This window comes from Streptomyces sp. NPDC048338 (genome assembly GCF_043201055.1).
Lineage (GTDB): Bacteria > Actinomycetota > Actinomycetes > Streptomycetales > Streptomycetaceae > Streptomyces.
Map to the genome: position 1 here is coordinate 1 of NZ_JBICYQ010000002.1, position 56,150 is coordinate 56,150.

The window sequence follows — 56,150 nt, forward strand, 5'->3', positions numbered from 1 at the left end:
AGGCTCCCAGTAGACGACTGGGTTGATAGGCCGGATGTGGAAGCCCAGTAATGGGTGGAGCTGACCGGTACTAATAGGCCGAGGGCTTGTCCTCAGTTGCTCGCGTCCACTGTGTTAGTTCTGAAGTAACGAACTCGCCCCTTGTCGGCTGGAGTTTGTTTATTTCATAGAGTTTCGGTGGTCATAGCGTTAGGGAAACGCCCGGTTACATTCCGAACCCGGAAGCTAAGCCTTTCAGCGCCGATGGTACTGCAGGGGGGACCCTGTGGGAGAGTAGGACGCCGCCGAACAATCATTGTGGGAAAGCCCCGCACCTTATGGTGCGGGGCTTTTCTGCGTTCCGGACCCGGTCACGGGCCGGCGAGGGGCGCTGCGACGTGTCGGGGTGCGGCGTGATCCTGGAAGACATGGGGTCTTCGACGGAAGACTCCGAGTGTGAGTAGTCGGCGTACAGGAAATCCCGGTGAGCCGGTGGCGTCCGGCCGGTCGGCTGGGGAGCGCTGCTGAGGGTTCGTCATGGGCCCGGATTTTCGCGCAATGCAGGTCTCAGAAGGGGGTCCGTCCCGCATTTCGGGTGAGAACGGGTTCTGAGAGTGAATCCGGAGTCGGCCGGGGTTCGGCAGCCCGTGATTGATCTTGCGCGCGAAGGACCGTTTGTGAGAACGGTGGTCAGGACGATGCGTGCGGAACCTCTCGGTGGGGCACGGCTGCGGGCGCGGTCATGTCGAGCAAGAGCAGGGCGTCGTGGTCGGGGGTGCCGGGTTCGGCGGTGTAGACGCCGATGCGCTGGCCGGGGGTGCCTTCCAGCTGCATGGACTGGGAGGTGAGCGTGAGGGTGCCGACGCGGGGGTGGTGGAAGGTCTTCTGTGCGGGCTTGCGGCCGGTGACCTCGTAGCGTTCCCACAGCCGGGCGAAATCGGGGCTCTTGAGGAGGAGTTCGCCGACGAGGTTGGTCAGGTCCGGGGCGTCGGGAGCGGTTCCGGCGACGGCGCGCAGGCGGGCGACGCAGGCGGTGATCTGGCGGTCCCAGTCGGTGAACAGGGTGCGCGAGGCCGGGTGGAGGAAGAGGTAGCGGGCCAGGTTGCGGTGTTTGGCCGGCCAGTCCTCCAGTCCCGCGTACAGGGCGAGGCCGCCGGGGTTCCAGGCCAGCATGTCCATGCTGCGGCTGATGACGTAGGCGGGGTTCGGCCGCAGTGACTCCAGCAGCAGTTTCAGGTGGGGGCGCACGGTGCGGCTGGGGGCCGGGGGCGGTTCGGGGGCGTAGCGGGCGGCGCGGGCGGCGAGCTCGCGCAGGTGCTGGTGCTCCTGGTCGTCCATGCGCAGGGCGCGGGCGAGGGAGTCGAGGACGGCGGGGCTGGGGCGGGTCTCCTTGCCGCGTTCCATGCGCACGTAGTAGTCGATGCTGATGCCGGCGAGGGTGGCCAGCTCTTCGCGGCGCAGGCCGGGGGTGCGGCGGATGCCGGCGCCGACGGTGAGGCCGACGTGCTCGGGACTGGTCTGGGTGCGGCGGGCGCGCAGGTAGCGGCCCAGCTCGGCGCCCTCGCTGTTCGCGCTCTGGGATGCCATGGCTCCAGTCTCACCCGCTCGGCACGTGGGGTGCAGACGGGAGGGAGGCCCTGTCGTTACCCCCGAAGAGCCCGCCCTGCCACACCGGAGCGATCCGGGCGAAGGTGAATGAGGAAGACGCCGGCCTCTTCGCTCCGCCCGGCCCGGCGGGCACGGCCTGCCGGGCCGGGCAAGAGTGAGGGACCAGGCGACACCATGATCGGAAGAGGGCGAGATGCGGTACATCAAGCTGCGTGACCTGGAGGTTTCCCGGATCGGGCTGGGCGCGATGGGCATGTCCCACGGATACACCGGCTCGGGCACCGATGACGCGGAGTCGATCCGGACCGTGCACCGAGCCCTTGAGCTGGGCGTCACGCTGATCGACACCGCCGAGATCTACGGCCCCTACACCAACGAGGAGCTGCTCGGGCGGGCGCTGAAGGGCCGCCGGCAGAAGGTGGTGCTGGCCACCAAGTTCGGCCTGGTCTCGCACGCCGGCGACGGCGCGTGGAACCCGGACTCCAGCCCGGCCAACATCCGCACCGCGGTCGAGGGCTCCCTGAAGCGACTGGGCACCGACCACATCGACCTGTACTACCAGCACCGCGTCGATCCGAACACGCCGATCGAGGAGACCGCCGGCGCCGTGAAGGAGCTGATCGACCAGGGCAAGGTCCGCGCCTTCGGCCTCTCCGAGGCGGGCCCGGACACAATCCGCCGGGCCCACGCCGTCCAGCCCGTCACCGCGGTCCAGTCCGAGTACTCCCTGTTCACCCGGGGAATCGAGGACCGCGTCCTGCCCGTCCTGCGGGAGCTGAACATCGGCCTGGTGCCGTTTTCCCCGCTGGGCCGCGGCTTCCTGACCGGCACCGTGCGCTCCACCGACCAGTTCGACGAGAACGACTTCCGCCGCGACAACCCGCGCTTCACGGGCGAGAACTTCCAGCGCAACCTGGCGCTCGCCGACGAAGTCAAGGCCCTGGCCGACGAAGCCGATGCCACGCCCGGGCAGGTGGCACTGGCCTGGCTGCTCGCCCAGGGCGACGACATCGCCCCGATCCCCGGCACCAAGCGCGTGAGCCGGGTGGAGGAGAACACCGCCGCCGACACGGTCACGCTCACCGCCGAGCAGCTCGACCGGCTCTCCAGCCTGCCGCCCGCCGCCGGCGCCACCCACACCGAAGCCCAGGCCCGGATGCTCGAACGCTGACACCCCCCAGCATCACCCCCGTTTGGAGCAATAGCCCCTCATGCGTGCAGCAGTGATGTACGGAGCCGGTGACGTCCGCGTCGAGGACCGGCCCGACCCCAAGATCGTCCAGCCCACCGACGCCGTGGTGCGCGTCGTCGCCTCCTGCGTGTGCGGCAGCGACCTGTGGCCCTACGCCTCGATGCCTGCCACAGGCGCCGGCCGCCCGATGGGGCACGAGTTCCTCGGCGTGGTGGATGAGACCGGTTCGGACGTGACCGAACTGAAGGCCGGTGAGCTGGTCGTCGCCCCGTTCACGTACAGCGACAACACCTGCGACTACTGCACCAAGGGCCTGCACATCTCCTGCCGCAACGGCGGCCGGTACGGCTTCGACGGTGTCGATGGTGGCCAGGGCGAAGCCGTACGCGTCCCGCACGCGGAAGGCACCCTGGTGAAGCTGCCGGTGGCCGCCGACTCCGCGCTGCTGCCGTCGCTGCTCGCGCTGTCCGACGTGATGACCACCGGCCACCACGGCGCCGTCACCGCCGGCGTCGGCCGCGGGGATGCGGTGCTGGTGGTCGGGGACGGCGCGGTCGGTCTGTGCGCGGTGATCGCCGCCAAGCGGCTCGGGGCCGAGCGGATCGTGCTCGCCGGCCGCCACGAAGCCCGCACCGGCCTGGGCCGTGAGTTCGGCGCCACCGATGTGGTCGCCGAGCGCGTCGAGGAGGGCATCGCCCGGATCCGTGAGCTGACCGGCGGGGTGGACAAGGTCATCGAGGCCGTCGGCACCCGCCAGGCCCTCGACACCGCGCTCGGGGCGGTCCTGGACGGCGGCACCATCAGCCGCCTGGGCGTCCCCCAGTACGAACAGGGACCGATCGGCCCGGCCGAGTTCATGCGCAACATCACCCTGACCGGCGGCGCCAGCCCCGCCCGCGCCTACGTCGAACAGCTGCTGCCCGACGTCCTGGACGGCACGATCACCCCCGGCCGTGTCTTCGACCAGGAATTCACCCTCGACCGGGCACCGGACGCCTACCGGGCCATGGCCGACCGCCAGGTCCTCAAGGCCCTCCTCCGCCCCTGACCACCTGCCCCCGCCCTCCAGTGAAGGACGTCACGCTCATGCAGACCGTCACCCTCAACAACGGCGTCGAGATGCCGCTCCTCGGCTTCGGCGTCTACCAGATCCCCGCCGAGGACACCGAGCGCGCCGTCTCCGAGGCCCTGGCCGCCGGCTACCGCCTGCTGGACACCGCCGCCGCCTACGGAAACGAAGTAGCCGTCGGCCGCGCCATCAAGGCCAGCGGCATCCCGCGCGAGGACCTGTTCGTCACCACCAAGCTGTGGGTCCAGGACGCCCCTGCCCAGGACAACACCCGCCGCGCGTTCGAGACGTCCCTGACCAAGCTGGGCCTGGACCACCTCGACCTTTACCTGATGCACCAGCCCTTCGGCGACGTCTACGGCCAGTGGCGCGCCATGGAGACCCTCAACCGCGAAGGCCTGACGAGGGCGATCGGCGTCGCCAACTTCTACCCCGACCGGCTGATCGACCTGATCGTCAACAACGAGATCACCCCGCAGGTCAACCAGATCGAGACCCACCCCTTCTTCCAGCGCGCCGACTACCAGGACCTCATGCGCGAGCACGGGGTGCAGATCCAGTCCTGGGGCGGCTTCGCCGAAGGCAAGAACGACCTGTTCACCAACCCGCTGCTCGCCGAGATCGGCAAGGCGTACGACAAGTCCGTCGCCCAGGTCGTCCTGCGCTGGCTCACCCAGCGCGGCGTCATCGCCATCCCCAAGTCCGTACGCGCCGAGCGCATGGCCGAGAACTTCGACGTCTTCGACTTCGAGTTCACGGACGAGCAGATGGCCCAGATCGCCACCCTCGACACCGGCAGCTCCCTGTTCTTCGACCACCGCGACCCCGAGATGGTCACATGGCTCGCGGGGCGCCGCCTGGACAGCTGAACGCCTCACCCCCTGCCCCTCGCCGGCCGCGGGTGCCCTCAAGGCGAATGCCCGGGGCACCCGCCCGGCTTCCACGGTTCACCGGGAGCCCCCCACCATGATCACGCCACCGCACCACGGTGCCCTGCCGGGCCGGCGCACCGTTCTGCGCGGCGCCCTACTGACCGCAACCGCCGCCTTGACCGCGACCCACCTCGCGGGCTGCTCACCGTCCTCACCGGGGCCCGGCACCCCCACCGCCCCCCAGTCCGACGTGACGACCGGAGGCAACGTGAAACGAGTCCTGCTGGCCTACTTCTCCCGCCCGGGCGAGAACTACTACTACGGCGGGCGTACCGACCTGAAGGTCGGCAACACCGAGGTGCTCGCCGAGAAGATCGCCGGCCGCATCGCCTGCGACACCTACCGCGTCCAGGCCGCCGACCCCTACCCGCACGACTACGACGAGACAGTGAAGCGCAACGTCCGAGAGCAGGACACCGACGCCCGACCGGCTATCGAAGGCCGCCTGCCCTCCCTCGACGGCTACGACACCATCCTCCTGGCCAGCCCCATCTGGAACGTCCGGGCACCCATGATCATGACGACGTTCACCGAAGCCCTCGACTTCCGCGGCAAGACCATTCACCCGGTCACCACCTACGCCATGAGTGGCCTGGGCACCACCGAACGCGACTACACCGCCACCTGCCCCGGCGCAACTATCGCCGAGGGCCTCGCGGTACGCGGCGAGGAAGTCAAAGACGCCGACACCGAAGTCGAGGCATGGCTGCGACGCATCGGACTGCCCACCCCGTGACCCGTTCCTGCCGGGTACGTCACGACTGCTCGCGCGTCGGGCAGCAGGTTCCGGAGGTTCGCGCGAAATCCCCTTGCGCAATGGTCAAGAAGTGTTGACCATTGGGTCATGCCTACCGATGACCTCCCCGAGGCGTTCCACGTCACCACGGACGAGCAGCTGCGCGCCGTCTCCAATCTCACGCGCCACCGGATCATGGCCGTGCTCCGCTTCGAGCCCGCGACGATCACGCAGATCGCCGAGCGGGTGGGCCTCGCGAAGGGGAGCTCCAGCTATCACGTACGGCTGCTGGAGCGGGCCGGCCTGGTGAAGGTGGTACGGACGCGGAAGGTGCGGGGGGTCACCGAGCGGTACTACGCGATGGCCGCGCGATCGATCGTGCTGCCGGATCCGGGCGAAGGGGGCCCGGATGTGCTGATGCGCCATGCGGTGGCGGACCTGGAAGCGGCGCCGTCGGGCAGCGAGCGACACGTGGGGATGGCGCATCTGCGGCTCACGGAGGAGCAGTTCACGGAGCTGGGGGCGCGGCTGCAGGCATTGGCCGACGAGTACCGGGAGCTGTCCGATCCGTCGTTGCCGGACGCGTCACTCGTCTTCGCACTCTTCCACCCGGCATCGCGCGAGCAGGCCGAGGGGGGCGCCAAGTGACGTCAGACATGGCGAAGTTGCCGACCGGGTTCGGACGCCTGTGGACCGCGCAGACGGTGTCCTCGCTCGGTGACGGGGTGTCACATGCCGCGCTGCCGCTGATCGCGTTGACGTTGACGCGGGATCCGATGGCGCTGGCCGTCGTCACGGCCGCCGGGACACTGCCGTGGCTGCTCTTCGGGGTGCTCGGCGGTGCGCTGGTGGACCGCTGGGACCGCCGGCGCACGATGTGGGTCACGGACGCTGCGCGTGCGGTGCTGCTCGCGATACCGGCGGCAGCGGCCGCGCTCGACGTGCTGAGCATCCCGCTGCTGGCGGCCGTCGCCTTCGTGCTCGGCCTCGGCGGGCTGTTCTTCGACACGGCCGCCACGGCCTATCTGCCGGATCTGCTCGGCCGCGACCCCGCACTCCTGGAGCGCGCCAACTCCCGCTTGCGCGGCGCCCAGACCGCCATGTCCGGCTTCGCGGGGCCGCCTGCCGGCAGTGCGCTGCTCGCGCTCGGGCGGGCGGTTCCGCTGCTCGCCGACGCGGTGTCGTTCCTGGTGTCCGCACTGCTGGTACGTACGCTGCCCGCCATGCCCCGGCCCGTACCGGAGGCCCGTGAGTCGCTGCTCCGGCAGGCGCGGGCCGGTGCCTCGTACGTCTTCCGGGACCGGTTGCTGCTCGGGCTCGCGCTCCGCCCGGCGGTCGGGAACGTCGCCTTCCTCGCCGTGGAGACCGTCCTCGCCCTCTTCGCGCACGAACGCCTCGGCATCGACACCTTCGGCTTCGGTCTGCTCCTGACGGCGGAGGCCACCGGCGGTCTGCTCGGCGCGGGCATCGCCTCCTCCCTCGGCCGACGACTCGGCACCGGCACTGCGCTGACCTGCACGGCCGCAGTCGAAGGGCTGGCCGTCCTGGGCCTTGCCGCTGCCCCGAACCCGTACGTGGCCGGGTCGGCGCTCGCCGTCTGCGGGGCCGGCATGGGCGCCACGATGGTGCTCGGGCCCTCCCTCCGGCAGGCGATCGTCCCGGCCCACCTCATGGGCAGGGTCGCCTCCACCTCCCGCATGCTGGCCATGTGCGCCGCCCCCGTCGGGGCCTTCCTCGGCGGCTGGCTGGCCACCGCCTACGACATCCGCACCCCGCTCTACGCAGCCGCCGTCCTCCTCCTGGCGATGACGGCCGTCACGGCGTCCATGACCGGCAACCGCCGGGTCGAAGCGGCGCTGCGTGCCGCCGCCCCGGCCGGCGGGCCGGATCACCAGGTGTCCAGGGAACCCGCCCGGGGGAGTGCACCCGACTCGTCGTGACGCCTGCCGCGAAGGCGTCCCCGCACGTCGGGTGCCGGATCGCGCGGGCCGCGACGAGTGCGACGCCGGCGCCCCCGTTCCCCGGGGAGCACGGCTGCCACCTGCTGACCGTCCGGGACGGCAGGGCCGCCGTCGTCCCGGACGACCGGGAGCCCGACCCCTCCCCGCGCGGACGGCATCCGACGCCGGGCCGCCCGCCCACGTACCGAAGGAAGGCCGGGGTGCCCGCGGACGTATGCCCTCGCCTCCCTCACGGACCGGCGGATCCCGGGCGCGGTCTCAGGGGAGGACCAGCCACCGCCGGCCGTCGAGGAGCTCGCGGGCCGCGTCCAAGTGGCCCGCGTGGCAGGCCGTTTCGGTGATGACGTGCAGCAGCACGTCCCGCAGGCTGTGGAGATGGGGATCGCCGAAGAGGTGATGCGGCCACCACGCCAACGGAGTGTCCGGCGGCAGCTGTTCGGCCACCGCGTCGGCGAGCGTCGTCTCCGCGCGGTAGCGGTCGAGCACCTCCGGTGCGGAGACGCCGGGAGCCACCTGCCAGGCGTCGGCCGCGTCGTCCAGCGCCGCGATCACCTTCTTGTCACCCGCGACCACCGCACCGAACCAGAACCGCTCCACGTCGAGCGCGAGGTGCTGCACGAGACCCAGACACGTCCAGCCGGACGGCAGGGCCGGCTGCCGCAGGGCCCGCTCGTCCAGGCCGTCGATGATGCCGAGGACGTGGCGGCGCTGGGACGCGAGGGCGGACAGGAGCGCCCGGACCTCGACGTCCGGCGCGGTGGCAGCGGTCACCGTGCGATCTCCCAGATGTGACCGGCGGGGTCCTGGAAGCTGGCGGTCCGGACACCCCAGGGGCGGTCCACCGGGCCGTTCAGCAACGTCACCCCGCGGGCCGTCAGCTGCTTGCACATCGCGTCCACGTCGTCGACCGGGAGCGTGAGTTGGAGGCGTGCCCCGGCCGCCGGACCGGCGACCCGGGCGGGCTCGATCAGCTCGCCCGCGGCCGGGATCTTCAGCAGGTTGACGAGGATGTTCCCGAAGCCGAACACCGCCGAGTCCTCGTCCTCGAAGGTCACCGGAAGCCCGAAGACCTCCTCGTAGAAGCTCTTCGTGGCCTCGAGGTCCTCGGCGAAGAGGGTGACGACGCTGATGTTCCGGGGCCAGGTGGGATCGCTCTGCGAAGAAGTCACGCTCCGAAGGATCTCCGACCCGGCGGACCGTGTACAGGGGGACCGGCGCGCGAGGGGGCAGGGGGCGCCGGGGCTCGCGCCCGTGGTGTCGTCAGGGGACCTCAGGGATAGAGCCGTACGTCGTCGGTGTACTCCCGGGCCCGGTCCCGGACGAGCTCGGGCAGCGTTCCCGCTGCCAGGTCGGAGAGTGTCGTGCCCTCCAGGACCTGGCGCAGGCTCGCGCGGACCGCGCGCCACACGTCCGGCATCGGCGCCGCGGCGCCCTGGTACTCCAGGCCCGTCAGTTTCAGGTCGCGCACGCTGACGAGGGGGCCGTCCATCGCGCGGATGACGTCCGCGAGGGTGATCTCGCCGGCGGGGCGGCTGAGGCTGTAGCCGCCCTCCGGGCCGCGCGCGCTCCGGACCAGCCGCGCCTGGCGCAACTCGCTGAGGACGACGAAGAGGAAGCGGACGGGGATGTCCTGGCGGGCCGCGATGTCCTCCGCCTTGAGGGGACGGTCCGGGGAGCAGGCCAGTTCGGCCATCGCCCGGACCGCGTAGTCCGTTCTTGCTGAGATCCTCACCGGCTCAATGTCTCACGGTCGGCGCGAACGCGTCCTTCCGCGGACGCCCGGTTCCTCCACCCGTGCGCGGCCGATGCGCGCTTTCTCGCCAACGTCATTCCGGGATGCGCGCGTTGTCGGCGAGGCGGGGTTGTCACTGCACATTGTTCATCGACATAGTGAACTTCGCCCGGCGGCCGACGCCGGGCACGAGCGCGATCCGCTCGGCGGCCCGCAGGGTCGCACCCGTCGGCGCACGACCCTCGGCAGTCCGTCCCACCCCTGACCCGCCTTTGCTCGGAGGTACCCGTGGTGACCGCTCATCCGCGATCGACCGTGGCAGTCGTCGGCGCCGGCGCGGCAGGAGCGCTCGTCGCCGTCCAGCTGTGCGAGGCGGCCGCCCGCCGGCGCACCCCGCTCGACCTGCTGCTCATCGACCCGGCCGCGGAAGCGGGCCGGGGCACCGCGTACGCCACCGAGGTCCCCGAGCACCGGCTGAACGTCCCGGTCGGCGGCATGAGCTGCTATCCGGACGACCCCGGCCACTTCCTGCGCTGGCTCTGCCGGCACGGCGAATCGGCCGTCGACGCCACCGACTTCGCCTCCCGGTACCGGTTCGGCTCCTACCTGGCCGACACCCTCGGGCGGGCCATCATCACCGCCCACGGCACGGTCGCCGTGCGGCGGCTGCGGACCAGGGCGACGCGCTGCACCGAGGCCGCCGACGGACGCGTCACGCTCGCCCTCGCCGACGGGGGCACGGTGACCGCCGACAGCGTGGTCCTGGCGACGGGTCCAGCCGCCGGCGGAGCCGGCTGGGCACCCGCCGGGCTCACCTCCTCGGAGCGCTTCGTCGGGCGTCCGTGGGCGCCGGGCGCGCTCGACGCGGTGGGGGAGGGCGACGACGTCCTGCTCGTCGGCACCGGACTCACCGCGGTCGACCTCGCCCTCGTCCTGGACCGGCCCGGCCGTACGGTGCACGCCGTGTCCCGCAGCGGGCTGCTGCCCCGGCCGCACGCCGTCGCCCCGCTGCCGCCGGTGCCCCCGCCCCCGGGGCTGGAGGACCTGCCGCTCAACCGGCTCCGTACGGCCCTGCGCCGCCACTTCGCGGCCTGCCTGCGCGACCACGGTGACTGGCGGCCCGCCCTCGACGGTCTCCGGCCCCGGATCGCCGGGCTGTGGCAGGGCCTCGGGGACGAGGAACGGGCCGAGTTCCTCGGCCGCGACGCCACCCGGTGGAACGTGCACCGGCACCGGATGGCACCGGCCACCGCGGAGACCGTCGCCCGGCTGCGGTCCGCCCGGCGGCTGCGCGTGCACGCCGGACGGATCGCCTCCGCCACGCCCACCGCCGAGGGCGGCCTCGCCGTCGGGCTCGCCGACGGCCGGGAACTGCGCGTCGCGTGGGTCGTGGACTGCACGGGCCCGGGCCTGCGGGCCGAGGGCGCCGGCGACCCGCTCTGGAGCGGACTGCTGGCCGACGGCCTCGCCGCGCCCGGCCCGCTGGGCATCGGGGTGGCCACGGACGCCGGCCGCCTCGTCGACGTCCGGGGGCGCGCCGGGCGGCAGCTCTACACCCTCGGCTCGCCCCGCCGCGGCGAACTGTGGGAGACCACCGCCATCCCGGAGATCCGCGCCCAGGCCAAGGAGGTCGCCGAGGCCGTCCTCGCGCCGCTCACCCCCGCGCAACGGGCCACCCGCCGCCGGCCCACGGACCAGTTCGGCCTGCCGCTGTCCACGCACGCCGCCGCGGCGTCGTCCTTCCGCAGCGGCCTCGCCCGGGTCGTCACCGTGCGGGCGAAGGCGGCCGAGGCGTTCGCGCGTGCCACCGAACTGGACCCCGGCTTCGCCCTCGGGCACGCGGCGCTCGCCCTGCTCGGCCACGAGTCCGGTGCGGACGTCGACGTCGCCCGGGAACTCGCCGACGCCCAGCGCAGTGTGCGGGAACGCGGCGACGAACGGGAGCGCTCCTTCGTCGACGTCGTCACCCGCCGCGTCGCCTCGCACGCGGCGACCGACGCCGGCGCCGACCGCGACGGTGACACGGCGCTCATCGACCACCTGGACCGCTATCCCGGCGACGCCTTCGCGCTCAGCATCGCGGTGCCGACGATCGCCTTCGCCGGCGTCGGCGACCTCGACGGCACGCTGGCGCAACGGCTGGTCGAACGGACCGCGCCGGCGTACGACGGCCACTGGTTCCACACCTCGCTGCTCGCCTTCCTCCGCCAGGAACAGGGGCGCATCGACGAGGCCGGTGCCCTCGCCCGGGTCGCCCTCGCCGCGGAGCCCGCGTCGGGCCACGCCGTGCACGCCCTGGCCCACGTCCACTACGAGTCCGGCGACCACCGCGTCGGCCGCGACTGGCTCGACGGGTGGATCGGCGGCCAGGGGCGCGGCGCCGTGAACCGCGCGCACTTCTCCTGGCACGTGGCCCTGCACGAACTCGCCCTGGACGACGCGGCGGCCGTCCGCCGCCGTTGGCACTCCCAGCTCGCGCCGAGGCAGGTGAGCGGGGTCCGGGCGCTGGTGGACTCGGGATCGCTGCTGTGGCGGGCCCACATGTCCCGGAACTGGACGGGGCGCGTGCCCGTCGACGGGGTGCTGGACGCGGTCTCCCGCGACCTGGTCGAACGGCCCGCGACGGCGTTCACCGCCCTGCACGGCGCCGTCGCCCTCACCGCGGCCGGGGACCTGCCCGCGCTGCGCCGGCTCCGTACGCACGCCGCGGGCGCCGACGCCGTCCAACGGGAGGTCGTCGTCCCGCTCTGCCGCGCCCTGGAGGCCGTGCTGGAGGAACGGTGGACCGCGGCGGTACGCGAACTCCGCGACCTGCTGCCCTCCCTGCGGCGGGTGGGAGGCAGCGCCGCACAACGCGAGGTGGTCGAGGAGACGCTGCTCTACGCGCTGGTGCAGGGAGGCCAGAGCGACACCGCCCGCGTGCTCCTGGAGGAGCGTCTGGACCGGCGGGAGTCCCCGCTCGACCGGCGCCGGCTGGTCGACCTGGACGAACCCGTCCGTGGGGCGGGGCAGGCCGGTGGGCGCGGGTCCGGCACGGCCGGCGGCACGGGGGCGCCGGACCGCGGCGAACTGGCCGTCGTGCGCGGCTGATCACCGGCCGGCGGGACGGCTCCACGGCTCCCGGGCTCCACGGCTCCCGGGCTCCACGGCTACCGGGCTCCACGGCGCCTGGGAGCAGGCCGCCGTCCCGCACGGCGGGACGGCGTCGCCCCCCGTCCCGCGGATCGTCATACTGACCCCTCTTGATCACCATCACGCCACAGGAGGAGTCATGGCCGCCACGTTCAAGACCGTCGTCGAGGTGGGTCCCGAACACCTGGAACAGGCCCGCAGCATCGAGCGGCGGTTCCAGGAGTCGATCGCGCCCGCCACGGTCAACTTCGACTTCGACGACATCCGGGACGCCGCCGCGGCGATCCCGGACAGCGACATCGTGAAGACGGTCCGCGGCTGGGGACTCCAGGAGGACGCCCCCGTCCTGGTCATGGTCCTGTCCCTGAAGGAGGCCGTGCGGCAGGCGCTCCCCGGGGAGTTCGCCGCCGCCGGGTTCTGGGACACCGTCGAGCGGGAGCTCGCCGGCGCCTTCACCGGGCTCGCCGCGCAGGAGGGCGAACCGGGCCTGTCGTACTACGAGGAGGGAGCGGACCGCACCGCCTACTACCGGGACCTCTTCTTCGCCCTGCAGGACGAGGAGACCGGCGACCACATGTACGCGATCGCCTTCTGCATCGACGTGACCGTCGGCCTGGACAAGGCCGGGGTGGGCGCCCTGGAACTGACCGACGTCGCCCCGTACACGATCCGGCTCAACGCGATCGTGGTGCGCCAGCGGCTGCTCGCCGCCGTCCGTCCCGCCGCCTGACCGGTGTCCGACCGACGGTGACGCCGTCGCGGCCCCGGCCGCGCCGCCACGTCCTGTCCACCCCGCACCGGCCCGCCGTCCCGGGCCGGCCCCGCTCGTCCGCGTGCCGACGCCGCGTCCGACATGAGCGGTCGGGAGCCGACGGTCCCGCCCGGCGCGAGCCGGGTAACTAGACTGGGCCAATGGCGAAATACTTCGACGTGCATCCCGAGAACCCTCAGCGGCGCGTCATCAGCGGCGTGGCCGACAGCATCCGCTCCGGTGCGCTGGTCGCGTATCCCACGGACTCCTGCTACGCGCTGGGAAGCCGGCTGGGCAGCCGTGACGGGATCGACCGGATCCGTTCGATCCGCAAGCTCGACGACCGGCACCACTTCACCCTGGTGTGCCAGAACTTCGCGCAGCTGGGCCAGTTCGTGCACGTCGACAACGACGTGTTCCGCGCGGTGAAGGCGGCGACGCCCGGCAGCTACACCTTCATCCTGCCCGCGACGAAGGAAGTACCGCGGCAGCTGCTGCACCCGAAGAAGAAGACGGTCGGTGTCCGCATCCCCGACCACGCCGTCGTCCAGGCCCTGCTGGAGGAACTCGGCGAGCCGCTGCTCTCCAGCACGCTGCTCCTGCCCGACGAGGAGGAGCCGCTGACGCAGGGCTGGGAGATCAAGGAACGACTCGACCACGTGGTGGACGTCGTCCTCGACTCCGGTGACTGCGGCACGGAGCCGACCACCGTGATCGACTTCTCGGGCGGCGACGTGGAGATCGTCCGCCGGGGTGCGGGCGACACGAGCCGCTTCGAGTAGCCGCGAGCCGTCCGGCCCGTCCTCGCGCCCGTGCGCATCCCGCGGCGCGGCGGGGCGGGCGACGGCACGGGACCGGGGCTCCGACCCGGTGGGCACGGGACGGCGGGCATGGCAGGGGCCCGGCGGCCGATCAGCGCGGGGGCCGCCCTTGGGGTTCGTTCCCGGCGGGCGGGGCGACCAGTGTCGCGGACCGGTGCGAGCGGCGCAGGGCGTCGGCCACGAAGCCCGAGGCCTTCAGCTCCTCGACCACGGCACGGAGGAAACGGACGGTCTCCGGACGTCGTGCGACCGTCGTGCCCACGGCCTGCCGGATCTGCATGAACCGGTCCTCGATCAGCCGCACTTCGGGGTGCTCCGTGACGAACTCCGTCATCGGCTGCCGGATACCGGCCGCGACGTCCAGACCCTCGGCGAGGAACGCGTCCACGCCCTCCGCCCCGCGCACCAGGGTGGCGTGCCGCAGCGTGCGGGTCAGGAACAGGTCGTAGGCCGACCCCTCCTTGACCCCGATCCGCACACCTTCGGCGTCGACGTCGGCGACGGTCCGCAGGGCCGAGTCCCGGGGCACCGCGTAGACCCCCTCGATCACGACGTACGGCGCCGTGAAGGCGACGTCGGCCTCCCGGGCCGGCTCGACCGCGAGGAAGCAGAGGTCCGCCCGGCCCGTCGCCATCGCCTCGTACGACTTCCGTGCCGCGTCGAAGCAGACGAACTCCACGGGCACGCCCAGGCGGGCACCGATCTCCCGGGCGAGGTCGACGGTGACGCCGGCCGGCTCCGCCGGGGTGCCCTGGGCGAGCACCGGATTGCCCAGGTTGATCGACGCCCGGAGCACGCCGGTGGGGGCCAGGTCCTCGGCGACGCCCACAGGAACGATCTTCATGGAGCGGAGTGTAGGCCGTGCGGTCCGGCCATGGCCCGGTGGGCCCCAGGGGGTGTCTTTCCGATCTTGCCGGGCTCGCGAGGACCCGGCCGGACGGGTTGATCCCGGGGGCGGAAGGCATGCTTCCGTGAACCCCGAACGGCGTAGTCGCCTCCCTTGGGTCCGCCTCGCTCGCCGCTCTGCCCGCCGACGTGCCGGCCGACCTGCTCGGCATCATCAATGCAGGTCAGAGGTGCTGTGAGGTCCGCTTCGGAGAGGCGGTGGCACATGACCCCAGTCGCCTGCCGGACAAGATCGTCCACTTGGTGAGACGTCGGATCGGGGCTCGTTCCGGGCATTCACGAAGCCGTGTCCTCGGCTTCGTTTCAGGTTCTGTTCTGGGAGCCGCCGGGGCTGCATACTGTCCTCCTTCGCACTGGTGCGGAAGCGTCTCACCTGCCTGTTTGTGGATCCGGCAGGGCGCTCGGCATCCGGGCGACCACCTCCCCCGTTCCGTGCCGGGCATCGGCCGGGATGACCCCTGCGCGTGAAAGACCCGAGGTTCCGTGCCAGTACCTGTTGTCCTTGCCGGGCGCACCGTGCGCCTGGAACCGCTGGCCATGCGCCATGCCGAGGGCCTCGCGTGGGCCGGCGCGCTGGACCGTGCCGCCTATGCCTACACACCGGTGCCCGACGGCCTGGACGCGTCGTGCGACTACATCGCCCGCGCCCTGACCGATCAGGCGGCGGGCAGGGCGCTGCCGTTCGCCATGGTGAGCACGGCGGACGGACGCGTGGTGGGGTCCACCCGCTTCCTCGAACTCGATTACTGGCGCGGCCCGCTGGTGTGGCCGCCGACCACCGGCGTGCCGCACGGTGACCCGCTCACCTCCGTGCCGGACGCCGTCGAGATCGGCAACACCTGGATCTCCGCCGAGACGCGAGGGTCGGGGATCAACGCCGAGTCGAAGCTGCTCATGCTCCGGCACGCCTTCGAGACCTGGGGCGTCCGGCGCGTGACGATGCGGGCCGACGCCCGGAACCTCCGCTCGCGCGCCGCCATCGAACGGCTCGGGGCCACGTGCGAGGGCGTCCGCCGAGCTCATTCCCGTGGCCTGGACGGCGTGGTGCGGGACACGGCCTTCTACTCGGTCCTCGACGAGGAGTGGCCGGCCGTCCGCGACATGATCCAGCTCCGGCTGTCCTCCCCGCGGATGGTGGGAGTGCTCGACCGCGCCTATCCGGGGGAGTACCAGGAGCACGGCGGTGGGAGCGGGCAACTGCTCCTGACCTGACCTGACCTGACCTGACCTGACTGGGCAGGGCCGGACCTGACGCCGGGGTCCGCGGCGGATCGGAGTGCCCCGACCCGCCGCCGAGCCTGTCCGGAGGTTCGCGCGAGCCGGCCTCCGCCGGCTCGCGCGGCGAGGCTCCCTGCCCAGGGACGGATCATCCCAAACAGTCGTTAGGGGTCAATTCCCGTCACATGTCGCTGATTTCACGCCACCTCGCTGCTGAAATCGTCACTCTGTGAAGATCGCCGGTAACTTCATGCCGTCGCCGCCACACCAGGGGCACGAGGCCCCACGGGACTAGCGGCCCGAAGGACATCTCCTCACTTGACGACAGCGACCGACAGCTTCAAGGTCCAGCCGTACACGCGACACTGCCAAGTGATCCACCTCGAAGGCGCCCACACCGTCATCGGCGTCTCCCCGGGAAACAGCTACTTCTCGGCACAGCGCGTCGCCGACCTCGCCGCCTGGGGACTGCGCAACTTCGAGCAGGTCGACCTCATCTACACGGACCTGCACGTCGACGACATGTACGAGGCCCTCGGCTATCCGCCCGACGAGGCCCGCCGCAAAGCGGTCAAGAACCTCCGCGGCGTACGTGCCAAGGTGAACAACGCCGTCGCCGGCCTGGACCCCGGCGGGGAGCGGCTCCGCGGACGCCCGATGTCCGCGCTGCTCGACCTCCCCGCCTACCGCTTCCTGCGCAAGCACCTCGACGACCTGCTCGCCACGGACGCGGACTTCCTCGCGGCCTGCGACGGACTCGTCGAGTCCTTCCTCTCCTCCAAGGTCCTCGACGGGCAGGCGCCGACCGCCCGCCAGCGCGAGGTGTGCCTCCGGTACGTCTGCGCCGAGGCCCCGCTCTTCCTGGACACCCCCGCCGTCCTCGGTGTCCCCTCCTCCCTGAACTGCTACCACCAGCTCCTGCCGATGGCCGAACTGCTCTACTCCCGCGGTTCCGGCCTGCGTGCCTCCCGCAACCAGGGCCACGCCATCGTCACGCCGAGCGACGGAGACCACCATGACCACTGACGTACTGACCGACTTCCCCTTCTCCCCGCGTGGCGACCGTCTTCCGCCCGAGATCGAGGCCCTGCGCCACGAGCCGGTCAAGCGGGTCCGCACCATCGCCGGTGATCCGGCCTGGCTGGTGTCGTCGTACCCGCTGTGCAAGCAGGTGCTCGAGGACCCGCGGTTCAGTCTGAAGGACACCTCGGCGCCCGGCGTCCCCCGGCAGTACGCGCTGACCATCCCGCCCGAGGTGGTCAACAACATGGGCAACATCACCGGGGCGGGACTCCGCAAGGCCGTGCTCAAGGCGATCAACCCCAAGGCGGGCGACCTGACCGACTGGATGCGCCGGGAGGCCACCGCACTGGTCGACGGACTCGTCGCCTACGGCCCGCCGGCCGACCTGCGGGGCCGTTTCGCCAACCCCTACGCGGAGCACCTCCACTGCCGGATCCTCGGCATACCCGAGGCGGACGCGCCGCGCCTCGCCGCCAGTCTCGACATCGCCTTCATGAACTCGGCCTGCCCCGTCACCGGCGCGCGGCTCAACTGGGACCGGGACATCGCCTACATGGTCGAGCGGCTCGACGACCCGGCGACCACCGGTCTCATGGCCGAACTCGCCGCGCTGCGCGCGGACCCCGACTACGCCCATCTCACCGACGAGATGCTGGCCACCGTCGGCGTGACCTTCTTCGGCGCCGGCGTCATCTCCACCATGGGCTTCCTCACGATGGCGATCTTCTCGCTGCTCCAGCACCCCGATGTCTGGGCACGGCTGCGCGAGGAGCCGGAGAGGATCCCCGCCGCCGTGGACGAACTCCTGCGGATCAACCTCTCCATCGCCGACGGACTGCCCCGCCTCGCCACCGAGGACGTGCGGCTGGGTGACGTGGAGGTGCGGAAGGGGGAGCTCGTCCTCGTCCTCGTCGAGGCCGCCAACACGGACCCGGAGGTGTTCGCCGATCCGCACACCGTGGACCTCGACCGGCCGAACGCGTCGGCGCACCTGTCCTTCGGCGGCGGCGGCCACTACTGCCCGGCGACCGCGCTCGGGAAGAGGCACACCGAGATCGCCCTCGAAGTGCTGCTGGACCGGATGCCCGACCTGCAGCTCGCCGTGCCCGTCGACCAGCTCGTGTGGCGCACGCGCTTCATGAAGCGCATCCCGGAGCGCCTGCCCGTGGCCTGGTAGACCGCGGGCCGGCCCCGAAGCCGCGCCGGAGCCCCGGAGCAGCCGGGCTCCGGGGCCCGACGGGAGGCCGTCCGGCCCGCCGACGCCGGGCGGACCTCCGGCCCGCCGACGCCGGGCGGACCTCCGGCCCGCCGTGCGCGACACGGCGGGCCGGGAACGGCGCCCCTACTCGGCGGCGTTGCGCCAGACCGTCAGGTCCAGGGTCATGTAGGTGCTCGGCGAGTCCTCCGAGGAGAACCCCTGGACGGTGACGAGCCCGACATGGCCCGAGCCCGTGGTCACGCAGACCTGGCGGCCCTTCGAGAGCTTGTTCACGTAGACGTTCCTGGTGAACCGGGTGTCCTTGCGGCAGGCGTCGAGAGAGCCCTCCTGGCCCGGATCGAGGAGCACCAGGTTGCCGCCCGTGCTCTCCGCGTCGAGGTAGCCGCCGGTGTCGTACGAGAGCTCGTAGTTGCCGTCCTCGCCGTCCTGCGGCCGTACGTCCTCGTCCCCGAGCGTGAGGTGGTAGCCGGCGGTGAGGTTGATGCCCTGGTAGGTGGAGGGCTCGGGGGTCCTGGCACTCGGCCTGGCGCTCGGCGCGGCCGACGCGTCCCCACCGCTTCCGCCGCTGGAACCCTTGCCGGCGTCGCCGTTCCCCTCGCTCGGCGAGGAGTCGCTCCCCGTGGTCTGCCGGCCGTCGTCCCTGCCCTTGTCCTTGAGCAGGACGTACGCCGTGCCGGCGCCCGCCACGCCGAAGACCAGCACCGCGGCGAGCGCGATCAGCAGTCCGCGCCTCGCGCCGCCCTTGCCACCCGGCGCGGGCGGCACCGGCGCGGTCGGGTGCCCCCCGGACCGGTGGTGCGCGGCGGGGTACGGCATGGGCGCGTAGGCCTGGGCGTGCGCCGGTGACGGCTGCGGCGGCGGGGTGTGACCCGGCGGCGGAGCCTGCGGAGGCGTCGGAGCCCCCGCCCCGGGCGGCGGCGTGTGGTGCTGCGGAGGCGTGTACGACCCGGGCGGACCGAAGCCCGGCGGAGGCGTGGCCGGTGCCGTCGGCGCGTGCGGGGCGCCCGCGGCGGTCGGTGCGTAGGAGGCGCCCGCGGCGGTCGGCGGCGGGGTCGCGGGTCCGGCCACCGGCGCGGTGGGGGAGTAGCCCGCGGGCGGTGTCGCCGGCGCCGCCGGGAGGTGACCCACGGAGGGCGCGGCCGACGGGGGCGGCGGAGTCTGGACCGGGGCGGGCGCCGCCGCCCGTACGGTGATGTCGGCGGCCACCGAGACCGGCAGCCAGTCCTCGGGGCGCCGCAGCACCGTCTCCGCGTTCGCCGACTGGCACAGGGCGATCACCTCGGCGACCGTCGGCCGCGCCTCCGGGTCCTTCGCGAGGCAACGGGTGACCAGTTCCCTCAGCCGGTCGGGGACCTGCGCGAGATCCGGCTCCTCGTGCACGATCCGGTAGAGCACCCCGTGCGAGGTCCCCTCCCCGAACGCCGGCGAACCCGTGGCCGCGTACGCCGCGACCTGGCCGAGCGCGAAGATGTCGGTGGCCGCGGTGACCCGGCGGCCCGCGGCCTGCTCGGGGGCCATGAACGACGGGGTGCCGATGGTGACCCCGCTGCCGGTCAGCGAGGTGGCGTCGGCGGCGTAGGCGATGCCGAAGTCGATGACGCGCGGACCGTCTGCCGCGAGCAGGACGTTGGAGGGCTTGAGGTCGCGGTGCACGATGCCCGCGCCGTGGATGACGTGCAGGGCCTCGGCCATGCCGGCGATCAGCAGCAGCACGGCCTCCACAGGCAGCGCGCCGTGCGCGACGACCGCGTCGGCGAGCGAGGGGCCGGGGACGTAGGCGGTCGCGAGCCAGGGCTGGGCGCCGTCGGTGTCGGCGTCGATGACCGGCGCGGTGAACAGCCCCTGGACGCGCTGCGCCGACTGCACCTCCTGTGCGAACCGGCGCCGGAACTCCGCGTCCTCACCGAACTCTGGCCGGATCACCTTGATGGCGACGGGCCGGCCGCCCGGCGTGTACGAGAGGTACACCTTGCCCATGCCGCCCGCACCGAGCTTCGCGGCCAGCCGGTAGCCCGCGATGGTGGTCGGGTCGTCCGCGGCGAGCGGCTGGAAGACGTGCGGGGCGCCACCCCGGGACGGTTGCTGACCACTCATCAATGTTCACTTCTCCCCGTGCGGAACGCCGATACCGACGGGCACCCTACCCAAGTGCCGTCGTGACCGCGCGTCATCGACCGACTCCGACCGGCCGCGCCCGAGCCGGGCCGAATCGGGGCGGGAGGCGCACATGGTGAGGCATCGGGCAGGGGGGTGGGGTGGTGTCACCGTGCGCGCGGTGTGACCGGATCATGACCTCATGTCGAACACCTCCCGACGCGGTCTGCTCGCCGCCTTCGCGGCCACCGCCGCCGCCGTCCCGCTCGGCGGCCTGGCCGCCGCTCCGGCCCGTGCCGCCACCGCCGCCGCGGCCACGACGGCCACCGTGCCCGGACTGACCACGCCTCGCTCGTCCGTGACCCAACCTCCGCTGGACGCCTCGTACTTCACCCGGCTGACGCTGGACGGCGCCCTCACCGCCACCGTGCTGCCGGGTACGCCGGTCCGCACCGAGGTGACCTCGGGCGGTCGGCGGGTGGCCCTGCTGACCCACGGCGCGCGGACCGTCGTCGTGCCCGGGCCGGAGCGGACGTTCACGGAGAACAAGAAGCCCTTCGTGGACGACTTCCAGCGCACCCTGCCCGACCTGTCCCTCCCCGCGGCGGACCGGGCGTACTGGGGCACGTCGCCGGGCGGCGGCGCCTGGAGCACGCTGGGGCCCGTCGACACGGACTACGCGGTGGTCCCGGGCGGCGGCGTCATCACGCTGACCACCGACTTCGCGAGCCGTCACGCCAGTCTCCGGGACGCCGAGATCACCGACGTGGACGTGCGCGCGGTGGCCAGGTTCGACAAGGTCCCCACCGGGCAGGCCTGTTCGTACGCGCTGACCTTCGGATACGTCGACGTCCACACCAACCGTCGCGCCCGGCTCTCCTTCCTCACCACGGGCGCCGTCGAGCTGCGCGTCGAGAAGGAGGTGGACGACGCCGTCGCCCCGCTGTCCCCTGTCGTCACCGTCGCCACGGGCGTGCCCGCGGGCACCAACTGGACGATCCGGGTGCTCCGCGAGGGCGAACGGGTCCGGGTCAAGGCGTGGCGCAGCGACACGACCGAGCCGGCCGCGTGGACCGTCGACGTCACGGACGCGGGCTCGCCCAAGGGGCGGGTGGGGCTGCGGGCGCTCGCCAACGACGGCTGCACCAACCTGCCGGTCAAGCTGACCGTGAGCCGCTTCCAGGTGGACGCCGCCACCTGGGAGGCGCCGCCCGCCGTCACCCACCGCGACTGGGTCCGCGTGCTGCCGCAGCCCTTCGACGGGACCTGGACCCCGGAGCTGGAGCAGGTGATCCGCGGGTGGGCCGGTTCCACCGAGCCCGACGTGCTGTCCTACGCGGCCATGTTCCTGGCCGACGCGCCGGCGGTGCGCAGCGGGGCGGGACCGGCCCTGGGCAAGCAGGTGCTGGGAGCGGCCGGTTACGGCCACCTGGACCCGCAGGGCTACCGCTACGAGGGTGCCGACTTCCACGAGTACATGGGCCTCGGCTGGACCTTCCCGGACGGCACGTACACCGGACCCACCGCCCAGCAGGTCGGCAACCTCGACTGCTCGGGGTACACGCGCATGGTCTTCGGCCACCACATGGGTGTCCCGATGGCCGCGGGCCAGGACACCTCCCGGACCCGGATCCCGCGCGCCTCCCGGTACATGGCCGACTACGCGCCCGGCGTGCGCGTCGACCGGACCGACGGCGCGAACCCGCCCGCCGCGCAGGCCCTGCAGCCGGGCGACCTCGTGCTGTTCAACGCCGACTCGGGCGATGACGGCCCGACGGCCACGGTCGACCACGTCGGCATCTACCTCGGCCTGGACGGGGCGGGGAAGCGGCGCTTCCTCTCCAGTCGCAAGACCGGCAACGGACCCACGATGGCCGATCTGGGCGGCGCCTCGCTGCTGGACGGGACCGGCACCTACGCGAGGACGCTGCACACGGTGCACCGCATCTGACGGGCGGGGACGCCCCTGCCCGCGGTGCGCGCCCCCGTTTCAGGGGCGGGGCCAGGGGCGTCCCTCCAGGCGCTCGATGTCGCTGTTGAAGCGCCTCAGGTAGGCGGCGAAGTCGGCCACCTCGTCGGGCGACCAGTCGGCCAGCACCTTCTCCAGGCCGTGGAGGTTCGCGGAGCGGTCGGCGTCCAGGCGGCGCCGGCCCTCGTCCGTGATGCTGAACTTGCGGGCGATGCCGCCGTCGGGGTCGGGGATGCGCTCCACGACCCCGGCCTTCAGCATCGCGGCGGTCTGCCGGTTGAGGGTCGAGGTGTCGAGCCCGAAGGCGTCGCTGAGCTGCCCGATGGACATCGGCCCGTCGATCCGGATGCGGTTCAGCACGACGTACGCACTCCGGTCGAGCCGCCCCTCCGCACTGCGCGCGCCGGGGTTGAACAGATGCGAGTGCCGCCCGATCAGCATGGTCTCGAACTCGATCAGGTGCGTGGGCTTTTCCATGGAAGGCATTTTCCCAAGCCTTTCCCGTGACCCGGCCATCGGCATTCCGTCGCCTCCGCTCCCCTGATCGCCGCCGGTGCGCGGCCCTGGTGATGTGCACGATACATGAAGAGTGCATGATGCAAGGCATATGTATGCTGCACATCGATGGTCCGGGCGACATGACGCCGGACCCATGCGTAGGGAGAACCAGTGACCGGCTCCAAGACCGACGCCCGCCCCGGTGGTGTCGTCGGTGTCCTCGCCTTCGCGGGCATCGTGGCCGCGCTCATGCAGACGCTGGTGGTGCCCCTCATCGGCGACCTGCCGAGGCTCTTCGACACCACCGCCTCCAACGCGTCGTGGGTGGTGACGGCCACCCTGCTCTCCGCCGCGGTGGCGACCCCGGTCGCCGGCCGGCTCGGCGACATGTACGGCAAGCGGCGCATGCTGCTCGTCTCCGTCGCGCCCCTCGTCCTCGGCTCCGTCGTCTGCGCCCTGTCGTCCTCCGTGGTCCCGATGATCGTCGGCCGCGGCCTGCAGGGCCTGGGCATGGGCGTCGTCCCGCTCGGCATCAGCCTCCTGCGCGACGTCCTGCCGCCGGAGCGGCTCGGCTCCTCCATCGCCCTGATGAGCGCGTCCATGGGCGTCGGCGGCGCACTCGGCCTGCCCTTCTCGGCGGGCGTCGCCGAGAACTCCAGCTGGCGCGTGCTCTTCTGGGTGGCCGCCGCCCTCAGCCTGGCCGTCGGCGTGCTCATCGCCCTGCGCGTGCCGGCGGACCACGCCCGGCCCGCAGGGGCGCGCTTCGACTTCCTGGGCGCGTTCGGCCTGGGCAGCGCCCTCGTGTGTCTGCTCCTCGGCGTCTCCAAGGGCTCCGACTGGGGCTGGACGAGCGGCACCACCCTCGGCCTCCTCGGCGCCGCGCTCGTCGTGCTCCTCGCGTGGGGAATGTGGGAGCTGCGCATCGACGAGCCCCTGGTCGACCTGCGCGTCACGGCCCGTCCCCAGGTCCTGATGACGAACGCCGCCTCGATCCTCGTCGGATTCGCGATGTACGCCCAGTCCCTGGTGGTCCCGCAGCTGCTCCAGCTGCCCGAGGCCACGGGCTACGGCCTGGGGCTGTCCATGCTGGCGATGGGCCTGTGGATGGCCCCGGCGGGCCTGATGATGATGGTGCTGGCCCCGCTGGGCGCCAAGCTGACCGCGGCCCGCGGCCCCAAGATCACCCTCGGTGTCGGCAGCCTGGTCATCGCCGTCGGCTACGCCTCCTCCCTGCCGCTGATGGGGTCCACCGGCGGGCTGCTGGTCGTCACCCTCATCTGCAACACCGGCGTGGGTCTGGCGTACGGGGCGATGCCGGCGCTCATCATGGGCGCGGTCCCGCAGTCGGAGACGGCGTCGGCCAACAGCTTCAACACCCTGATGCGCTCCATCGGCAGCTCGGTCTCGGCGGCCGTCATCGGCGTGGTCCTCGCCCAGATGACGACCGACTTCGGCGGGCACCTGCTGCCGTCCGAGTCCGGATTCCGCACCGCGATGATCATCGGCAGCGGGGTGGGACTGGCCGCCGCGGTCGTGGCGTTCCTGATCCCGGCCCGGCCGACGCCGGGCGCGGACGCGGGCGTCGTCCCGGGCGACACCGGCACGGACGCGGTCGCGACGGGTCCCGACGCCGGCACCGCACCGCGCCCCGCGTCCGGCGCCACGGCCTGACCACCGGCCTGACCACCGGTCGGGCGCGGGACACTCGGCCCGCTCCGGGGACGGGGCCGGCCGAGTGCCGCGCGTTCGCCGGCATCCCGGCCCTGAGGACTGTCCCGCAAAGCTCGCCGTCGCCGGACAGGTCGCAGGTGCACGATGGCCCGCCATGCCCGAGGCGGCTCCAAGATCTTCACGGGACACCCCTCAGGGCACGGTGAAGAGGACCTTGTCCTCGTCCGCGGCGGGGTCCGCCTGCTTGAGCGTGGCCCTGATGCCGGATCCGAGCTGGAGATCCAGGCCGTTGGTCGAGACGACCTTGGCCAGCACGGCGGGGTCGGCCAGGAACACCTTGCCCTCGCGCGGCTTGCCCCGCTCCGCGTCGGTGTCGATGACCGCGGCGTCGAACACCTCGCCCACGCGGTCCTTGAGCACCGCGGCCTCGACCAGGTCCACCGTCTGCCGGTCCGCCAGGCCGCCCTTCCCCCGTGCCGTGTCGCACGGGATGCAGGACAGCGCGTCGAGCACCCAGTTCGGCGGGGCCTTGTCCGCGCACGCCATGACGCACAGCTCACCGGTGTAGCGGTCGACCAGGCGCCGCAGCGGAGCCGTGCAATGGGCGTACGGGGCCGCGATCGCCGCGTGCATCGTGTACGCCGGCTTCTGGTTGTCGCGGAAGACGGTGTACTCCGCCTTGAGCATCGTGCTCGTGGCCTCGGTGAGGAAGGCCATGTGCTGCTGGTTCTGGGGATCGAGTTTGCGGACCAGCGTGGCGTACGAGATGCCGGGCCGCCAGACGATGCCCAGGGCCTTCGCGATGTCGTGCAGGCGCTTGATCACGTTCTGATCGGCCTGCTCCTTCTGGGTCCGCAGGATGCCGGTACCCGTGTCGAGCATGATCTGGGCCGCGGACATCCCGGTCATGAGGGAGATCTGCTCGTTCCAGCCCTCGACCGGCAGCGTCGCCACGTAGCGCAGCCGGAACGATCCGTCCTCGTCGAGGGTGACCTCCTGGTCCGGCAGATTCACCGAGATGCCGCCGCGCGCGACTTCGACGGCCTCCCGCAGCTCGCCGATCTCCCGGAGCAGGGCGAGGGACGCCTGCGCCGTGCCGTTCTCGATGGCCTGCTGGGCGCCGGCGTAGTCGAACCGGGCCTGGCTGCGGATCATGGCCCGGCTCACGGACGAGTCGGTCAGATTGCCGTGGGCGTCGAGGTCGTGCTGCCACAACAGGGCGGGGCGCTTCTCGTTCGGCAGCAGGCTGGCCGCGCCCTCGGAGAGGACGGGCGGGTGCAGGGGCACCTTGAGGTCGGGGAAGTACAGCGTTTCGATCCTGTCGTGCGCCTCGATGTCCAGAGCGCTGCCCGCCCTGACGAAGGTCGCCACGTCCGCGATGGCGTAGTACACGCGGTAGCCGCCACCGGGCCGCCGTTCCAGGTGCATGGCCTGGTCGAGGTCCTTCGAGGTCGGCGGATCGATCGTGAAGAACGGCAGGTGGGTGGCGTCCTTGTCGGGCAAGCGCGCCTCGTCCGCGGCCTTGTCGGCCGCCTTGAGTACGCGCTTGGGGAAGCTCAGGGGGACCTTCAGCTCCGCGCGGAGTTCCTCCAGCGCGGTGCGCAGAGCTTCCTGGGCCCCGGCAGACATGTGCATCGGGCGGCGTCGCATGCCCCGAGCGTAGGGCGGCGGTCACGAACCGGCGCGGCGAGCGGGGCCGGGCGGCGGAGGGGACCGGGGCGACGGCGGCCGGGCGGCGAAGGGGGCCGGGGCGACGGCGGCCGGGCGGCGAAGGGCCGTACCCACGCGATCACGCAGGCGTCGGAGGCCTGCTCCCGGGTCCGCCCCCGCACGGGACAGGCGTCAACGGCCGTACGTGGCCCGGCACAGGTCCACGATCTCGGGCGGGACGGCGTGGGAGCCGTCCGCCTGGCGGCACAGGGACCGCAGGCTCGGGGCCTGCCCCGCGGGCCGCTTCCCCGGCTGGGCGCGGTCCGGCCTCGTCGGCACCGGCGTGACGGCCGGGCGCCGGCGCCGGGGTGTCCGTGCCGCCTCGTCGGCGTCGCGCCGCGTCCGCTTCTGTGCCTGCCCCGGAGCCTTTCCCGCCCGCGCTTCGCGGACGGGCTTCTCGTTCCCGAGGGGCTCCGTCTCGGCGAGCGTCTCCCGGGGTGCCGGCTGCGCGGGCACCGGCCAGGCGGGCCGCGGAGCCGGAGGCCGTACGAGCGTGGGGCCCGTACCCACGGCGGGCGCCGAAACCGCCGGTGCCGGGACGTCGGGGACGGCGACGCAGCCGGTGGTGACGAGAAGCGCGGCCATGGCGAGGGGCGGAGTGACGCGGCGCAGGTGCATGGCGCCACGGTGCCCGACCATGGCGCCTCGACGGCGCCGCGCGAGACCGCACCACCGTGACGAGTGAACGGCGCGCACGGGACGACGCCTCCGCCACCGCGGGCAGATCGCTGATCGGAACAGCACCTGACGGCCACTCCGGCCGGTGCTTGACCTGAACCTCGGTTGATGTACGAGGGTCGTCTCATCGAACGGCGAGACGAGGAGTTCCGATGACACAGCCCAGGATCCTGGTGACCGGCGCGACCGGAAAGGTCGGCGGCGCGGTGGTGACCCGGCTGCACGCGGCGGGCGTGCCCGTGCGGGCGCTGGTGCGAGGGGAGGCGGACTTCCCGGAGGGTGTGCAGGCGGTGCGCGGCGATCTCGGTGATCCCGCGTCGCTGGGCACGGCTCTGGAGGGCGTCGATTCGGTCTTCCTGGTGTGGCCGTTCCTGAGCGCTGAGGGCGCGTCGGACGTGATCGACATGATCGGGAAGCACGCTCGACGGGTGGTGTACCTGTCATCCGCCGGGGTCGGGAGCCACAAGGAGAAGCCCGGCGAGGCGATCACCATGTTCCACACGGAGCTGGAGCGGCTGATCGAGGCATCGGGCCTGGAGTGGACGGCGCTGCGGCCCACCGGGTTCGCGAGCAACACACTGGGCTGGGCGGAGGAGGTCCGCACCACCGGTGCGGTAAGGGCGCCGCTGGCAAGGCTGGCACGCCCGCTGATCCACGAGGCGGACACGGCCGCGGTCGCCGTCGAGGCGCTGACGACCGACGCCCTGCTCGAGGCCCGCCCCCTGATCACCGGCCCCGAACTGATCACCCAGGAACGGCAGGCGGCCCTGATCGGCGAGGCGATCGGGCGACCGGTGCGGTTCGAGGAAGTCGCGCTGGACGAGGCCGTCGAGCAGATGAAGGCCGCGGGCTACCCGGCAGAGCTGGTGGAGGCCGTGCTGCCGGCCCAGGCGGAGATGCTCGACCATCCGGAGCCGGTCAACGATGAGGTGGAGCGCATCACGGGCACCCCGGCCCGGTCCTTCCGGGAGTGGGCGGTGGACCACGCGGCGGACTTCCGCTGAGCGGGACGTCGGTACACGTCGACACGGACGACCAGGGCACCTGATCCCGCCCCGTCGCCCACACGCCTGCGGCCTCAGGTCGGGCTCCTGCCCCGGCCTGAGGCCGGGGGAGTGCCGTGGCCGGCGTCGTGCGCCCGCCGGGGGATTGCGGGACAGCCCAGGGGGTGTCCTGTCGATGATGCCGGGGCCCCGGCCGTCCGGCCGGTCAGCGGCCGGGGTGCGCGGCAGCCGTCGCCGCTCCCGCCGTGGCGAGCTCCCGTGGTGCGACCGGCTCGCCCAGGTGCGAGGCCGCCGTCCGCCACGCGGCCGTCACGGCCTCGCGGGCGCGGGCCGTGCGCTCGGCGCAGTCACCGCCCGTCAACTCGACGGACGTGCCGACGTGTACATGGAGCCGCGGCCGGCGCAGCGGCGCGGTGAACAGGCCCGCGAGCTGCTTGGCGCCGCCGCCGGACGTGACGCGCCGGGCGCCCGCCTGGCCCAGGGGCACCACCGGCGCTCCCGTCCGCTCGACGAGGCGGGCCAGTCCGCTGCGGAAGTCCTCGGGCGCCGCCTCCCCCGCGTCGCGGCGGCGCGGCAGGCCCCCCTCGCCGTAGATCAGGACGACGCGGCCCCGGTCCAGCGCCCGGGCCGCGCCGGTCAGGGCGTCCGCGGCCCGCTGGTCCCGCCGGTGGACCGGGACGTGCCCCTCGCGCTCCAGGGCGCGGCCGAGCACCGGTACCCGCCACAGTCCCGCGGTCGCCAGGACGACGGGCTCCACGCCGAGCCGGCGCAGTGCGGCGAGGACGATCGCGGGGTCGGCGAGCGAGGTGTGGTTCGCGACGACGACGCTGCCGGGGGCGAGCGTGGCGCCGGGGTCGGTGGTGACCGTCAGACGTCCGAAGGCGGGCACCAGGGCGTCGGCGAGGCGGCTGAGCATGTGCGCGGGTCTCCTGAGCTCGACGGGGCTGGCCTCCATCGTGCCGACGCGCCCCTGCCGCGGACCTGAGTAGCGCTACTCAACCGCGGTACTCAACCGCCCTGCTCGACCGGACCGCGCCTCCCGCCCTCCGCTGCCCCCACCCCCCTCTCCCGGGCTGCGCCCGGCCCGACCGAGGCGCACGACCGAGCCGCTCCCGGCCCAGCCCCGCCGTCCTCCCGCGCCCCGCCGTCCTCCCGCGCCTCGCCGTCCTCCCGCGCCCCGCCGTCCGAGCGGGCCGCTCCCGGCCTCGCGGCCCCGATCCGGTGCGCATCCGGGCCGGCCCGGCGTGCCGCGCGGGACGCCGACGGCGTCGAGGAGGCCCGTCAGGCGGCCGGGGCGTCGCCCCAGGCCTTGGCCAGGCCCTCCAGCCATGCCGGGGGAAGCTCCGCGGAGTCCCAGGCCGCGCGCAGCTCCTCGGGTGCGGTGCTGAGGCGTTCGAGTACGGCGATGCCGCTGGGGGAGTGGGCCAGGGAGTAGCGGCTGTGGATGCCGACGGCGCTGCCGGGACCGTAGTCCGCGTACAGCCGCGTCAGCCGCTCGCCGTGGGCGCGGGTGAACTCGTCCAGCCGGCCCGCGTACCCGGCCCGCTCCAGGGCGCTCATGGTGCCGAGCACGGCGGTGAGCACCCGGTCCGACTCCTCGGGGTCGAAGTCCGAGGCGTGGGCGAAGACCAGGTACAGCGGGGTCACGGCGACCTTCGCCCGCTCCACGTCCACGAATCCGACCGGGGGGAGCGGCCGGCCGTCCTGCCGGGTGCCCCCGTGCGGTCCCGTCGCGGTGGCCTCCTGCAGGAGGCGGTCGGCGATGCGGCCGAGCGCGGCACCGGCGGCGTGGGCGCCGTCGGACCAGCCGTCGGCGTACTCCCCACCCCGCCCGTCCGGGAGCTCGACGCCGGTCTTGCCCAGCTCGCCGTGCGCCTCCGTGAGGGCGCCGGCCTCGACCAGCGCGACGAGCATGGCGGCCTCGTCCCCGAACACTCCCGCGCGGCCGAGGAGTTCGAGGACGGTCTGCTTGGTGTTCTGGACGCTGGCGGAGTTCAGCGGGTGCCGTGCCTCCTCGGCCGGGTTCACGGTGCGCTCCCTTTCGTCGTGACGGTCTCTCTGTGCTCTGCCTCGGTGCCCTGTGCTCTGCCTTCCGGGATCCGCGCGTGTCGGCGCCCGTGCCCCTCCCGGGCGGGCCGTCAGCACGGGGCGACGGCTCCCGGTGGCCGTGGTGTCCTCTCCGTGCGGATCAACATCACTCCATCATCCACGACTCCCGGCGCGGGGACGGGCGTGGGCGCGCGTCACGCGACGGGCGACCGGGTGCACCCGCCGGTCCACGCGCCCCACCCGGCCCGCGTCCCCCTCGCCGTCCCCGTCGCGCCCTCCGCGTACGTCCCCGATCCGACGATCCGTCAGGTCGTCCATCAGGTCATCCGTCCCGGACTCTTGACTCTGCTTCCTCCAGTCGGGATTCTCGACCAACCCTCGCGCGGAACATGACAACTCTCAGAGCCGCGCCGTCCGCCGACCGGAGACGTGAGTGATGTCCATGACGCGACCCACGCGCAACAGGCGTAAACCCCTGGCGGTGCTGTCACTGCTGTTGGCCATGATGGCCGTCCTGCTCGCTCCCGCACCCGGCTCCGCCGCCGACGGCGCCTGGTGGAACCCCGTCGCCCGGCCGGCGCCCGACTCGGAGATCGACGTCGTGGGCGAGCCGTTCAAGGGCACCAACGCCCAGGGCGAGGTGCGCGGTTTCGTCGACGCGCACAACCACATCATGTCCAACGAGGCATTCGGAGGCCGCCTCATCTGCGGCAAGGCATTCTCCGAGGGGGGTGTCGCCGACGCGCTCAAGGACTGTCCGGAGCACTACCCCGACGGCTCGCTGGCGGTCTTCGACTTCATCACCAAGGGCGGGGACGGCAAGCACGACCCCAACGGCTGGCCCACCTTCAAGGACTGGCCGGCCCACGACTCGCTGACCCACCAGCAGAACTACTACGCCTGGGTGGAGCGCGCCTGGCGCGGCGGCCAGCGGGTGCTCGTCAACGACCTCGTCACCAACGGCGTCATCTGCTCGGTCTACTTCTTCAAGGACCGCAGCTGCGACGAGATGACCTCGCTGCGCCTGCAGGCGCGCAAGATGTACGAGATGCAGGACTACATCGACAAGATGTACGGCGGCGCCGGAAAGGGCTGGTTCCGCATCGTCCTCGACTCGGCCCAGGCCCGCGACGTGATCAAGCAGGGCAAGCTGGCGGTCGTCCTCGGCGTCGAGACCTCCGAGCCGTTCGGCTGCAAGCAGATCCTGGACATCGCGCAGTGCGACCGCGCCGACATCGACCGCGGTCTGGACGAGCTGCACCGGCTCGGGGTCCGCAGCATGTTCCTGTGCCACAAGTTCGACAACGCCCTGTGCGGGGTGCGGTTCGACCAGGGCGCGCTCGGCACCGCGATCAACGTCGGACAGTTCCTGTCCACCGGCACCTTCTGGCAGACCGAGACGTGCAAGGGACCGCAGCACGACAACCCGATCGGACTCGCCGCCGCCCCGAAGGCGGAGGCCGAGCTGCCGGCGGGTGTGGCGGTGCCGTCGTACGCGTCCGGCGCCCAGTGCAACACCCGGGGCCTGACGGAACTGGGCGAGTACGCCGTCCGCGGCATGATGAAACGCAAGATGATGCTCGAGATCGACCACATGAGCGTCAAGGGCGCGGGCCGGGCCCTGGACATCCTGGAGTCCGAGTCGTACCCCGGCGTCATCTCCTCGCACAGCTGGATGGACCTCAACTGGACCGAGCGGGTCTACGCGCTGGGCGGCTTCATCGCCCAGTACATGAGCGGATCCGAGGCCTTCAGCGCGGAGGCGAAGCGGACCGACGCGCTGCGGGACAAGTACCACGTGGGCTACGGCTACGGCACCGACATGAACGGCGTCGGCGGCTGGCCGGGCCCGCGCGGGGCCGACACCCCCAACCCGGTGCGCTACCCGTTCCGCAGCACCGACGGCGGCTCCGTCCTCGACCGGCAGACCACCGGGCAGCGGACGTGGGACCTGAACACGGACGGCGCCTCGCACTACGGCCTGGTCCCCGACTGGATCGAGGACGTCCGACTGGTCGGCGGCCAGGGCGTGGTGGACGACATGTTCCGCGGCGCCGAGTCCTACCTCGACACCTGGGGCGGCTCGGAACAGCACCGGGCCGGCGTGAACCTGGCCGCCCACGCGCCGGCCTCGGCGTCCACCAGCGAGTGGTGGAACCCCTTCGTGTCGTACGTGCCCGGCCGGGCCGTGGACGGAGACCGGGGCACCCGCTGGGCGAGCGAGTGGAGCGACGCCCAGTGGCTGCGCCTCGACCTCGGATCGCCGCAGCTGGTCAAGCGGGTGACGCTGGACTGGGAGTCCGCGTACGGCAGGTCGTACCGCATCGACCTCTCGGACGACGGCAGCACCTGGCGAACGGCCTGGTCCACGACGACCGGCGACGGGGGTCTCGACACGGCCCAGTTCGCGGGAAGCACGGCCAGGTACGTCCGGATCAGCGGGGTGCAACGCGGGACCGGGTGGGGCTACTCGCTCCACGAGGTCGGCGTCTACAGCAGCTGACGGCACCGCCCCACGGATCGTGCGTGGGGCGGGGCACGCCCATCGGGGCGGACCGGCGACGACGGCCGCGTCCGGTGGGCGGACCGTGCGACGACGGCCCGGGAATCGCCGGGCCGTGCACAGACAGCCCGTGACCGGGCGGACCGGGAGACCGGTCCGCCCGGTCACGGCCGTACCACCGAGAGGGACTTCGCATGACCCGCATGCCGCTCGTCGATCGGCGCCGGCAGCTCACGGAGGCGGCGATCCGGGCGATGGCCCGCGACGGCGTCCCGCGGACGACGACCCGGTCCATCGCCGCCGAGGCGGGCGTGTCCCTCAGCGTCTTCCACTACTGCTTCGACTCCAAGCAGGCACTCCTGGAGTCGGTGATCACGGTGATCACCGACCACTACGTGGGGGTGGTCAAGCAGGCACTGCGGCCCCGCGACACCGTGCGGGAGACGATCCGGGCCGGCTTCGGCGCGTACTGGGACCACGTCCGCGCCCAGCCCGAGGAGCACATGCTCACCTACGAGCTCACCCAGTACGCGCTGCGCACCCCGGGCTTCGAGCCGCTGGCGCGCCGCCAGCACGAGCGCTACGGCGAGATCTACCTCGAACTGATCGAGCAGCTCGGCGCCGCGATGAGCCTCGAACTCGCCGTCCCCGCACCGGTGCTGGCCCGCTACCTGGCCGCCGCGACCGACGGGCTGACCCTCAACTTCCTGGTCCTGGGAGACGACGAGCCGGCCTTCGCGGCGATCCTCGACATGATCAGCGACCAGGTCGCCGCCCTCGCCGAGGACCCGGGCCGACGGGAGGCGACGCAGGCCGAACGGCCGTGACCGGTGCGTACCCGGACGAGCGGGGCCCCGCGCGTGCTAGGTTCCTGCTCCACCCGCCGCCCGCTCCGCGAGAGCCGCGGACGGAGTGGGGCACGAGAGGCACAGCGGAGGAACGGCGGCACCCGATGGTCTCGGCAGCGAACGACGGACCCGGGGGTCCCGACGACTCCGGCAGCGCACCCGTGGCGCACGTCCTGTGCGACACGGCGGCCCTGGCGGCGATCTCCCCGGGGCGTTCGGGTGCCGTGTGGCGCCTCGCCGAATCCGGCCGTCAGCTGGACGCCAACGTCGTGAGCATCCCGCCCGGGGGACGCGTGGAGACCCACGTCGAGCCGGAACTCGACGTCCTCCTCCTCGTGGTGGCCGGCGACGGCACCCTCCTGCGCCCCGACGAGCCGCTCCCGATCGGTGAGGGAAGCCTGGTCTGGCTGCCTCACGGCGCCACCCGCGGCCTGGCCGCGGGTGCGCGAGGGCTCGCGTACCTGACCGTGCACGCCCGCCGACCCGGTATGAGGATCGGCGGCGTCCGGGGCTGAGCCCCCGCACGCGTCACGACTCACCCGCCGGCGGCGCACACGGCACGGCGCCCCGCCCGGTCTCATCGAGCGCCCGCCCGCCCGCCCGCCCGCGCCCGCGCCCGCCGAGCCTGCGCCCCGAGCCCGGCGCCCGCCGAGCACGCACCGGGCGGCCTCCGGCCGTCGGCCGTGGGGGCACGACCCGCAGACGTGTGGGATTGGTGACATTCGTTCAAATGTTCTCAGGGGGCGTGGATTCCGCTTGCTAGCGTATGGGTCCCGCGCGCGCCCGACGCATCGTCAGGAGCGCGCCTGACCAGCATGTTTCTCCCGCGAGAGGCCCTTACGTGACAAATCCGCCCCATCGAATACGCCATCTCGCCGGAGCGGTTCTGGTCGGTGCCCTGGTGTCCGGAATCCTCCCCGCCGCGGGCGCCTCCGCCGCGCCCGACACGGCGCCGCGCGCGATGGTTGCCGTGGACGATCCGGTCGAGGGCATGCCCGAGGACGGCTTCGAGGACGAACCCGATGGTGAGCAGGACGACTTCGTGTCCGCCTCCGCCGCGGCCTCGGCCCGCACGGCGGCCCCGACCGGAGCGCAGGCGCTCGCCGCCCCGGTGCCCGGCCGGGCCGGTGACTTCCAGCTGGAGACGGGTTCCTCGCTCGCCGGCCTGGTGAGTCAACTGGAGGGCGCACTTCCGAAGCAGGGTCTGACCGACCTGATGGAGGAGGCCAACCGGGAGTCCGGCTGGGAGGGCGCCTGCGGGACCGCGGGCATCTACGGTCCCGATCTCGCCGTGAACCACCGGGTGTGCTGGAAGAGCGACGACGCCACCTCCACCGAGTGGATCCCGCAGGCCATCACCGGTGTCTCGGACGCTCAGGAGGACGAGGACTGGGGCACGTCCAACGCCGAACCGATCGCCGTCGCCGCGTACGACAACGAGAATCCCGGTCGCAGCGACTACACCGCCGGACGCGACAACTGCGTCCAGGACAGCGCCTCGGACGCCTGCAACGAGAAGGGCATCCGGGTCAGCTTCTTCAACCAGGCCACCCGGATGTACCGCCATGTGCTGCTGGTCTGGCCCTACGTCAACTCCAAGGACCACATCTCCTTCGACGCGCTCCACGCGAGCGAGGGCACGTGCACCACTTCCGTGACGAAGGCCTGCAAGGCCCAGACGGGCATCCACGCGGGTGGCATGGTCTGGTACGGCAACTACCTCTACGTCGCCGACACCTCCAGCGGTCTCCGGGTCTTCGACCTGCGGAAGATCATGGACCTGAACCCGGACAACGACGCCGACGTCAACGACCCGACCCTCGACGGCCTCGTGAGTGACGTCGTCGACAAGAAGCGGATCGGCCGGCAGAGCAACGTCTGGTACGGCTACGGCTACCGCTACGTCATGCCGCAGGTCGCCTCGCTGCGGTTCACCGCCGCCAGGACCACCGGCGACACCAGCAAGAACCAGTGCTACGCCACCGCCCGTCCGAAGGCGTCCTACGTCTCGCTCGACCGCACGGACACGGACCACCTGGTCCTCGGCGAGTACTGCAACACCAACAACGGCGGTTCCAGCCCGGGCCGGGTCGGCACCTACCCGATGGCCTCGGTCGCGGCCGCCGTCGAGGCCGCGGCCGGCACGAAGGCGAACGCGGACGCGGCCTACGGCCTGCCGGCCGGCCCGACCTTCGGGAGCGAGCCGCTCTGGCACAAGATCCAGGGCGTCACGCGCTACGAGGGCAAGTGGTACTTCCACCGCAGCAACGGGTACGACAACGGCCGACTGCTCCAGGCGGCGGTGGGCACGGTCGACGGCACCTCGCAGCTGGTCGGCAACGCGAAGGTGCTGCAGAGCGCCTTCGGTCCCGAGGACCTGTACCTCGCGCACGGCCGCGGCGACGGCTTCCCGCCGCAGCTGTGGTCACTGAGCGAGCACGCGCCGAGCGCGTCGTGCGGTGCCTGCAAGCGTGAGCTGTACAGCTACAACATGAGCGAGGTGATCGGCGACTTCGCCCCGTAGCGTCGCCGCCCCCACCGGAGCCGCACGCGCGCCGTCGCGCGTGCGGCTCCCGCATGTCCGCCGCCCGGCGTGTGCCGCGGAGCGTCGGGAGAGGATTCCCCGCTCGGGTGCGGCGCGGTCCGGCGGCTCAGCGGGACCGCACGGCGCGCCGGCGGGCGATGAAGAGGCCGAAGAGGATGCCCACCAGCAGCGTGACCGTCAGGACGGCCCAGAGCGGCAGCGTCACCGTCGGGATCCAGAGTTTGATGGTCACGGAGCCCGTGTTGGCCGCGATGAACCAGATGGCCAGCGCGGCGAGGACCAGGAAACCGATGGTGCGCAGTCGCATGTCGCGGCCCTTGACGGTCAGGGTCGGCGGTCCGTGCGACGTGGATGCCTTCTGTGCCATAACGCTCATTATCGGACGAATCCGGCATTTATTCGAATGGTCGACGTCGCGCCACGGGTGCGCCGGCCTCCGGCGCCGCACCCATTGACGCCTCTGGTCCAGACCTCTGAGCCCGCGGGGCGGGACGGAAATCCGTTCGGACCTCGTGGGGAAGCGCTCTAGGCTCGGCGGGAGCCGGCCGGAGCGCCGGGCCGCGGGGGAGCGGGGGAGCCGCTGTGCGATGGCGCTGGGGCAGGAAGAGGACGCCTGCGACGATCGAGGAGGCACCGCCGGACACCGGGCCGCCGGACACCGGGCCGCTGGACGCCGGGCCGCCGGTGGACGACGACTTCAGTCCGCACCGCTGGGAGATCGAGGTGTGGGACGAGTGGCTCCGGGTCTCGCCGACCGGACCCGGGCTCCGGGCCTGGTGGACGGACGGGCGCACCGACGGGAGCGGCCCCGACGACGAGGAGCGGTACCGGGAACGCCTGGCCGAGATCCTCTCCCGGGCGGCCCCGCGCGACTGCGCCGCCCTCGGCCTCGGCTGCAGCCGCCGCGTCGACCGGCCCTGCCGCGACCCCCGGCTCTGCCGGCAGGACCCGCCGGCCGGCTCCGGGATCCGCTCGGGTCCCGTCCCCGGCGCGTGCAGCTCGTTCATCGACTGCTGGTCCCCGCTGGGCCTCCGTGTGAAGTTCTCCGGGAACGACCGGCACCGGGCCGTGCACCTGCGGCTCGGACCGCCCGTCGACCCGGTGGGCGTCTGGGTCGACGGGGTACGCCTCGCGCCGGACCTCTGGCTGGACGAGGCCGGCTACTGGCTGGACGACCGGTTCTACGTCGTGGAGGCGAGCGGTCCCGACGACCACCCGGAGCAGCTGATCCCCTCCATGGGGCATATGGGCTGCTCGATCATGACGCTGGTCGTCCACGACGTCGAGCGCGCCACGACCCAGGTGCTCGTGCCCGAGGCCGGCGAGAACTGGACGTGGCCGGTGCTGCGCCTGACCGACGGGACCTTCCGCGTGTACGCCGACGAGGCCGCCCTGGAGGCCGACGCCCCCGACCGGGTCCTGCCCGCCGCTCCTCCGGTCAGAAGTCGACCGCGTCACGGATGAGCGGGCAGGTCATGCAGTGGCCGCCGCCGCGGCCCCGCCCCAGTTCGGCACCGACGATGGTGACCACCTCGACGCCCGCCTTGCGCAGCAGCGTGTTCGTCTGGGTGTTGCGGTCGTAGGTGAAGACGACACCCGGCTCCAGGGCGACGGCGTTGTTGCCGCTGTCCCACTGCTGGCGCTCGGAGGCGTAGACGTCGCCGCCGGTCTCGATCACCCGGAGCTCCGGCAGGCCGAGCGCCTTCGCGACCACGTCGACGAACGGGGTCGTGCCCTCGTCGGTGATCTCGACACCGGGCGCGCGGTCGGCGGGCCGCAGCGAGAAGGTGTGGACGGCATCCATGATCCGCGGGTACAGGGTGACGATGTCGCGGTCGGCGAAGGTGAAGACGGTGTCCAGGTGCATCGCCGACCGCAGCTTCGGCATGCCGGCCACCACGACGTGCCGTGCGGCGCCGTTCGCGAACAGCGAGGCCGCGACCTGGGTGATGGCTTGACGGGAGGTGCGCTCGCTCATGCCCATGAGGACCACCCCGTTTCCGACGGGCATGATGTCGCCGCCCTCGAACGTGGCCTGGCCCCAGTCCTGCTCCGGGTCGCCCCACCACACGGTGCTTTCCCGGTAGTCGGGGTGGAAGAGGTAGACGGCCTTCATCAGCAGGGTCTCGCCGTGCCGGGCGGGCCAGTACAGCGGGTTGAGCGTCACGCCGCCGTACAGCCAGCACGTCGTGTCCCGGGTGTAGAGGGTGTTCGGCAGCGGAGGCATCAGGTACTCGCGCGCGCCGGTGGCCTCGCGGGCCAGTGAGACGTACCCGGAGCGGTGGTCCTCGGGCAGGTCCGCCGTCGACAGGCCGCCGATCAGGTACTCGGCGAGCGCGCGCGGAGCGAGCGACTCCAGGAAGGCCCGGGTGTCGTCGACGAGCCCCAGCCCCACCTCGTTCGCGATGATCTTGCGATCGAGCAGCCACTCCCGTGCCGCGGGGATCGCCATCGTCTCGGAGAGCAGGTTGTGCAGCTCGACGACCTCGACACCCCGCTGGGTCAGCTTGTTGACGAAGTCGGCGTGGTCGCGCTGGGCGTTCTCCACCCACATCACGTCGTCGAAGAGCAGGTCGTCGGAGTTCGTCGGCGTGAGCCGCCGGTGGGCGAGCCCCGGCGAACAGACGAGGACCTTCCGCAGCCGTCCGACCTCGGAGTGGACGCCGAGGGCCGGCCGGGATTCGGTGGTGTCGTGGCTCGTCATGGGGGACCTTTCCGGGATGCGGCGGCGCGGGGCGGGCCGGGGGCTCAGAGCTCGATCCAGCCCACGGCCAGGGCGACGACCCCCATCACGGCGCCGGCGATCGAGACGGCGCACAGCGCGGCCTCGCCGGGCGAGAAGGGGCGCCGGTTCTGCTCGCGACGCGCCTTGACGAACAGGAACGTGGCGGGCGCGTAGAGGATGAAGGAGACCAGGACGAACTTGAGCCCGGCCGCGTAGAGCAGGAACGCCGTGTAGAGGGTGGCCAGCACGGCCACGACCAGTTCCCCGCGGGTGCTCCGCCCCGTCAGGGCCGGATCACCGGCCGGGGCGCGGGCCACCTTCACGGCGAAGGCCGCGGCGAGGAGGAACGGGATGAGGCTGAGCGCGCTGGTGAGGTCGAGCGCGAAGGTGAACGCGTCGTCCGAGAACATCGTGACGACCAGGATGACCTGGCTCAGCAGCGTGGTCATGAGCAGGGCGGGTACGGGCACGTCGGCCGCGCTGGCACGGCTCAGGAAGCGCGGCATGTCCTTGTCCTTGGCCGCCACGAACAGCACCTCGGCGGCCATCAGCGTCCAGGCCAGGTAGGCGCCGAGGACGGAGACGATGAGGCCGACGCTGACGAAGACCTGGCCCCAGGTGCCGACGGCCGCCTCCAGGACGCCGGCCATGGAGGGTTGCCGCAGCTCGGCGATCTCGGCCATCGGCAGGATGCCGTACGACACGATCGTGACCGAGGCGAAGACGGCGAAGACGCTGAGGAACCCCAGGATCGTGGCCCGCCCGACGTCCTCGCGGCGCTTGGCGTGCCGGGAGTAGACGCTCGCGCCCTCGACGCCGAGGAAGACGAAGACCGTGGCGAGCATGGTGCCCCGGACCTGGTCGAAGAGCGATCCCGCGTAGTCGGCACCGGCCCAGTTGTCCGCGAACACGGACGTGTCCAGGTAGAAGAGCGCCAGGATCACGAAGACCAGGATGGGGACGACCTTGGCCACCGTCACGATCCGGTTGATCGCCGCCGCCTCCTTGACGCCGCGTCGGATCAGCAGGAAGAAGGCCCACAGTCCGAAGGACGACAGGACGACGGAGAGGAGGGTGTCCCCGTCGCCGAGCGCGGGTGCGATCGCGCCGATCGTCGACATGATGAGCACCCAGTACGTGACGTTCCCGACGCACGCGCTGGCCCAGTAGCCGAAGGCCGAGAAGAAGCCGAGGTACTCGCCGAAGCCCGCCTTCGCGTAGGCGTAGACGCCCGCGTCCAGATCGGGGCGGCGCACGGCGAGCGTCTGGAAGACGAAGGCGAGCATCAGCATGCCCAGGCCCGCGACCGTCCAGGCGATCAGTGCGCCCGCGACCCCCGTCTCCTGGGCGAAGCGGCTGGGCAGCGAGAACACGCCCGCTCCGACCATCGAGCCCACGACCACCATGGTCAGGGTGACGAGGGTCAGCTTGGCCGCCGGCGGGGCGCTGTCGGTCGTCGTGCCGGTTCCGGTGTCCTCCGCGGTCATGGACCACCTCGTCGGCACGCGCGGACCGTGGCCGGCTCATCCTGAGTCAAGGGGACCCCCCGTTCGAGGAAGGGACGGGCGTGGCGGTCACGCACGCTCACCGATTGGGAAATCTAACCCCTTTTGTCGGCATTGTCCGCTCGCATGGTCCGTTCGGGCCCGCTCCGCCCCTGGACGGAGCCCCACGCACGAGCGGCACCCGCCCGCTCCGCCCACCCGGGGGTGACGGTAGCGGGCGAGTGCCGCCGGGGGAGTGCCTGGATCAGCCCGCGGCCCGGTACGCGGCGGTCAGCTTGCCGACGGCGCCGGTGAGGTCCCCGGTCAGGAGCAGGTGGTCGGCCTCGGCGAAGGGCTTCGCCGTCGCCTCGGTGATGTCCTGCCCGATCCGGTGCTGGACGACGAGCCGGGCCCGGCCGACCAGTTCCGCCCCTTCCGGCGACGTTCCCCGGCCGGCCGCCTGGAGGACCTTGGCCGCCAGGCCGATGGCCTTCAGGGTGACCTCGCCGCCGACCGGCGCCGGCTGCGCGCCCAGGGTCGTCAGACCCCAGCCGTACGGGAACTGCGGGGCGTACGCCGCGTCGCCGACGTTGATCGGCAGCTGCGCCTCGGACTTCGGCCAGGTGACGGGGAGCCGGCCGGTGAAGGGCCGCTTCCCGTAGAGGACGTCGGCGACGCCGTCGCCCTCGGTGCCCGGCAGCCACGACGCGACGAGCGCGTCGATCGCGCCGAGCCGGTCGCCGATCAGCTGCGGCCGGCCGGACACGACCAGGACCGCGCACGGCATCGCGGCGCAGACCCTGTCGACGGCCGCCTTGTCCGCGGCCGTCAGTTCGAGGTCGTTGCCGTTGCCCACGTCGCCGAAGCCCTCGGCGTACGGGGTCTCGCCGACGACGACCACCCCGACGTCGTAGCCGTCGACGGCAGCCGAGGCGTCCTTGGAGTAGTCGATCCGCGCGTCCGGCGCGGCCTTCCGCATGCCTTCGAGGATCGTCGTGCCGGTGGTGGTCCGGCCCGAGGCGCCCTGCCAGCTGATGGTCCAGCCGCCGGCCTGGTTGCCGAGGTCGTCGGCGTTGGAACCGGCGACGTACACCTTCTGCGACTTCTTCAGCGGCAGGACGGCGCCCTCGTTCTTCAGCAGCACCTGGGACTTGGCGGCGGCCTCACGGGCGACCGCGCGGTGCTCGGCCGAGCCGATCGCCGCCAGGTTCGCGGTGTCCGCGTAGGGCCGCTCGAACAGGCCCAGCCGGAACTTCTGCGTCAGGATCCGCGACACCGCGTCGTCGATCCGTGACTGCGGGATCCGCCCGGCCGCCACCTCGTCCTTCAGGGTCCGGGTGAAGTCCTGGTAGTTGGTCGGCACCATGATCATGTCCAGCCCGGCGTTGACCGAGGTCCGGACGTCGCTCGGGTAGTCGCCCGGGATCTGGTCGATGGCCTGCCAGTCGCTGATCACGAAGCCCTCGAAGCCCATGCGGTCCTTCAGGACGCCGTTGATCATCTCGGCGTTGGCGTGCATCTTCACCGGGCCCTGGTCGTCGCCCAGGACGTCCAGCGAGGAGTACGAGGGCATGACGGTGCCCGCCCCGCGCTTCACGGCCTCCGCGAACGGTGCCAGGTGCACCGCCTCCAGCTCCTCCCGGGTGACCTTCGTGACGCCCTGGTCGATGGTGTACGAGCCCGTGGTCGAGGAGCCGAACGCGGTGCCGCCGTCGCCCACGAAGTGCTTGGCGCTGGTCAGCACCTTGTCGTTGCGTGCGAGGTCCTTGCCGTTGCGGGCGCCCTGCATGCCGTTGATCACGGTCTCCATGGCCGTCACCAGGGCCGGGTCCTCGCCGAACGCCTCGTAGGAACGGCCCCAGCGCTCGTCGCGGGTGACGCAGAGGCAGGGGGCGAAGTCCCACGGGATGCCGGTCGCCCGCACCTCCTTCGCGGTCACGGCGCCGGTCCGCTCGGCGACCTTCGCGTCACGGCTCGCGCCGATGCCGATGTTGTGCGGCATGATCGTCGAACCGATCACGTTGTTGTGGCCGTGCACCGCGTCCACGCCGTAGATCAGCGGGATCTGGAACCGGGTGGCCCGGGTGCGCAGCTGGTAGGCGTCGACCATCCTCGCCCACGCCTCGGGCGCGTTGGGCGTGGGCACCGACCCGCCGCCGGACAGCAGCGAGCCCAGGTCGTAGGCGGCGATGTCGCCCTGCGACCGAAGGGCGTTGCGCTCGGCCTGCGTCATCTGCCCGGCCTTCTCCGCCGGGGACATGCGGGCCAGCAGGTCGGCGACGCGCTTCTTCACCGGCAGCCGCTTGTCGAGGTACGGCAGCCCGTGCGCGTTCACCACGACCACGGGGTTCTCGGCCGGGGCCTTCGCACCGGCGACCGTCAGCGTCAGCGGGATCGTCTCCGCGGACTCGGCCGCGCCGTCCTTCCGGGTGGTCACGGCGATCGAGCGCGTCTCGCCGGAGGCGGTGCCCGCCGGGAACGTGACGGTGCCGGAGACCGGGGTGTAGTCCGCACCGGACTCGGCGCTGCCGTCGCCGGTGGTGTAGGCGACCGTGACGGGTTCGGGGATCGGCCCGGAGCCGGTGGTCGCGACCGAGACCTTCACCTCGGCCGCGACGCCCTCGGCGACCGGGTACACACCGGAGCCGACGACGACCTTGGTGGTGAGGGCCGGTTCCGCCTTGCCGTACAGCTCGACGCCGTCGAGGGCGAAGCCCCCGGGCGCCCCGGGAGGCAGCGTGAGCGCGTACCCCCACATCTCGTTCAGGCCGAGGACCTGGTCGATGCCGCCGACCGGCTGGTAGTCGGCCCGGTACTGGAAGTCGGAGAACGGGATCTCGACGAGGTGCCAGCCCTCCCAGTCGTCGGTGAAGGACGTCGTCCACAGCTCCGAGGCTTCGCCGTTGGCGCCGCCGTCCTTGAGCTCGAAGTGGATGCGCTTGCCGGAGCCGGGCGGCAGGGGAGCGGTGTTCTGGCCGAACCACCAGAACCGGATGCCCTTGGCGGCGGTCCAGTCGTGGGCCGGCCGGTCGAAGGCGAAGTCGTGGCTGAACCCGCCCCAGCCGCTGATGTCGTAGCTGCCTTCGAGGACCTTGCCGCCCTCGGGTGCGTCGGCCCGGTCGGCGATCCGCAGCTTCGGTGGGTCGTCGGCGTCGCTGCCCCAGGTGAAGATGCCCTCCGCGGGCGGATTCGCGAACGGCACCTCCCCCTCGAAGCGGTCGACGGCCACCGGAGCGGGCTCGTCGGCGGCGGCGCTGGGCAGGGCTCCGGCGAGCAGCCCGCCGAGGAGGGCGGTGGCGGCGATCGCCGCCGTACTGGTTCTGCTCCTGAAGCGGATCCCGAGGCGAGATCGTGGCATTGCGGCTCCTTCTGCGCGACACGGACGTGCGGGGAACAGGGGAACGGGGAGAGCGGCAGGGAAGGTGACGGGGTGTCGGCGACGCGGCCCCGCGCCGGCTCAGCGGGCCGGTGCGGAGCTTCGGACGACGAGTTCGGTGGGCAGGACGACCGGTTCGGCGGGGACGGGCTCGCCGGCCAGGGCGGCGAGCAGCATCCGGGCGGCAGTCTCGCCCATGCGCCGCATGGGCTGGCGGACCGTGGTCAGCGGCGGTTCGGTGTGCCGGGCCATCGGGATGTCGTCGAAGCCCACGACGGCCACGTCGTCCGGGACGACGCGTCCCGCCGCGCGCAGGGACCGCAGCGCGCCCGCCGCGATCAGGTCGTTGTGCGCGACGACGCAGTCGAAGTCCCACCCTCGGGCGAGGGCCTGTTCGACCGCCGAGCGCCCGGTGTCCTCGGTGAACTCGCCCGCGATGACCAGATCGGTGGGCATGACCTCGCGGAACCCCGCCAGCCGCTCGCGCACGCAGCCGAAGTCACGGCGTCCGGTCACGACGAGGGGGCGGGTGCGCCCCGAGGCGAGCAGGTGCGCGGCGGCGGACGCGCCGCCGGCCCGGTTCGTGGTGGCGACCGAGGGGAAGAGCGGGTGGTGGCCGCGGTCGTCGATCATCACGACGGGCAGTCCGCGCCGGTGCATGGCCGTGATGGTGTCGAGGGTGTTCTCCGGCTCGACGACGAGCAGCCCGTCGAAGGCCCGGGCCGAGACCTGGGCGGCGAAGTGGCCGACCGAGTCCGCGCCCCGGTTGCAGGTGAACAGCAGCAGCCCGTAACCGGCCGCCTCGACGGTGTCGACGACGCCCTGCAGCACCTCGCCCATCCACGGCCAGGTGAGCGACGGCGTCAGCATGCCGATGATGCGGCTGCTGCCACGCGCCAGGCCGACCGCCCCGGAGCTCGGTACGTAGCCCAGGCCCGCGATCACTTCACGAACACGGGCGGCGGTGCCGACGTCCACCTCGGCCCCGGCGTTCAGGACCCGGGACACGGTCGTCTTGCTGACACCCGCCTGACGTGCGACGTCAGCGATCGTGACACGCATCAGGGGCCTCCCCGTCGGTGACGCACAGCGGTCCGGGCACCGGCCGCCGTCGGCTGACATCGCTGTCGGAACCGCTTCCGGAACCGGTTCCGGCGCGGTGCGGCGAGTCAACAGGCAGGCCGCCATGCCGTCAAGAGTTCACGTCGACAACGGCTGGATTCCCAAGTTCACGGCGCGGGGTGGGAGTTATGCGTTCAAGGTCTGAATGCGAGAAGCCTTGACGGGTGCCGAGAGGGGCAGTTCACTCACGCCTCGGTCCATCACTCGGTCCACAGCGCCACCCCCACACTCCGCCGAGAAGGGCACCGCCATGATCCGATCGACGCAGCGGCCGCGGTTCGCCGGCCGGCTCGCGAGGGCACTCCTCGCCGGCGCACTCGCCACGGCCGGCCTCACCGGTCTGACCGCCGGCACCGCGCGGGCCGCGGGCGAACAGGTGAACATCTGGCTCACCACCACCGACGACGCCGGAGGGCGCCACGTCACCCGCGGCCTCCAGCAGCAGACCCCGGTCGCCTTCCAGGCCGGTACCGGCGGTGGCGGCACGAACATCACCGTCGACGAGAACACCCGCTACCAGACCTTCACCGGCGGCGGCGCCTCCTTCACGGACACCGCCGCCTGGCTCATGAAGGGCTCCGGAGCCCTCTCCCAGGCGACCCGCGACGAGACGATGCGAAAGCTCTTCTCGCCGACGGAGGGCATCGGGCTCTCCTTCGTCCGCAACCCGATGGGCGGCTCCGACCTCGCCCGCTTCGGATACACGTACGACGACCTGCCGGCCGGTCAGACCGACCCCGCCCTGGCGAGGTTCACCCTCGCCCACGATCTCCAGGACGTCCTGCCCCTGACCCGGCAGGCCCGGCAGCTCAACCCCGGGCTCACGCTCGTCGCCTCACCCTGGACCGCGCCCGCCTGGATGAAGGACAGCGGCTCCCTCGACGGGGGCTGGCTCAAGGCCGAGCACTACGGCGTCTACGCCGACTACTTCGTGAAGTACCTCCAGGCGTGGCGCGACCAGGGCGTCCCGGTCGACTACGTCACCGCCCAGAACGAGCCGACCTGCTGCGCCGGTTACCCGTCGATGAGCTGGAACGCCTCGGGCCTCGCCTACTTCACCAGGCGCGAGCTGCTGCCCAAGCTCCGGTCGGCGGGCCTCGGTGCGAAGGTCCTCGCCCACGACTGGAACTGGGACACCTACGACGCCTACGCCGCCCTGACGGTCGACGACGCGGCCGTGCGCGACCACCCGAACTTCGGCGGCGTCGCCTGGCACGGCTACGGCGGCGACGTGGCGAAGCAGACGGACGTCCACAACCGCTACCCGCGGCTCGACGCCTTCCAGACCGAACACTCCGGCGGGACCTGGATCGGGCACCAGCAGCGCGAGGACATGACGAACATCATCGACTACACCCGCAACTGGGCGAAGTCCGTGACCAAGTGGTCCCTGGCGGTCGACCAGAACCGGGGACCGCACAACGGCGGCTGCGGCACCTGCGACGGCCTGATCACGGTCCACAACGGCGACTCCCGGCACGGCCAGGTGGACTACACCGTCGAGTACTACACGATGGGGCACCTGACGAAGTTCGTGAAGCCGGGCGCGCACCGGATCGCCTCCACCGGCAGCACCGCCGTACCGAACGTCGCCTGGCGGAACCCGGACGGCTCGAAGGCGCTCATCGCCTACAACGACTCCACCGCGGCGCAGACCCTCACGGTCAACTGGGGATCCCAGCGCTACACCTACTCCCTGCCGGGCCGGACGTCCGCGACCTTCACCTGGTCGGGCGGCCAGGACGGCGGCTCCGAGCGGACCGGCGCCCTCGTGGGCCTGGCCGGTAAGTGCCTCGACGTCGCGGGCGGCGCCGACGCGGACGGTACGGCCGTCCAGCTCTGGGACTGCAACGGCACGGCGGCCCAGCGCTGGACCGTCCGCGCCGACGGCACGGTCCGGGCGCTGGGCAAGTGCCTGGACGTGACCTCCGGGGCGACGGCCGACGGCGCCAAGGCGCAGCTCTACACGTGCAACGGTTCCGGCGCCCAGCAGTGGCGACCGGAGTCGGCATCGGCCGATCTGGTGAACGTGCCGGCAGACAAGTGCCTGGACGCCTCCGGCAACAGCTCCGCGAACGGGACCAGGGCGCAGATCTGGTCCTGCACCGGCGCGGCCAACCAGAAATGGCGCCTGCAGTGACCGTGCCGTCCGATGTCGCCCGACAAGATCGGGCCAAAGGGTGTAGGCACGGCGCGGGACGGGGAATACTGGATCAGGCGCTCGCAGTGCGCGCCGCAGCGGCCGTCCGTGCCGCTGCTGAATTGACCAGAGGGACAAGCATGGCCAGCGGCACCGTGAAGTGGTTCAACTCCGAAAAGGGCTTCGGCTTCATCGCCCAGGACGGCGGTGGACCGGACGTCTTCGCTCACTACTCCAACATCTCCGGCAACGGATACCGCGAACTGACCGAGGGTGAGACCGTCACCTTCGACATCACGCAGGGCCAGAAGGGCCCGCAGGCGGAGAACATCATTCGCGGCTGAGACCCGGCCTCGCGTCTCTCGTCGCCGACGGCGCCCGTACAGCGGTACGGGCGCCGTCGGCATGTCCGCTCCTCGGGTGGTGACGCGCGGCGGACCGGTTCCGTGCCGTGGGCGCCAGCGGCGCGGAGCTCGTGCAGGCTTGTCCCGCCAGGCTCTTGACGGCCACTTAACTTACTTCTTAAATCAGGGAGGCAATAAAGAAGTGGCCTTCTGTCGGAGGTCGAGGCATGTCATGCCCATGACTTCCTGCGGTCTCCCTGTGGCCCTCGGTCTCCGGCAGGGGCACTCCTCCCCCCACACGGAAGAGAGAGCCATGCACTCCTCCCGCACCCCCCGACGCCCCCTGAGGTCGGCGCTGTCGGCCCTCGCGGGCGCCGCCCTGTTACTCGGCCTCGCGGCCGCCGCTCCCGGTCCCGCCGCCGCGAGCGCCACGCGGGCGGAGCCCGCCGCCCAAGCGGCGGCCGTCACGTTCGCCGAGGAGTTCGACGGGCCCGTCGGCTCCGCCGTCAACGCCGGTCGCTGGCAGCTGGAGACCGGCGACAACGTCAACAACCACGAACGGCAGTACTACACGGCCGGTACCGCCAACGCCGCGCTCGACGGCCAGGGCCACCTCGTCATCACCGCCCGCCGTGAGAACCCCGGCAACTACACCTGCTGGTACGGCCGCTGTGAGTACACCTCGGCCCGGCTGAACACCGCAGGACGCTTCACCGCGCAGTACGGCCGGGTCGAGGCACGGATGAAGGTGCCCCGCGGCCAGGGCATGTGGCCGGCGTTCTGGATGCTCGGCAACGACCTCGGGCAGGTCGGCTGGCCGAACTCGGGCGAGATCGACGTCATGGAGAACGTCGGCTTCGAGCCCTCCACCGTCCACGGCACCCTCCACGGGCCCGGCTACTCCGGAGCGGGCGGCATCGGCGCCGGCTACACGCTGCCCGGCGGGCAGGCGTTCGCCGACGCGTTCCACACCTTCGCCGTCGACTGGGCCCCCGACCGGATCACCTGGTCGGTCGACGGGACCGTGTACCAGACCCGTACGCCCGCCGATCTCGGTGGCCGCACCTGGGTCTTCAACAAGCCCTTCTTCCTCATCCTGAACCTCGCGGTCGGCGGCTACTGGCCCGGAGACCCGGACGGCTCCACCGCCTTCCCGCAGCAACTCGTCGTGGACCACGTCCGCGTCACCACCGGGGACAGCCCGGGCACGGCGGGCCGGATCAGCGGACTCGGCGGCAAGTGCGTCGATGTCGCCGCCGCCGGCACGGCCAACGGCACCCCGGTGCAGCTCTACGACTGCAACGGCACCGCGGCCCAGCAGTGGACCGTCGCCGCCGACGGCACGATCCGAGCACTGGGCAAGTGCCTCGACGCCGCCTCCGGCGGTACCGCGGACGGCACGCTCGTCCAGCTCTGGGAGTGCAACGGCACGGCCGCCCAGCGCTGGGTCGCCAACGCGGCCCGGGACATCGTCAACCCCCAGGCCGGCAAGTGCCTGGACGCGACGGGCAACAGTTCCGCCAACGGCACCCGGCTCCAGCTCTGGACCTGCTCCGGCGGAGCGAACCAGAAGTGGACGGTGGGCTGACCGGCGGGCCTCCCCGACAGGCCTCCCGCGGACGCCGCACCGGCGCCGCGGGAGGCGTGTCGGCAGTGCCGGATCAGCAGGGATGCTTGTCCTGGCCCGTCCCGCAGACCGATCCGGGATCCTCGTAGAGGGAGAACAGGAAGACGGCCCACGCCACCAGCGCGACGACGGTGCCGATGGTCCACCACTTGTTCTGCCGGCGGACACCGCCCTCGTCAGGACCACGGTTCTCGGTTTCGTCGTTCATCCTGTACCCCCCTCGGACCGGCCTCGTATCGCAGGACGTTCCACGCGGTGTGCCGGGTTCCCGGAAAACCTGGGCGGCGCTCATGCCCCCCGCCCGGCCGGGCCGCGTCCGGAGTGGGGCCCGTGCCGCGCACGGAGTCAGGACGACTGCCGGGAGGCCCGCCAGCGCGGCGCGAGGACGGACCAGACCTCCTCGTCGTGACGCCGGCCGCGGTAGAGGTGGCTCTCGCGCAGGACCGCGTCCTTGGTCATCCCCAGGCGCCGGGCGACCGCGATGCTCGGCGCGTTGCCCGAGGACACCACCCACTCCACCCGGTGGACGCCCCTGCTGTCGAAGGCCCAGTCCAGCAGAACCCGCACGGCCCGGGTGACCAGACCCCGGCCCACGGCCGCCGGCTCCAGCCAGCAGCCTGCCTCGGCGAGCCCCTGCGCCACGTCCAGCGTCCGCAGGATCACCGCCCCGACCAGTACGCCGTCGCTCCGGATGCCGTGGATGCGGCCGGTGTCCGCCGCGGTCCTGTCCGCGTACGCCTGGAGGAAGGCACGGCTCGACTCCAGGTCCGTGACGACGTCGGGCAGCCCGTTGTGCCGGCCGATGAACTCCCGCCCCCGGTCGATGTGGGCGAGGAACTCCTCGGCCTGCCAGGGTTCGAGAGGGCACAGTTCGGCGCCGTCGTCACCCAGGGATATCGCGTACATCGTCACCTTCCACGGTCGCCACGGGGCCGGGCGAAAGGATCTTCTCACGGAGCCGGCCCGAGGCTCGTGAGGTTTCCGTGGGCGGCAGGGCAGGCCGCGCGGCCCGGAGCGGGCCGGGGTTCCCGACCCGCTCCGCCTCGTGCGCGTGGCTCAGACGGTGGCGCGTTCCACCGGGATCCAGAGTTCGGCGGTCGCCTCCGTCGCGTCCTCCGACAGGCTCACCCGCAGGATCTCCGGGCCCGGCCTGCTGCGGTACGGGTTCGAGGGGAACCACTGGGTGAAGACGTCCCGCCACAGGTACTGGAGTGCCTGCGGGAACGGGCCCGCGTTCTCGAAGACGGCCCACGATCCCGCCGGGACGGACAGGGTGTCCATGTCCTCGGGCGCCTCGGCGGAGGTCGCCACCCCGTGGTAGTAGTCGAGTTCGGTGCCCTCCGCCCGGCTCGGGTCGAGCTGGTCGCTCACGGCGACGACGCCCGCCGGCTCCTGGTCCGACAGGGCCGCGATCCGCTCCAGCGTGTCGGGGCCGATGCCCCGGATGAACGCCGCGATCGCCGGGTTGACGCCCTCGTGGACGAGTGGCACCCGTGCCTTCCTGCCGACCACACGGAAGGTCTCCTTGTCCACGATCCTGTACCGCATGCTGCTGTTCCCTTCGACGACGAGTCGGAAGGAGAGCCGGGGCTGGGACTGCAGAGCGGCACCGGTCCGCCGGGCGTCGGCCGGACCGACGCCGTGCATCGCACGGAACGCCCGGGCGAACCCCTCTCCTGAGCCGTAGCCGTACCGCGTCGCGATGTCCAGCAGGGTCCGCTCGCCGGCGAGCACCTCGGCGCCCGCCACGGACAGCCGCCGGCGCCGTACGTACTCCGACAACGGCCGGCCCGCGAGGGCCGAGAACATCCGCCGGAAGTGGTACTCCGACGTCATCGCCGTCCGCGCGAGCTCGGCCACGTCGATCGGCTGATCCAGACGGGACTCGATGTGCTCCATGGCCTCGTTCAGCCGTTCCAGCATCCCGCGCTCCTTCCCTTTCGCCCACCACGTTAGGAAGGACCCACCCTGCCGGACCCGACGATCCGTGCCCGATCCGGTCGGGTGCCGATCACCGGGCCAGGCGCCCGCGGCCTCGCGGTCGACCGCGGGAACGAGGATCGGGGAAATCTGCCCGGGAGGCAATCCGAGAGGGGCTCTCGTGCCGAATGACAGGTAAAGCGTCTTTTGGGGTGTAGTTCGATGAAGATCGTCGAGGGGTGTGCGCGCACACCGGAAAGCATGACTCTCCTGCGGGGGCAGATCCGTGCCGGTCTCACGGCCCGCGGGTGCGCCTCCGTCGTCGACGACGTGATGCTCGTCGTCACCGAGCTGATCGCGAACGCCTCGCTGCACGGAGTTCCGCCGGTCACGCTGTCCGTCGTCCTCGCTCCGGCCGGCGGGGCCGTCCGCGTCGAGGTCGGCGACGCGGGGCGCGGAATGGACGTGGCCCGCGTCCGCGCGCGGTGGCGGCATCCGTCCTTCACCCTCGGGGAGCGGGGCCGGGGCCTCTTCCTCATCGACGCCCTGTGCTCCGGCTGGGGATCGCGCCTCTCGGACGACAGCCACACCATCTGGGCCGAGATCGCGCTCCCGGCCGACGCGGACGGGGCGGGCGGCGCCGGCGGCGGCGTGACGGAGTGCGAACGGCGGGCGCCCGGCCGTCACACCGCCCGTGAGACGCGCCCGCTCCCGCTGACCCCGGTCGCCGTCGCCGTCCCCTTCCTGCCCCTCCTCGTGGTGTAGCCGGCACCCTCGGGTGCCCGCCCGGAGGCGGGTGCCGGGGGGTCCTGTCCGGGCCGTCGGCACGGCCGCTCCGCCTCCGCCGTCGGGCGCGGCGCCGTGGCGGTGCGGGAGGAGCGGCCGCGCCGCATGCTGTGGGGAGGAACGGTGTGGGCGCCCGCCGCCGGTCCGCCGGCGGACGGCGGCGCGGGCCCGGCGGGAGGCTGGCGGGCATGCGGTCGGTGAGAGAGGCCGGGGACACGGCGGCGCGCGCCCTCGGCAGGGTTCCCTGGTGGCTCGCCCTGTGCGCCGGGGTGGGGTGCGCCGTCGTCGGGCTGGTACTGACCTTCCGGCCGTTCGCGTCCCTCGCCGTCCTGCTCGTGGTGGTGGCCGTGGCCCTCGCCGCGACGGGGCTGGCCGAGCTCTTCCACGCGTCCCGGGCGGAGCAGCCGTTCGCGGAGGTCGTCTCCGCCCTCCTCTGGCTGATCGCCGCCGTCCTGGTCCTGGCGCAGCCGGACCTGTCCCTGGACCTGCTGCGGGTGATCCTGGGCGTCGTGCTCTGCGTCACCGGAGTCCTGCGCACGGCCGCCGCGCTCAAGGACCGCGAGAGCGGGCGCCTGATCGCGGGGCTCCTGGGTGCGGCGAGCGTGGTCGCCGGGATCCTCGCTCTGACCTGGCCCGACGCGACGCTGCTGGTGGTCGCCGTGCTGTTCGGCGCGCACACCTTCCTCTTCGGCTGCCGGCAGGCCGTCGACGCCGTGCGGCGAGGTCGCGCGGCCGGGCGGTCACGGTGACCCGTCGGAGTCCCCGGGGCGGGGCGTGACCCGCCGCGGGCGCGCCACAGCCCTCCCGTGGGGAGCCGGGAGGGGCGGCGTGGCCCCGCCGCCGCGGGGCGGGCGGGGCCGTCGCGCGTTCCCTCTCCGGGGGTGGACTGCGAGGACCGCGCAGGGACACCTTGCCACCGGGGGACTCGGATGCAACAGGGTCGTGCGCGAAAGAACCTTGGGCATATGCCGAGTCGTCGGCCCGGCCTGATCGACAGGACACCACCCAAGGGCTGTCCCGTCATCCGCGGTGGGTCGGCGCTCCGCCGCGGACTCGGCCGACTGATCACGGAACAGCATCTCGAACTCATGCTCGTCGCGCTCGATGCGGCCGACGCCGGGCTCGCGCCGGCGACGACGGCCCACGCGCGCCGCCCGCCGGACCTGATCGGCAAGGGGTCGGCGACGGAGCTCGCCCCGCTGTCCACGCGGGCGAAACGGGCGGTGGCGCGCCTGCGCACCCGACCCCACGGCGAGGCACCCGGGGGCGCGGCCGCCCCGCCGCCCCCGTGCCCTGGCGGAGCCGTTTCCTCCGGCTCCGGAAATTCGACTGGTCCAACCAGTTGACCAGTGATCGTGGCGCGTCCACTCTGATCGCCATGACCCAGGAACGTCAGGAACCCATCCGGCGCGAGGCCGTCTCCGATCAGCTCTACGGGCTGCTCCGGGACCGGATCCTCGCCGGCTCCTACGCCGCCGGCGACGCGCTCACGGCGGAGCGGGACCTCGCCGCCGAGTTCGGCGTGAACCGCCACGCCGTCCGCGAGGCGGTCAAGCGCCTCCAGCAGGCCCGGCTCGTCGACGTCAGCCACGGCGGCCGGACGCTCGTCCTCGACTGGCGCCGCACGGCCGGCCTCGACCTCGCCGTCGGCATCGTGCGCGCCGACGACGACCGCAGCCTCGACGGACTCGCCCGCGACGCACTGGAGATGCGGGCCTGCATCGGCGCGGACGCGGCCCGGCTGTGCGCGCTGCGCTGCTCCCAGGAGACCGCGGCCCGCATCGTCGACGCCGCCGGCCGCTACACCCAGGCGGGTCCCGACCTCGCCGCACTGGGCGCCGCCGACATCGCCTGGTGGCGGCTGATCGTCGAAGGCTCCGGGAACCTGGCCTACCTGCTGGCGTTCAACAGCCTGATCAACGGCTCGCTGCCGATCGCGGACGTGCCCATGGACCTGCGCACCGCCGAACTCCTCGACGTCGACGCCCACCTGCGGCTCGCCGCACACATCGCCGCCCGGGAGCCCGAGCAGGCCGAACGTCTGGCGGGCGAGCTGCTCGCCCGCAGCGTGCCCGTCACCGGAGGGGCGGTGCGCTGACGTGATACCCGCCGTGATGTACGCGATCCCCGCCTTCGTGCTGCTGGTGGCGGTGGAGGCGCTGTCCTACCGCTTCCTCCCGGACGACGACGAACGCGGATACGAGATCCGCGACACGGTCACGAGCATGTCCATGGGAGCCGGGAGCCAGGTCATCGGCCTGCCGTGGAAGGTGTTCGCGGTCCTCGCCTACGCCGCGCTCTACTCCGTGTCCCCCTGGGAGCTCTCGCCGTCCTCGGTGTGGACCTGGGTCCTGCTGTTCTTCGCCGACGACCTCGCGTACTACGCCTTCCACCGCGCCCACCACCGGGTACGCGTGCTGTGGGCGAGCCACTCGGTGCACCACTCCAGCGTCCGCTACAACCTCTCCACCGCGCTGCGCCAGAGCTGGACGCCGATGACGAGCCTGCCGTTCTGGCTGCCGCTCGCGCTGCTGGGCATCCCGCCGTGGATGATCCTCCTCCAGCAGTCCGTGAGCCTCGTCTACCAGTTCTTCCTGCACACCGAGCGGGTCGGCACCCTGTGGCGCCCGGTGGAGGCGGTCTTCAACACGCCGTCCCACCACCGCGTCCACCACGGCTCGAACGACGTCTATCTGGACCGCAACTACGGCGGGATCCTCATCGTCTGGGACCGGCTCTTCGGCACGTTCGAGCCCGAGGGCGAGCGCGTCGTCTACGGACTGACCAAGAACATCGACACCTACAACCCGCTGAAGGTCGCCGTCCACGAGTACCGGGCCGCCTGGCGCGACGTACGGACGGCCGGGCGCTGGCGGGACCGGGCCGGGTACCTCTTCGGCCCGCCCGGCTGGACCCCGACGACGGAGGCCTGACATGGCGACACCCGATCGATCCACCGGACCGGGCCCCGCCGAGGGCGCCGTCCACCGGCCGCCACCGCTCCTCGCGGTCTTCGGGCTGCTGGCCGTCGTCGAGATCACCGCCGTCGCGCTGCGCTGGCCGGCCCTGCAGTGGGCCACCAAGCCCCTGCTCGCACCGGTGCTGGCCCTCCATCTGTGGCGCCGCACCGGTGACCGGCACACGCGCGTGCTCGCCGGTCTCGGCTTCGCCACTGCCGGGGACGTGGCACTGCTGGTCCCGGGCCCCGCCGCCTTCGGGATCGGCATCGCGTTCTTCCTCGGGGCACAGCTCTGCTGGATCTCCGCGTTCGTCGGGCAGGGAGCCGTGCCGTACCTGCGCGCCCGCCGCACGCTCTGCCTGGCGTACGCGGCCGTGTGGGCGGTCGCGGTCGCGGCGCTCGTCCCCTCGCTCGACGCGGTGCTGGCCGGTGCGATCGCCGTCTACAGCATGGCGCTGGTGGGGATGGCCCTGACGGCGCACGTCATGGGCCCGCGGGCCGCGCTCGGCGGCGGTGTGTTCGTGCTGTCCGACCTGCTGATCGGCCTGGGTGCCGCGGGCCTCGACTTCACCGGCCGTCCCGTCCTCGTCATGACGACGTACGCGGCGGCCCTCTTCCTGCTCACCACGGCCTTCGCCGACGACCGTGGCCCGGTCGCCGGCGGGACGGCTCCGGCCGGACTCCCGGGTCGGCCGCGCGAGGACGGTACGAGCGGGGCCGCCGCGCCCGCGCACGGCGGTGTCCCGGGCAGGGGCGCGGGCTCCGAGGGCGCGGGAACGGGCGGTGCGGACGTCAGCGGCAGCACGCGGTGAACCCCGCCGAGGCGAGCCCCTGGCAGAAGCTCGCCCTGGCGGCCCCGTACCGCGACAGCCGCCCGTCGACTAACCGGGTCGAGTCCCGGGCGAAGTCGGCGACCCCGCGCCTCGAACCGGCCACTCGGATCCTGGTCTTCGGCAGCACCACCCACCCGGGTGTGGTGAGGTTCCTGCCATGACGGACGAATGGCGCACGGACCGCATCGGCAGCGCACTGCGCGGGGACAACCCCACCGTGCTGCGACGGCTCGACGCCGGGTTCGCGGTGATCGGCGACGTGCAGTTCCTGCCGGGATACGCGGTGCTCCTCGTCGACGAGCCGCATGTGCAGCGACTCTCCGACCTGCCGCGGGCCAAACGGCTCGCGTTCCTGTCCGACATGGACCGGCTCGGCGAAGCGGTCGAACGGGCGTGCCGGCGGCTGGACCCCGCCTTCCGGCGGGTGAACCTGGAGATCCTCGGGAACACCGACCCGTTCCTGCACGCGCACGTCTGGCCGCGCTATACCTGGGAACCGGCCGAGCGCGTGGGGCGGCCCGTATGGCTGTACCCCGACGACCGGTGGAGCGACGAGCGGTACCGGCTCGGCCCGGCGCACGAGGAACTGCGGGCCGCGCTCGGCCGTGAACTGGACGTATCCCGGCGGTCGGACGGGACGCCGACAGCTCCGACGGACGGCTGACACCCCGGACCCCTCCGCCGACGGGTCCGCGTCGGCGAAGGGGTCCGGGGCGAGGCCGCGCCGTGGTTCGTCAGGCGCCCACGTACGCCGCCAGGTGCTCGCCCGTGAGCGTGGAACCGTCGGCGACCAGGTCCGCCGGCGTGCCCTCGAAGACGACCCGGCCGCCGTCGTGGCCCGCGCCCGGCCCGAGGTCGATGATCCAGTCGGCGTGCGCCATCACCGCTTGGTGGTGCTCGACGACGATGACCGACTTCCCGGAGTCGACGAGCCGGTCCAGCATCCCGAGCAGCTGCTCGACGTCGGCGAGGTGCAGCCCGGTCGT

General features: G+C 72.5%; 50 protein-coding genes and 2 rRNA genes (1 of these 52 running past the window's edge). 32 read left to right on the plus strand and 20 right to left on the minus strand.

All coding sequences use genetic code 11. The features are described 5' to 3' along the window. Nucleotides 1-94 (plus strand): 23S ribosomal RNA (locus ACGFZF_RS04445); the annotation flags it as partial. Between the two features lie 79 nt (nt 95-173). Further along, a 5S ribosomal RNA gene (gene rrf, locus ACGFZF_RS04450) occupies nt 174-290 on the plus strand. A 379-nt stretch (nt 291-669) separates the two neighbouring features. Here the strand turns inward: rrf and ACGFZF_RS04455 are convergent. Beyond that, entirely contained in the window at nt 670-1,566 is an 897-nt protein-coding gene (locus tag ACGFZF_RS04455) for a helix-turn-helix transcriptional regulator (RefSeq protein ID WP_393551018.1), read from the minus strand. Between the two features lie 214 nt (nt 1,567-1,780). On the opposite strand from ACGFZF_RS04455, the gene ACGFZF_RS04460 reads away from it, so the two are divergent. The 6 genes from ACGFZF_RS04460 to ACGFZF_RS04485 all read left to right on the plus strand — a co-directional run bounded on the left by ACGFZF_RS04460 (nt 1,781) and on the right by ACGFZF_RS04485 (nt 7,456). Continuing rightward, the gene (locus ACGFZF_RS04460) at nt 1,781-2,758 is read left to right on the plus strand and encodes an aldo/keto reductase (RefSeq protein WP_393551019.1); all 978 of its coding nucleotides are present in this window, start codon (nt 1,781-1,783) and stop codon (nt 2,756-2,758) included. 40 nt (nt 2,759-2,798) lie between these two features. After that, entirely contained in the window at nt 2,799-3,827 is a 1,029-nt protein-coding gene (locus ACGFZF_RS04465) for a zinc-binding dehydrogenase (protein WP_393551020.1), read from the plus strand. 38 nt (nt 3,828-3,865) lie between these two features. After that, nucleotides 3,866-4,717 (plus strand): aldo/keto reductase, encoded by an 852-nt coding sequence (locus ACGFZF_RS04470; RefSeq protein ID WP_393551021.1) that lies wholly within the window; start codon nt 3,866-3,868, stop codon nt 4,715-4,717. 97 nt (nt 4,718-4,814) lie between these two features. Then, complete coding sequence (locus ACGFZF_RS04475) at nt 4,815-5,516, plus strand: flavodoxin (RefSeq protein WP_393551022.1); 702 nt, start codon at nt 4,815-4,817, stop codon at nt 5,514-5,516. Between the two features lie 108 nt (nt 5,517-5,624). Then, nucleotides 5,625-6,164 (plus strand): ArsR/SmtB family transcription factor, encoded by a 540-nt coding sequence (locus ACGFZF_RS04480; RefSeq protein WP_393551023.1) that lies wholly within the window; start codon nt 5,625-5,627, stop codon nt 6,162-6,164. A gap of 17 nt (nt 6,165-6,181) precedes the next feature. Continuing rightward, on the plus strand, nt 6,182-7,456 hold the full coding sequence (locus ACGFZF_RS04485) for an MFS transporter (RefSeq protein WP_393551775.1): 1,275 nt from the start codon (nt 6,182-6,184) through the stop codon (nt 7,454-7,456). Nucleotides 7,457-7,735: 279 nt separating this feature from the next. Here ACGFZF_RS04485 and ACGFZF_RS04490 read toward each other — a convergent pair whose 3' ends face one another. The 3 genes from ACGFZF_RS04490 to ACGFZF_RS04500 form a co-directional block, all read right to left on the minus strand. Then, nucleotides 7,736-8,248: a DUF664 domain-containing protein gene (locus ACGFZF_RS04490; RefSeq protein WP_393551024.1), complete on the minus strand. Its 513-nt coding sequence runs from the start codon at nt 8,246-8,248 to the stop codon at nt 7,736-7,738. Continuing rightward, nucleotides 8,245-8,646 carry a VOC family protein gene (locus tag ACGFZF_RS04495; RefSeq protein WP_393551025.1) on the minus strand — a complete coding sequence of 134 codons (402 nt, stop codon included), beginning with the start codon at nt 8,644-8,646 and terminating at the stop codon, nt 8,245-8,247. Before ACGFZF_RS04495 ends, ACGFZF_RS04490 begins: the two co-directional genes overlap by 4 nt. Nucleotides 8,647-8,747: 101 nt before the next feature. After that, nucleotides 8,748-9,209, minus strand: coding sequence for an RrF2 family transcriptional regulator (locus tag ACGFZF_RS04500; RefSeq protein WP_393551026.1), 462 nt, complete (start codon nt 9,207-9,209; stop codon nt 8,748-8,750). Nucleotides 9,210-9,497: 288 nt separating this feature from the next. Between ACGFZF_RS04500 and ACGFZF_RS04505 the strand changes: the two genes are divergently transcribed. The 3 genes from ACGFZF_RS04505 to ACGFZF_RS04515 all read left to right on the plus strand — a co-directional run bounded on the left by ACGFZF_RS04505 (nt 9,498) and on the right by ACGFZF_RS04515 (nt 13,874). Beyond that, the gene (locus ACGFZF_RS04505; protein WP_393551027.1) at nt 9,498-12,299 is read left to right on the plus strand and encodes an FAD/NAD(P)-binding protein; all 2,802 of its coding nucleotides are present in this window, start codon (nt 9,498-9,500) and stop codon (nt 12,297-12,299) included. Between the two features lie 181 nt (nt 12,300-12,480). Further along, nucleotides 12,481-13,071: a Type-2Aa cytolytic delta-endotoxin gene (locus ACGFZF_RS04510; protein ID WP_393551028.1), complete on the plus strand. Its 591-nt coding sequence runs from the start codon at nt 12,481-12,483 to the stop codon at nt 13,069-13,071. A gap of 182 nt (nt 13,072-13,253) precedes the next feature. Then, the gene (locus ACGFZF_RS04515) at nt 13,254-13,874 is read left to right on the plus strand and encodes an L-threonylcarbamoyladenylate synthase (RefSeq protein ID WP_356601677.1); all 621 of its coding nucleotides are present in this window, start codon (nt 13,254-13,256) and stop codon (nt 13,872-13,874) included. A gap of 130 nt (nt 13,875-14,004) precedes the next feature. Here the strand turns inward: ACGFZF_RS04515 and ACGFZF_RS04520 are convergent, their stop codons facing one another. After that, nucleotides 14,005-14,757: a transporter substrate-binding domain-containing protein gene (locus ACGFZF_RS04520; RefSeq protein WP_393551029.1), complete on the minus strand. Its 753-nt coding sequence runs from the start codon at nt 14,755-14,757 to the stop codon at nt 14,005-14,007. 545 nt (nt 14,758-15,302) lie between these two features. Between ACGFZF_RS04520 and ACGFZF_RS04525 the strand changes: the two genes are divergently transcribed. The 3 genes from ACGFZF_RS04525 to ACGFZF_RS04535 all read left to right on the plus strand — a co-directional run bounded on the left by ACGFZF_RS04525 (nt 15,303) and on the right by ACGFZF_RS04535 (nt 18,237). Further along, entirely contained in the window at nt 15,303-16,031 is a 729-nt protein-coding gene (locus ACGFZF_RS04525; protein ID WP_356601675.1) for a GNAT family protein, read from the plus strand. A 324-nt stretch (nt 16,032-16,355) separates the two neighbouring features. Beyond that, nucleotides 16,356-17,063 carry a tRNA-dependent cyclodipeptide synthase gene (locus ACGFZF_RS04530; RefSeq protein ID WP_393551030.1) on the plus strand — a complete coding sequence of 236 codons (708 nt, stop codon included), beginning with the start codon at nt 16,356-16,358 and terminating at the stop codon, nt 17,061-17,063. Continuing rightward, a complete protein-coding gene (locus tag ACGFZF_RS04535) occupies nt 17,053-18,237 on the plus strand; it encodes a cytochrome P450 (protein WP_393551031.1) in 1,185 nt (394 codons plus the stop codon). Before ACGFZF_RS04530 ends, ACGFZF_RS04535 begins: the two co-directional genes overlap by 11 nt. Before the next feature lie 165 nt (nt 18,238-18,402). On the opposite strand, the gene ACGFZF_RS04540 is transcribed toward ACGFZF_RS04535, so the two are convergent. After that, nucleotides 18,403-20,373, minus strand: coding sequence for a protein kinase (locus tag ACGFZF_RS04540; protein WP_393551032.1), 1,971 nt, complete (start codon nt 20,371-20,373; stop codon nt 18,403-18,405). A gap of 202 nt (nt 20,374-20,575) precedes the next feature. On the opposite strand from ACGFZF_RS04540, the gene ACGFZF_RS04545 reads away from it, so the two are divergent. Then, nucleotides 20,576-22,324 carry an NlpC/P60 family protein gene (locus ACGFZF_RS04545; protein ID WP_393551033.1) on the plus strand — a complete coding sequence of 583 codons (1,749 nt, stop codon included), beginning with the start codon at nt 20,576-20,578 and terminating at the stop codon, nt 22,322-22,324. A 39-nt stretch (nt 22,325-22,363) separates the two neighbouring features. Here ACGFZF_RS04545 and ACGFZF_RS04550 read toward each other — a convergent pair whose 3' ends face one another. Beyond that, nucleotides 22,364-22,819: a MarR family winged helix-turn-helix transcriptional regulator gene (locus ACGFZF_RS04550; RefSeq protein ID WP_393551034.1), complete on the minus strand. Its 456-nt coding sequence runs from the start codon at nt 22,817-22,819 to the stop codon at nt 22,364-22,366. Nucleotides 22,820-23,011: 192 nt separating this feature from the next. Between ACGFZF_RS04550 and ACGFZF_RS04555 the strand changes: the two genes are divergently transcribed. Beyond that, nucleotides 23,012-24,511 (plus strand): MFS transporter, encoded by a 1,500-nt coding sequence (locus tag ACGFZF_RS04555; protein WP_393551035.1) that lies wholly within the window; start codon nt 23,012-23,014, stop codon nt 24,509-24,511. A 192-nt stretch (nt 24,512-24,703) separates the two neighbouring features. Here ACGFZF_RS04555 and ACGFZF_RS04560 read toward each other — a convergent pair whose 3' ends face one another. Next, nucleotides 24,704-26,161, minus strand: coding sequence for an RNB domain-containing ribonuclease (locus ACGFZF_RS04560; protein WP_393551036.1), 1,458 nt, complete (start codon nt 26,159-26,161; stop codon nt 24,704-24,706). Nucleotides 26,162-26,353: 192 nt separating this feature from the next. Then, a complete protein-coding gene (locus ACGFZF_RS04565; protein WP_393551037.1) occupies nt 26,354-26,839 on the minus strand; it encodes a hypothetical protein in 486 nt (161 codons plus the stop codon). Nucleotides 26,840-27,051: 212 nt separating this feature from the next. On the opposite strand from ACGFZF_RS04565, the gene ACGFZF_RS04570 reads away from it, so the two are divergent. Beyond that, on the plus strand, nt 27,052-27,903 hold the full coding sequence (locus tag ACGFZF_RS04570) for an NAD(P)H-binding protein (protein WP_393551038.1): 852 nt from the start codon (nt 27,052-27,054) through the stop codon (nt 27,901-27,903). A 205-nt stretch (nt 27,904-28,108) separates the two neighbouring features. Here the strand turns inward: ACGFZF_RS04570 and ACGFZF_RS04575 are convergent, their stop codons facing one another. Further along, entirely contained in the window at nt 28,109-28,819 is a 711-nt protein-coding gene (locus ACGFZF_RS04575; protein WP_393551039.1) for a lysophospholipid acyltransferase family protein, read from the minus strand. A 365-nt stretch (nt 28,820-29,184) separates the two neighbouring features. Beyond that, nucleotides 29,185-29,931, minus strand: coding sequence for a hypothetical protein (locus ACGFZF_RS04580; RefSeq protein ID WP_393551040.1), 747 nt, complete (start codon nt 29,929-29,931; stop codon nt 29,185-29,187). A 463-nt stretch (nt 29,932-30,394) separates the two neighbouring features. Between ACGFZF_RS04580 and ACGFZF_RS04585 the strand changes: the two genes are divergently transcribed. The 4 genes from ACGFZF_RS04585 (at nt 30,395) to ACGFZF_RS04600 (ending at nt 35,827) form a co-directional block, all read left to right on the plus strand. Further along, nucleotides 30,395-32,455 carry a discoidin domain-containing protein gene (locus ACGFZF_RS04585; RefSeq protein WP_393551041.1) on the plus strand — a complete coding sequence of 687 codons (2,061 nt, stop codon included), beginning with the start codon at nt 30,395-30,397 and terminating at the stop codon, nt 32,453-32,455. A gap of 194 nt (nt 32,456-32,649) precedes the next feature. Then, a complete protein-coding gene (locus ACGFZF_RS04590; protein ID WP_393551042.1) occupies nt 32,650-33,282 on the plus strand; it encodes a TetR/AcrR family transcriptional regulator in 633 nt (210 codons plus the stop codon). Between the two features lie 125 nt (nt 33,283-33,407). Next, a complete protein-coding gene (locus ACGFZF_RS04595) occupies nt 33,408-33,818 on the plus strand; it encodes a cupin domain-containing protein (protein ID WP_393551043.1) in 411 nt (136 codons plus the stop codon). Nucleotides 33,819-34,204: 386 nt separating this feature from the next. Next, on the plus strand, nt 34,205-35,827 hold the full coding sequence (locus ACGFZF_RS04600) for a hypothetical protein (protein ID WP_393551044.1): 1,623 nt from the start codon (nt 34,205-34,207) through the stop codon (nt 35,825-35,827). 127 nt (nt 35,828-35,954) lie between these two features. Here ACGFZF_RS04600 and ACGFZF_RS04605 read toward each other — a convergent pair whose 3' ends face one another. Beyond that, the gene (locus ACGFZF_RS04605; protein ID WP_393551045.1) at nt 35,955-36,215 is read right to left on the minus strand and encodes a DUF1049 domain-containing protein; all 261 of its coding nucleotides are present in this window, start codon (nt 36,213-36,215) and stop codon (nt 35,955-35,957) included. A gap of 215 nt (nt 36,216-36,430) precedes the next feature. On the opposite strand from ACGFZF_RS04605, the gene ACGFZF_RS04610 reads away from it, so the two are divergent. Further along, complete coding sequence (locus ACGFZF_RS04610; protein WP_393551046.1) at nt 36,431-37,312, plus strand: hypothetical protein; 882 nt, start codon at nt 36,431-36,433, stop codon at nt 37,310-37,312. Here the strand turns inward: ACGFZF_RS04610 and ACGFZF_RS04615 are convergent. From ACGFZF_RS04615 to ACGFZF_RS04630, 4 genes are all read right to left on the minus strand, one after another. Continuing rightward, on the minus strand, nt 37,287-38,552 hold the full coding sequence (locus tag ACGFZF_RS04615; RefSeq protein ID WP_393551047.1) for an arginine deiminase: 1,266 nt from the start codon (nt 38,550-38,552) through the stop codon (nt 37,287-37,289). The two genes, ACGFZF_RS04610 and ACGFZF_RS04615, sit on opposite strands and share 26 nt — an antisense overlap. Nucleotides 38,553-38,596: 44 nt before the next feature. After that, nucleotides 38,597-40,060, minus strand: a complete 1,464-nt coding sequence (locus tag ACGFZF_RS04620) for a basic amino acid/polyamine antiporter (RefSeq protein WP_393551048.1) — start codon at nt 40,058-40,060, stop codon at nt 38,597-38,599. A gap of 262 nt (nt 40,061-40,322) precedes the next feature. Continuing rightward, complete coding sequence (locus ACGFZF_RS04625) at nt 40,323-43,415, minus strand: glycoside hydrolase family 3 N-terminal domain-containing protein (protein WP_393551049.1); 3,093 nt, start codon at nt 43,413-43,415, stop codon at nt 40,323-40,325. A gap of 99 nt (nt 43,416-43,514) precedes the next feature. Further along, the gene (locus ACGFZF_RS04630; protein ID WP_393551050.1) at nt 43,515-44,495 is read right to left on the minus strand and encodes a LacI family DNA-binding transcriptional regulator; all 981 of its coding nucleotides are present in this window, start codon (nt 44,493-44,495) and stop codon (nt 43,515-43,517) included. A gap of 310 nt (nt 44,496-44,805) precedes the next feature. Between ACGFZF_RS04630 and ACGFZF_RS04635 the strand changes: the two genes are divergently transcribed. From ACGFZF_RS04635 to ACGFZF_RS04645, 3 genes are all read left to right on the plus strand, one after another. Beyond that, complete coding sequence (locus tag ACGFZF_RS04635; RefSeq protein ID WP_393551051.1) at nt 44,806-46,695, plus strand: ricin-type beta-trefoil lectin domain protein; 1,890 nt, start codon at nt 44,806-44,808, stop codon at nt 46,693-46,695. A 140-nt stretch (nt 46,696-46,835) separates the two neighbouring features. Continuing rightward, nucleotides 46,836-47,039, plus strand: a complete 204-nt coding sequence (locus ACGFZF_RS04640; RefSeq protein WP_147981444.1) for a cold-shock protein — start codon at nt 46,836-46,838, stop codon at nt 47,037-47,039. Between the two features lie 313 nt (nt 47,040-47,352). Next, nucleotides 47,353-48,627: a ricin-type beta-trefoil lectin domain protein gene (locus tag ACGFZF_RS04645; RefSeq protein ID WP_393551052.1), complete on the plus strand. Its 1,275-nt coding sequence runs from the start codon at nt 47,353-47,355 to the stop codon at nt 48,625-48,627. Between the two features lie 73 nt (nt 48,628-48,700). Here ACGFZF_RS04645 and ACGFZF_RS04650 read toward each other — a convergent pair whose 3' ends face one another. The 3 genes from ACGFZF_RS04650 to ACGFZF_RS04660 all read right to left on the minus strand — a co-directional run bounded on the left by ACGFZF_RS04650 (nt 48,701) and on the right by ACGFZF_RS04660 (nt 50,589). Further along, on the minus strand, nt 48,701-48,874 hold the full coding sequence (locus tag ACGFZF_RS04650; protein WP_393551053.1) for a hypothetical protein: 174 nt from the start codon (nt 48,872-48,874) through the stop codon (nt 48,701-48,703). Nucleotides 48,875-49,011: 137 nt separating this feature from the next. Continuing rightward, a complete protein-coding gene (locus tag ACGFZF_RS04655; protein WP_393551054.1) occupies nt 49,012-49,572 on the minus strand; it encodes a GNAT family N-acetyltransferase in 561 nt (186 codons plus the stop codon). 150 nt (nt 49,573-49,722) lie between these two features. After that, nucleotides 49,723-50,589 carry a GyrI-like domain-containing protein gene (locus ACGFZF_RS04660; protein ID WP_393551055.1) on the minus strand — a complete coding sequence of 289 codons (867 nt, stop codon included), beginning with the start codon at nt 50,587-50,589 and terminating at the stop codon, nt 49,723-49,725. Nucleotides 50,590-50,808: 219 nt separating this feature from the next. Between ACGFZF_RS04660 and ACGFZF_RS04665 the strand changes: the two genes are divergently transcribed. From ACGFZF_RS04665 to ACGFZF_RS04695, 7 genes are all read left to right on the plus strand, one after another. After that, nucleotides 50,809-51,351 (plus strand): ATP-binding protein, encoded by a 543-nt coding sequence (locus ACGFZF_RS04665; RefSeq protein WP_393551056.1) that lies wholly within the window; start codon nt 50,809-50,811, stop codon nt 51,349-51,351. Between the two features lie 209 nt (nt 51,352-51,560). Beyond that, nucleotides 51,561-52,121 (plus strand): HdeD family acid-resistance protein, encoded by a 561-nt coding sequence (locus ACGFZF_RS04670; protein ID WP_393551057.1) that lies wholly within the window; start codon nt 51,561-51,563, stop codon nt 52,119-52,121. A 629-nt stretch (nt 52,122-52,750) separates the two neighbouring features. Continuing rightward, on the plus strand, nt 52,751-53,470 hold the full coding sequence (locus tag ACGFZF_RS04675) for a FadR/GntR family transcriptional regulator (RefSeq protein WP_393551058.1): 720 nt from the start codon (nt 52,751-52,753) through the stop codon (nt 53,468-53,470). A 1-nt stretch (nt 53,471) separates the two neighbouring features. After that, a complete protein-coding gene (locus tag ACGFZF_RS04680) occupies nt 53,472-54,305 on the plus strand; it encodes a sterol desaturase family protein (protein WP_393551059.1) in 834 nt (277 codons plus the stop codon). 1 nt (nt 54,306) lies between these two features. After that, nucleotides 54,307-55,143 (plus strand): lysoplasmalogenase, encoded by an 837-nt coding sequence (locus ACGFZF_RS04685; RefSeq protein ID WP_393551060.1) that lies wholly within the window; start codon nt 54,307-54,309, stop codon nt 55,141-55,143. Further along, nucleotides 55,140-55,325 (plus strand): hypothetical protein, encoded by a 186-nt coding sequence (locus ACGFZF_RS04690; RefSeq protein WP_393551061.1) that lies wholly within the window; start codon nt 55,140-55,142, stop codon nt 55,323-55,325. The genes ACGFZF_RS04685 and ACGFZF_RS04690 overlap by 4 nt, the downstream gene beginning before the upstream one ends. After that, the gene (locus ACGFZF_RS04695) at nt 55,322-55,828 is read left to right on the plus strand and encodes an HIT family protein (protein ID WP_393551062.1); all 507 of its coding nucleotides are present in this window, start codon (nt 55,322-55,324) and stop codon (nt 55,826-55,828) included. Before ACGFZF_RS04690 ends, ACGFZF_RS04695 begins: the two co-directional genes overlap by 4 nt. A 70-nt stretch (nt 55,829-55,898) precedes the next feature. Here ACGFZF_RS04695 and ACGFZF_RS04700 read toward each other — a convergent pair whose 3' ends face one another. Further along, a protein-coding gene (locus ACGFZF_RS04700) for an ATP-binding cassette domain-containing protein (protein WP_393551063.1) crosses the window boundary here: on the minus strand, nt 55,899-56,150 show its end. It continues 2,139 nt past the right edge of the window; 252 of the gene's 2,391 nt are visible here — the last part of the coding sequence; its start codon lies off the right edge, out of view; the stop codon is at nt 55,899-55,901.

What these genes read in the sequence shown, in the direction of transcription:
- ACGFZF_RS04470 (WP_393551021.1), top strand. Translation starts at nt 3,866, where the DNA reads ATGCAGACCGTCACCCTCAACAACGGCGTCGAGATGCCGCTCCTCGGC.
- ACGFZF_RS04475 (WP_393551022.1), top strand. Translation starts at nt 4,815, where the DNA reads ATGATCACGCCACCGCACCACGGTGCCCTGCCGGGCCGGCGCACCGTT.
- ACGFZF_RS04675 (WP_393551058.1), top strand. Translation starts at nt 52,751, where the DNA reads ATGACCCAGGAACGTCAGGAACCCATCCGGCGCGAGGCCGTCTCCGAT.
- ACGFZF_RS04585 (WP_393551041.1), top strand. Translation starts at nt 30,395, where the DNA reads ATGACGCGACCCACGCGCAACAGGCGTAAACCCCTGGCGGTGCTGTCA.
- ACGFZF_RS04550 (WP_393551034.1), bottom strand. Translation starts at nt 22,819, where the DNA reads ATGGAAAAGCCCACGCACCTGATCGAGTTCGAGACCATGCTGATCGGG.
- ACGFZF_RS04640 (WP_147981444.1), top strand. Translation starts at nt 46,836, where the DNA reads ATGGCCAGCGGCACCGTGAAGTGGTTCAACTCCGAAAAGGGCTTCGGC.
- ACGFZF_RS04570 (WP_393551038.1), top strand. Translation starts at nt 27,052, where the DNA reads ATGACACAGCCCAGGATCCTGGTGACCGGCGCGACCGGAAAGGTCGGC.
- ACGFZF_RS04535 (WP_393551031.1), top strand. Translation starts at nt 17,053, where the DNA reads ATGACCACTGACGTACTGACCGACTTCCCCTTCTCCCCGCGTGGCGAC.
- ACGFZF_RS04695 (WP_393551062.1), top strand. Translation starts at nt 55,322, where the DNA reads ATGACGGACGAATGGCGCACGGACCGCATCGGCAGCGCACTGCGCGGG.
- ACGFZF_RS04685 (WP_393551060.1), top strand. Translation starts at nt 54,307, where the DNA reads ATGGCGACACCCGATCGATCCACCGGACCGGGCCCCGCCGAGGGCGCC.
- ACGFZF_RS04605 (WP_393551045.1), bottom strand. Translation starts at nt 36,215, where the DNA reads ATGGCACAGAAGGCATCCACGTCGCACGGACCGCCGACCCTGACCGTC.
- ACGFZF_RS04560 (WP_393551036.1), bottom strand. Translation starts at nt 26,161, where the DNA reads ATGCGACGCCGCCCGATGCACATGTCTGCCGGGGCCCAGGAAGCTCTG.
- ACGFZF_RS04670 (WP_393551057.1), top strand. Translation starts at nt 51,561, where the DNA reads ATGCGGTCGGTGAGAGAGGCCGGGGACACGGCGGCGCGCGCCCTCGGC.
- ACGFZF_RS04465 (WP_393551020.1), top strand. Translation starts at nt 2,799, where the DNA reads ATGCGTGCAGCAGTGATGTACGGAGCCGGTGACGTCCGCGTCGAGGAC.
- ACGFZF_RS04540 (WP_393551032.1), bottom strand. Translation starts at nt 20,373, where the DNA reads ATGAGTGGTCAGCAACCGTCCCGGGGTGGCGCCCCGCACGTCTTCCAG.
- ACGFZF_RS04590 (WP_393551042.1), top strand. Translation starts at nt 32,650, where the DNA reads ATGACCCGCATGCCGCTCGTCGATCGGCGCCGGCAGCTCACGGAGGCG.
- ACGFZF_RS04660 (WP_393551055.1), bottom strand. Translation starts at nt 50,589, where the DNA reads ATGCTGGAACGGCTGAACGAGGCCATGGAGCACATCGAGTCCCGTCTG.
- ACGFZF_RS04630 (WP_393551050.1), bottom strand. Translation starts at nt 44,495, where the DNA reads ATGCGTGTCACGATCGCTGACGTCGCACGTCAGGCGGGTGTCAGCAAG.
- ACGFZF_RS04520 (WP_393551029.1), bottom strand. Translation starts at nt 14,757, where the DNA reads ATGAAGATCGTTCCTGTGGGCGTCGCCGAGGACCTGGCCCCCACCGGC.
- ACGFZF_RS04565 (WP_393551037.1), bottom strand. Translation starts at nt 26,839, where the DNA reads ATGCACCTGCGCCGCGTCACTCCGCCCCTCGCCATGGCCGCGCTTCTC.
- ACGFZF_RS04645 (WP_393551052.1), top strand. Translation starts at nt 47,353, where the DNA reads ATGCACTCCTCCCGCACCCCCCGACGCCCCCTGAGGTCGGCGCTGTCG.
- ACGFZF_RS04460 (WP_393551019.1), top strand. Translation starts at nt 1,781, where the DNA reads ATGCGGTACATCAAGCTGCGTGACCTGGAGGTTTCCCGGATCGGGCTG.
- ACGFZF_RS04595 (WP_393551043.1), top strand. Translation starts at nt 33,408, where the DNA reads ATGGTCTCGGCAGCGAACGACGGACCCGGGGGTCCCGACGACTCCGGC.
- ACGFZF_RS04625 (WP_393551049.1), bottom strand. Translation starts at nt 43,415, where the DNA reads ATGCCACGATCTCGCCTCGGGATCCGCTTCAGGAGCAGAACCAGTACG.
- ACGFZF_RS04655 (WP_393551054.1), bottom strand. Translation starts at nt 49,572, where the DNA reads ATGTACGCGATATCCCTGGGTGACGACGGCGCCGAACTGTGCCCTCTC.
- ACGFZF_RS04480 (WP_393551023.1), top strand. Translation starts at nt 5,625, where the DNA reads ATGCCTACCGATGACCTCCCCGAGGCGTTCCACGTCACCACGGACGAG.
- ACGFZF_RS04515 (WP_356601677.1), top strand. Translation starts at nt 13,254, where the DNA reads ATGGCGAAATACTTCGACGTGCATCCCGAGAACCCTCAGCGGCGCGTC.
- ACGFZF_RS04650 (WP_393551053.1), bottom strand. Translation starts at nt 48,874, where the DNA reads ATGAACGACGAAACCGAGAACCGTGGTCCTGACGAGGGCGGTGTCCGC.
- ACGFZF_RS04620 (WP_393551048.1), bottom strand. Translation starts at nt 40,060, where the DNA reads ATGACCGCGGAGGACACCGGAACCGGCACGACGACCGACAGCGCCCCG.
- ACGFZF_RS04575 (WP_393551039.1), bottom strand. Translation starts at nt 28,819, where the DNA reads ATGCTCAGCCGCCTCGCCGACGCCCTGGTGCCCGCCTTCGGACGTCTG.
- ACGFZF_RS04615 (WP_393551047.1), bottom strand. Translation starts at nt 38,552, where the DNA reads ATGACGAGCCACGACACCACCGAATCCCGGCCGGCCCTCGGCGTCCAC.
- ACGFZF_RS04665 (WP_393551056.1), top strand. Translation starts at nt 50,809, where the DNA reads ATGAAGATCGTCGAGGGGTGTGCGCGCACACCGGAAAGCATGACTCTC.
- ACGFZF_RS04455 (WP_393551018.1), bottom strand. Translation starts at nt 1,566, where the DNA reads ATGGCATCCCAGAGCGCGAACAGCGAGGGCGCCGAGCTGGGCCGCTAC.
- ACGFZF_RS04545 (WP_393551033.1), top strand. Translation starts at nt 20,576, where the DNA reads ATGTCGAACACCTCCCGACGCGGTCTGCTCGCCGCCTTCGCGGCCACC.
- ACGFZF_RS04635 (WP_393551051.1), top strand. Translation starts at nt 44,806, where the DNA reads ATGATCCGATCGACGCAGCGGCCGCGGTTCGCCGGCCGGCTCGCGAGG.
- ACGFZF_RS04510 (WP_393551028.1), top strand. Translation starts at nt 12,481, where the DNA reads ATGGCCGCCACGTTCAAGACCGTCGTCGAGGTGGGTCCCGAACACCTG.